The 57671-nt window shown below is 61.4% G+C and carries 45 protein-coding genes (2 of these 45 only partly in view); 17 read left to right on the forward strand and 28 right to left on the reverse strand.

The window, feature by feature from the left end; all coding sequences use genetic code 11:
• Together J3D60_RS03715 and J3D60_RS03720 are read right to left on the reverse strand one after the other, a co-directional pair.
• On the reverse strand, positions 1–913 hold the 5' portion of the coding sequence (locus J3D60_RS03715; RefSeq protein ID WP_253489811.1) for an MFS transporter. Its footprint begins 263 nt before the window's first position; 913 of the gene's 1176 nt are visible here — the first part of the coding sequence; its start codon is at positions 911–913; the stop codon falls past the left edge of the window.
• Positions 914–1214: 301 nt separating this feature from the next.
• Positions 1215–2801: an ABC-F family ATPase gene (locus J3D60_RS03720; protein WP_074846575.1), complete on the reverse strand. Its 1587-nt coding sequence runs from the start codon at positions 2799–2801 to the stop codon at positions 1215–1217.
• A 309-nt stretch (positions 2802–3110) separates the two neighbouring features.
• Here J3D60_RS03720 and J3D60_RS03725 point away from each other — a divergent pair, with 309 nt between their 5' ends.
• Positions 3111–3272: a hypothetical protein gene (locus tag J3D60_RS03725; RefSeq protein ID WP_253489814.1), complete on the forward strand. Its 162-nt coding sequence runs from the start codon at positions 3111–3113 to the stop codon at positions 3270–3272.
• Positions 3273–3277: 5 nt separating this feature from the next.
• Positions 3278–3595, forward strand: a complete 318-nt coding sequence (locus J3D60_RS03730) for a hypothetical protein (RefSeq protein ID WP_253493945.1) — start codon at positions 3278–3280, stop codon at positions 3593–3595.
• A 181-nt stretch (positions 3596–3776) separates the two neighbouring features.
• Here the strand turns inward: J3D60_RS03730 and J3D60_RS03735 are convergent, their stop codons facing one another.
• Both J3D60_RS03735 and J3D60_RS03740 read right to left on the reverse strand, forming a co-directional pair.
• The gene (locus J3D60_RS03735) at positions 3777–4352 is read right to left on the reverse strand and encodes a hypothetical protein (protein WP_253489818.1); all 576 of its coding nucleotides are present in this window, start codon (positions 4350–4352) and stop codon (positions 3777–3779) included.
• A 49-nt stretch (positions 4353–4401) separates the two neighbouring features.
• The gene (locus tag J3D60_RS03740) at positions 4402–5640 is read right to left on the reverse strand and encodes an MFS transporter (protein ID WP_027607900.1); all 1239 of its coding nucleotides are present in this window, start codon (positions 5638–5640) and stop codon (positions 4402–4404) included.
• Positions 5641–5794: 154 nt separating this feature from the next.
• Here J3D60_RS03740 and J3D60_RS03745 point away from each other — a divergent pair, with 154 nt between their 5' ends.
• Positions 5795–6607, forward strand: a complete 813-nt coding sequence (locus J3D60_RS03745) for a bifunctional 2-polyprenyl-6-hydroxyphenol methylase/3-demethylubiquinol 3-O-methyltransferase UbiG (RefSeq protein ID WP_253489820.1) — start codon at positions 5795–5797, stop codon at positions 6605–6607.
• 137 nt (positions 6608–6744) lie between these two features.
• Here J3D60_RS03745 and J3D60_RS03750 read toward each other — a convergent pair whose 3' ends face one another.
• Positions 6745–7131 (reverse strand): TIGR03067 domain-containing protein, encoded by a 387-nt coding sequence (locus J3D60_RS03750; RefSeq protein ID WP_065941329.1) that lies wholly within the window; start codon positions 7129–7131, stop codon positions 6745–6747.
• Positions 7132–7464: 333 nt separating this feature from the next.
• On the opposite strand from J3D60_RS03750, the gene lpxO reads away from it, so the two are divergent.
• A complete protein-coding gene (gene lpxO, locus J3D60_RS03755; RefSeq protein WP_253489828.1) occupies positions 7465–8364 on the forward strand; it encodes a lipid A hydroxylase LpxO in 900 nt (299 codons plus the stop codon).
• A gap of 17 nt (positions 8365–8381) precedes the next feature.
• Here the strand turns inward: lpxO and ligD are convergent, their stop codons facing one another.
• Both ligD and J3D60_RS03765 read right to left on the reverse strand, forming a co-directional pair.
• Complete coding sequence (gene ligD / locus J3D60_RS03760; protein WP_253489831.1) at positions 8382–10856, reverse strand: DNA ligase D; 2475 nt, start codon at positions 10854–10856, stop codon at positions 8382–8384.
• Between the two features lie 24 nt (positions 10857–10880).
• A complete protein-coding gene (locus J3D60_RS03765; protein WP_253489840.1) occupies positions 10881–11720 on the reverse strand; it encodes a Ku protein in 840 nt (279 codons plus the stop codon).
• Between the two features lie 184 nt (positions 11721–11904).
• Here J3D60_RS03765 and J3D60_RS03770 point away from each other — a divergent pair, with 184 nt between their 5' ends.
• Together J3D60_RS03770 and J3D60_RS03775 are read left to right on the forward strand one after the other, a co-directional pair.
• The gene (locus tag J3D60_RS03770; RefSeq protein ID WP_065941332.1) at positions 11905–12219 is read left to right on the forward strand and encodes a hypothetical protein; all 315 of its coding nucleotides are present in this window, start codon (positions 11905–11907) and stop codon (positions 12217–12219) included.
• A 12-nt stretch (positions 12220–12231) separates the two neighbouring features.
• Positions 12232–13389 (forward strand): PQQ-dependent sugar dehydrogenase, encoded by a 1158-nt coding sequence (locus J3D60_RS03775; protein WP_065941333.1) that lies wholly within the window; start codon positions 12232–12234, stop codon positions 13387–13389.
• 42 nt (positions 13390–13431) lie between these two features.
• Here J3D60_RS03775 and J3D60_RS03780 read toward each other — a convergent pair whose 3' ends face one another.
• Positions 13432–13911: a nuclear transport factor 2 family protein gene (locus J3D60_RS03780; protein WP_065941334.1), complete on the reverse strand. Its 480-nt coding sequence runs from the start codon at positions 13909–13911 to the stop codon at positions 13432–13434.
• A 54-nt stretch (positions 13912–13965) separates the two neighbouring features.
• The gene (locus J3D60_RS03785) at positions 13966–14529 is read right to left on the reverse strand and encodes a TetR/AcrR family transcriptional regulator (RefSeq protein ID WP_065941335.1); all 564 of its coding nucleotides are present in this window, start codon (positions 14527–14529) and stop codon (positions 13966–13968) included.
• 125 nt (positions 14530–14654) lie between these two features.
• On the opposite strand from J3D60_RS03785, the gene pssA reads away from it, so the two are divergent.
• On the forward strand, positions 14655–15998 hold the full coding sequence (gene pssA / locus J3D60_RS03790) for a CDP-diacylglycerol--serine O-phosphatidyltransferase (protein WP_065941336.1): 1344 nt from the start codon (positions 14655–14657) through the stop codon (positions 15996–15998).
• Positions 15999–16134: 136 nt separating this feature from the next.
• Complete coding sequence (locus J3D60_RS03795; protein ID WP_253489842.1) at positions 16135–19875, forward strand: hypothetical protein; 3741 nt, start codon at positions 16135–16137, stop codon at positions 19873–19875.
• 42 nt (positions 19876–19917) lie between these two features.
• Here J3D60_RS03795 and efeO (J3D60_RS03800) read toward each other — a convergent pair whose 3' ends face one another.
• From efeO (J3D60_RS03800) to efeU, 4 genes are read right to left on the reverse strand one after another with little or no spacing between them, the layout of a single operon-like run.
• Entirely contained in the window at positions 19918–20736 is an 819-nt protein-coding gene (efeO, locus tag J3D60_RS03800; protein ID WP_065941337.1) for an iron uptake system protein EfeO, read from the reverse strand.
• 25 nt (positions 20737–20761) lie between these two features.
• A complete protein-coding gene (gene efeB / locus J3D60_RS03805; protein ID WP_065941756.1) occupies positions 20762–22066 on the reverse strand; it encodes an iron uptake transporter deferrochelatase/peroxidase subunit in 1305 nt (434 codons plus the stop codon).
• A 14-nt stretch (positions 22067–22080) separates the two neighbouring features.
• Complete coding sequence (gene efeO, locus J3D60_RS03810; RefSeq protein WP_253489845.1) at positions 22081–23283, reverse strand: iron uptake system protein EfeO; 1203 nt, start codon at positions 23281–23283, stop codon at positions 22081–22083.
• Positions 23284–23293: 10 nt separating this feature from the next.
• Positions 23294–24139 carry an iron uptake transporter permease EfeU gene (gene efeU / locus J3D60_RS03815; protein ID WP_115486130.1) on the reverse strand — a complete coding sequence of 282 codons (846 nt, stop codon included), beginning with the start codon at positions 24137–24139 and terminating at the stop codon, positions 23294–23296.
• Between the two features lie 168 nt (positions 24140–24307).
• Between efeU and J3D60_RS03820 the strand changes: the two genes are divergently transcribed.
• Both J3D60_RS03820 and J3D60_RS03825 read left to right on the forward strand, forming a co-directional pair.
• Positions 24308–25324: an AraC family transcriptional regulator gene (locus J3D60_RS03820; protein ID WP_065941340.1), complete on the forward strand. Its 1017-nt coding sequence runs from the start codon at positions 24308–24310 to the stop codon at positions 25322–25324.
• A 19-nt stretch (positions 25325–25343) separates the two neighbouring features.
• Positions 25344–25868 (forward strand): hypothetical protein, encoded by a 525-nt coding sequence (locus J3D60_RS03825; RefSeq protein WP_141696586.1) that lies wholly within the window; start codon positions 25344–25346, stop codon positions 25866–25868.
• 90 nt (positions 25869–25958) lie between these two features.
• Here J3D60_RS03825 and J3D60_RS03830 read toward each other — a convergent pair whose 3' ends face one another.
• The 4 genes from J3D60_RS03830 to J3D60_RS03845 form a co-directional block, all read right to left on the reverse strand.
• Positions 25959–27374 carry an efflux transporter outer membrane subunit gene (locus J3D60_RS03830; protein WP_253489848.1) on the reverse strand — a complete coding sequence of 472 codons (1416 nt, stop codon included), beginning with the start codon at positions 27372–27374 and terminating at the stop codon, positions 25959–25961.
• Positions 27371–30550: an efflux RND transporter permease subunit gene (locus J3D60_RS03835; protein WP_065927735.1), complete on the reverse strand. Its 3180-nt coding sequence runs from the start codon at positions 30548–30550 to the stop codon at positions 27371–27373. The genes J3D60_RS03830 and J3D60_RS03835 overlap by 4 nt, the downstream gene beginning before the upstream one ends.
• A 15-nt stretch (positions 30551–30565) precedes the next feature.
• Positions 30566–31807: a multidrug efflux RND transporter periplasmic adaptor subunit MexE gene (gene mexE / locus J3D60_RS03840; protein ID WP_065927800.1), complete on the reverse strand. Its 1242-nt coding sequence runs from the start codon at positions 31805–31807 to the stop codon at positions 30566–30568.
• Positions 31808–32011: 204 nt separating this feature from the next.
• Positions 32012–32908, reverse strand: coding sequence for a LysR family transcriptional regulator (locus J3D60_RS03845; RefSeq protein WP_065941343.1), 897 nt, complete (start codon positions 32906–32908; stop codon positions 32012–32014).
• Between the two features lie 101 nt (positions 32909–33009).
• On the opposite strand from J3D60_RS03845, the gene J3D60_RS03850 reads away from it, so the two are divergent.
• Both J3D60_RS03850 and J3D60_RS03855 read left to right on the forward strand, forming a co-directional pair.
• Positions 33010–34020 carry a polysaccharide deacetylase family protein gene (locus J3D60_RS03850; protein WP_253489851.1) on the forward strand — a complete coding sequence of 337 codons (1011 nt, stop codon included), beginning with the start codon at positions 33010–33012 and terminating at the stop codon, positions 34018–34020.
• 104 nt (positions 34021–34124) lie between these two features.
• A complete protein-coding gene (locus tag J3D60_RS03855) occupies positions 34125–34595 on the forward strand; it encodes an ester cyclase (protein WP_253493946.1) in 471 nt (156 codons plus the stop codon).
• Here J3D60_RS03855 and J3D60_RS03860 read toward each other — a convergent pair.
• The 5 genes from J3D60_RS03860 to J3D60_RS03880 all read right to left on the reverse strand — a co-directional run bounded on the left by J3D60_RS03860 (position 34592) and on the right by J3D60_RS03880 (position 39847).
• A complete protein-coding gene (locus tag J3D60_RS03860) occupies positions 34592–35113 on the reverse strand; it encodes a sterol desaturase family protein (protein WP_253489853.1) in 522 nt (173 codons plus the stop codon). The two genes, J3D60_RS03855 and J3D60_RS03860, sit on opposite strands and share 4 nt — an antisense overlap.
• Before the next feature lie 112 nt (positions 35114–35225).
• Complete coding sequence (locus tag J3D60_RS03865; RefSeq protein ID WP_065941346.1) at positions 35226–35696, reverse strand: response regulator; 471 nt, start codon at positions 35694–35696, stop codon at positions 35226–35228.
• Positions 35693–38008 (reverse strand): ATP-binding protein, encoded by a 2316-nt coding sequence (locus tag J3D60_RS03870; protein ID WP_253489854.1) that lies wholly within the window; start codon positions 38006–38008, stop codon positions 35693–35695. The genes J3D60_RS03865 and J3D60_RS03870 overlap by 4 nt, the downstream gene beginning before the upstream one ends.
• Positions 38009–38018: 10 nt before the next feature.
• Positions 38019–38672, reverse strand: coding sequence for a response regulator transcription factor (locus J3D60_RS03875; RefSeq protein ID WP_253489855.1), 654 nt, complete (start codon positions 38670–38672; stop codon positions 38019–38021).
• Entirely contained in the window at positions 38669–39847 is a 1179-nt protein-coding gene (locus J3D60_RS03880) for a sensor histidine kinase (protein WP_253489858.1), read from the reverse strand. The genes J3D60_RS03875 and J3D60_RS03880 overlap by 4 nt, the downstream gene beginning before the upstream one ends.
• A gap of 167 nt (positions 39848–40014) precedes the next feature.
• On the opposite strand from J3D60_RS03880, the gene J3D60_RS03885 reads away from it, so the two are divergent.
• The 4 genes from J3D60_RS03885 to J3D60_RS03900 all read left to right on the forward strand — a co-directional run bounded on the left by J3D60_RS03885 (position 40015) and on the right by J3D60_RS03900 (position 43904).
• Complete coding sequence (locus tag J3D60_RS03885) at positions 40015–40533, forward strand: SgcJ/EcaC family oxidoreductase (RefSeq protein ID WP_027605675.1); 519 nt, start codon at positions 40015–40017, stop codon at positions 40531–40533.
• A 384-nt stretch (positions 40534–40917) separates the two neighbouring features.
• Positions 40918–41211, forward strand: a complete 294-nt coding sequence (locus tag J3D60_RS03890) for a transposase (RefSeq protein ID WP_078833403.1) — start codon at positions 40918–40920, stop codon at positions 41209–41211.
• The gene (locus J3D60_RS03895; RefSeq protein ID WP_253493948.1) at positions 41208–42065 is read left to right on the forward strand and encodes an IS3 family transposase; all 858 of its coding nucleotides are present in this window, start codon (positions 41208–41210) and stop codon (positions 42063–42065) included. The genes J3D60_RS03890 and J3D60_RS03895 overlap by 4 nt, the downstream gene beginning before the upstream one ends.
• Positions 42066–42572: 507 nt before the next feature.
• Positions 42573–43904, forward strand: coding sequence for an ABC transporter substrate-binding protein (locus J3D60_RS03900; RefSeq protein WP_253489861.1), 1332 nt, complete (start codon positions 42573–42575; stop codon positions 43902–43904).
• Between the two features lie 10 nt (positions 43905–43914).
• On the opposite strand, the gene J3D60_RS03905 is transcribed toward J3D60_RS03900, so the two are convergent.
• From J3D60_RS03905 to J3D60_RS03930, 6 genes are all read right to left on the reverse strand, one after another.
• Positions 43915–47805 carry a hypothetical protein gene (locus J3D60_RS03905; RefSeq protein ID WP_253489864.1) on the reverse strand — a complete coding sequence of 1297 codons (3891 nt, stop codon included), beginning with the start codon at positions 47803–47805 and terminating at the stop codon, positions 43915–43917.
• 152 nt (positions 47806–47957) lie between these two features.
• Complete coding sequence (locus tag J3D60_RS03910; protein ID WP_253489867.1) at positions 47958–49589, reverse strand: ABC transporter ATP-binding protein; 1632 nt, start codon at positions 49587–49589, stop codon at positions 47958–47960.
• The gene (locus tag J3D60_RS03915; RefSeq protein ID WP_065941353.1) at positions 49586–50470 is read right to left on the reverse strand and encodes an ABC transporter permease; all 885 of its coding nucleotides are present in this window, start codon (positions 50468–50470) and stop codon (positions 49586–49588) included. Before J3D60_RS03915 ends, J3D60_RS03910 begins: the two co-directional genes overlap by 4 nt.
• A 3-nt stretch (positions 50471–50473) precedes the next feature.
• Complete coding sequence (locus J3D60_RS03920) at positions 50474–51424, reverse strand: ABC transporter permease (protein ID WP_253489881.1); 951 nt, start codon at positions 51422–51424, stop codon at positions 50474–50476.
• Positions 51421–53034 (reverse strand): ABC transporter substrate-binding protein, encoded by a 1614-nt coding sequence (locus tag J3D60_RS03925; protein WP_253493949.1) that lies wholly within the window; start codon positions 53032–53034, stop codon positions 51421–51423. Before J3D60_RS03925 ends, J3D60_RS03920 begins: the two co-directional genes overlap by 4 nt.
• 44 nt (positions 53035–53078) lie before the next feature.
• Positions 53079–55511, reverse strand: coding sequence for a TonB-dependent siderophore receptor (locus J3D60_RS03930; RefSeq protein WP_253489884.1), 2433 nt, complete (start codon positions 55509–55511; stop codon positions 53079–53081).
• A gap of 527 nt (positions 55512–56038) precedes the next feature.
• Between J3D60_RS03930 and J3D60_RS03935 the strand changes: the two genes are divergently transcribed.
• A protein-coding gene (locus J3D60_RS03935; protein ID WP_253489887.1) for a PAS domain S-box protein crosses the window boundary here: on the forward strand, positions 56039–57671 show its 5' portion. The gene runs 1241 nt beyond the window's last position; the window shows 1633 of its 2874 coding nt (coding positions 1–1633); the start codon lies at positions 56039–56041; its stop codon lies off the right edge, out of view.

Raw genomic sequence — 57671 nt, forward strand, 5'->3', positions numbered from 1 at the left:
TCAAGGCTACGCCGGTGGACGGTGCCAGCCACAGCAGCGTCAGACCCAGGGTCTCGATGATCATGCAGGCAATCGCCGCCCTGAAGCCGCCAAACCGGCTGATCGCGGAGATGAACAGCAGCCGCGAGAGGATAAAACACACGCCAAACACCGTGAGGCAGTACGCCGCGCCGGCCCAGCCGCGATTGAGGTAATACAGGGTGATAAAGGTGGTCAGGGTGCCGTAGCCGATGGATGCCAGGCACAGGCTGGCACCAAAGGGTGCAATGCGCCCGAACACCGCCCAGAACGGCAGGCGCTCGCCGCGCACTACCGGCACCGAGGGTTTATTGCGGATCAGCACCAGGCCCAGCGCCGCCAATACCGACAGCGCGATACCCAGGCTGGTGTAGCCATATTCGGCGACCATCACCACTCCGAGCGGCGCGCCGATGGCGATGGCGCCGTAGGAGGCAATGCCATTCCACGAAATCGACCGCGCCGTGTGCTCCGCCCCGACCTGGCCCATGCACCAACTGATGGTGCCCACGCCGATCAGGCCCTGGGCCACGCCCAGCAACAGCCGGCCGACGATCAGAATCCCCAGGCTCAGGCTGGGCAGGCTGTCCACCAGGGTGGCGAAGAACGTCAACACACCGCTGACCAGGATGCCCGCCAGCCCCAGCACAATCGCGCGCTTGGTGCCGACGTTGTCGGACATGCGCCCGGCCATGGGGCGGCTGAGCAGAGTTGCCAGGTACTGCGAGCCGATGGTAATCCCGGCCACCACCGCGCTGAAGCCCAGTTGCTCATGGACGTAGCCCGGGATTACCGCAATCGGCAGGCCGATGCAGATAAAGGCGATGAAGGTGTAGAAGACGATGGAGACGATCTGCAGGGTGATCGACAGTGAACTGGGGGCGGCGGCAGACATGGGCACTCGTTCGCGGGCGGGCGGTGAACGCATCATGGCAAGGGCTTGGGGGAAAAGGAAGCAGGCTAACTACTTTGACTGAGAAACCGGCTTACTGTGGCGAGCGGGCTTGTTGTGGTGAGCGGGCTTGCCCCGCGCTGGGCTGCGCAGCAGCCCCAATAAAAAACACCGCATTCTGCCAGGCAAAACGCGGTGTTTGTTTTCAGGGCCGCTGCGCAGCCCAGCGCGGGGCAAGCCCGCTCACCACAACAAGCTCTCTCGCTACAACGAGCCTGTTCCCCAGGGTTTCAGGTCGCCACTGTTAGAACACCACGCCCTGGCTGCGCAGGTAGTCGTCGTAGGTGCCGCTGAAGTCGATCACGCCGTTGGCGCTCAACTCGATGATGCGGGTGGCCAGGGACGATACGAACTCACGGTCGTGGCTGACGAAGATCAGCGTGCCCGGGTAGTTCTCCAGCGCCAGGTTCAGCGCCTCGATGGATTCCATGTCCAAGTGGTTGGTCGGTTCGTCCATGATCAGCACGTTCGGCTTTTGCAGGATCAGCTTGCCGAACAGCATGCGACCTTGCTCACCACCGGAGATCACCTTGACCGACTTGAGGATCTCGTCGTTGGAGAACAGCATGCGCCCCAGGGTGCCACGGATCACTTGCTCGCCTTGGGTCCACTGGCCCATCCAGTCGAACAGGCTCATGTCGTTTTCGAAGTCACTCGCGTGATCCTGGGCGTAGTAGCCCAGTTCTGCGGCGTCGGTCCACTTGATGCTGCCCGCATCCGGCGTCAGTTCGTTGACCAGGGTGCGCAGCAGGGTGGTCTTGCCGATACCGTTCGGGCCGATGATCGCCACGCGCTCGCCGGCTTCAACCTGGAAGCTGAAGTCCTTGAACAGCGGCTTGCCGTCGAAGCCTTTGGCCATGCGCTCGACGATGACCGCCTGGCGGTGCAGCTTTTTGGTTTGTTCGAAACGGATAAACGGGCTCACGCGGCTCGAAGGCTTGACCTCGGCCAGCTGGATCTTGTCGATCGCCTTGGCACGGGACGTCGCCTGCTTGGCTTTCGAGGCGTTGGCCGAGAAGCGGCTGACGAAGGATTGCAGCTCGGAGATCTGCGCTTTTTTCTTGGCGTTGTCCGACAGCAGTTGCTCGCGGGACTGGGTCGCCACGGTCATGTACTCGTCGTAGTTGCCCGGGAACAGGCGCAGCTCGCCGTAGTCCAGGTCAGCCATGTGGGTGCACACGCTGTTCAGGAAGTGACGGTCGTGAGAGATGATGATCATCAGGCTGGAGCGCTGGGTCAGGATGTTTTCCAGCCAGCGGATGGTGTTGATGTCCAGGTGGTTGGTCGGTTCGTCGAGCAACAGCACTTCCGGGTCCGAGAACAGCGCCTGGGCCAGCAACACACGCAGTTTCCAGCCGGGGGAGACTTCGCTCATCGGGCCGAAATGCTGTTCCAGGGGAATACCCAGGCCCAGCAGTAGTTCACCGGCACGAGATTCGGCGGTGTAGCCGTCCATCTCGGCGAATTCGGTTTCCAGCTCGGCCACGGCCATGCCGTCGTCTTCGCTCATTTCCGGCAGCGAGTAGATACGGTCGCGCTCGGCCTTGACCTTCCACAGCTCCTCGTGGCCCATGATCACGGTGTCGAGCACGGTGAATTCTTCGTAGGCGAACTGGTCCTGGCGCAGCTTACCCAGGCGCACATTCGGCTCCAGCATGACCTGGCCGCCGGACGGATCGAGGTCGCCGCCGAGGATTTTCATGAAGGTCGACTTGCCGCAACCGTTGGCACCGATCAGACCATACCGGTTGCCGGCGCCGAACTTGACCGAGACGTTCTCAAAGAGCGGCTTGGCGCCGAACTGCATGGTGATGTTAGCTGTGGAGATCAATTACTTTACCTATCAATGGGTTGCGAGCGTGGCGGCAGGAGCCTTCAGGCATGCATCAACAGCGACATCAAGGTGCGAAACCCGGTCGCTGAGCAAAAAATGGGGGATGTGTGTTGGAATTTGGCGCGCATTGTCGCATATGTGAGGCGACAGTTGTATGGCGGCCGACGACGGATGTTAAGAGCCTTCAATGTCGCGTGGTGCAGGGCTTCTCCACACTGGCGGGTTGTTCAGGCTGGATAGCGGAACGTATGATCGCAACGAGCCCGCTATCTGGGCGCCGAGACTCAACCCGTGAAGGACATGCGCATGGAAAAGCACTTCGGTAATTCAGGCCTGTTCAAGGCTGCTTCGTATCACTGCAACGAACTCCTGGGCTGCGGCATCGCCCGCTGGGAGCTGAAAAATATTGCGCTGAATACGAAGGAGTTTTTGATATGTCCAAAGAACTACTCGGAGTTTCTGCTCTAGGGTTGATGGTGGTCGGCGAGTTTTGTGCAATCTACAGTGAGGTGGTCACCGCCAAGCTTGCCCAGACAGGAAGTGGTTCATGGGAAGGGTTCGTACTTCCCGTTGCGCTGATGTGTTTTGCAGGGCTTTGTCTGCTGGGTGCATATTGGCTGGGGTACGTTGCTGTCGGTGATATCTGGGTCGTCACTGTGGTTTCCGTCACCTCGTTGTTGCTTCTTGAACCCGTGGTGGTCTGGTCTCTGTTTCATGAAGCACCAGGGCGAGGCGCGCTTATCGGGTTCGTCTTGGGAGCCCTTGGAATGCTGTCCACTGTACTGCTTTAACTTGGCCCGCTGGCCCGGCAATCAAACGCTGGGTCAGCTCACCGAAGGCGAGTGCGGCGCTTTTTTCATACCCGATAGCCGCTCAGTCTCATTTGTCCGTCAGCGCCCTAAGAACCATCGCTTAAAAACACCAGGTCAACGCCAGGTTCTGCCAAACCAAAGCGTAAACGTCTGCCGCCTCTCAGCAATTGAACACAGGCGCATAACGCTCTTCGCGTTTCTTGAAGTGAATCGGGGCCATAGGGACTTTTTCACCGTTGACGAATATGTCCGGGAAGGTGAGCGTGAAATCATCCATATCGCCTTGGCCCAACGCTGTTCCTTTGAACTCGCTGTGGAATGTTTTCCTGGGGTCGAAACCGGTTTTGAGTTGTTCAATGGTGACAGGATAGCTTTGCCCGTTAGCCAGGGTGACCGTGACAACGGGCGACGCTGCACTGACCCAAAGCGCCGGGTCGGCCTGTTTGACGGCTGCTGTGCTATTGGATGGGTAGAGCCGTCCGAACAGGCGCAGTTCAGCAGCGGTTGAGCGCTGGTTACCCGGCCAGCTGGATGTGCCGGGTGGCGCCACATAGACCAGCACATGAACCCAGTTGAGTTCTTCTGCCAGTGGGGCATAGCTCATCGCCGCTTTCGGGCCGGGGCAGGTGCGCGAAAGCAGGGCGTTGCTGCCCAACGTCGACTCCGGATGCAGATAGGGCCCCGTGCTGCAGCCTGCGAGCAGAAGCAGTAGCGGATACAGGATGTATTTCGTCATAGGGGCAACTCCATTTGCTGTTTGGGTTCGGCGCACAGTGTCGCTTATATCATGCGGCAGATGCGTGAGGGGCCAAGATGGGTTTGGCCAGCGTCTCCGGCATCGCCAGCCATAACAGCGCCAACGCGACGCCCGCCACCCCGGCCAGGGTGAGGAAGGCCGCATTGTAGCCGGCCTGCTGCACCACAAAACCGGCCAGGCTGCTGCTCAAGGCCGCGCCCAGCCCAAATACGGTGGACAGCGCCCCCAGGCTGACGTTGAAACGCCCGGTGCCCTGGGTCAGGTCCTTGACGATCACCGGGAACAGCGCACCGAAGATCCCTGCGCCGATACCGTCGAGCATCTGCACGGCCACCAGCCAGTAGGGATCGCTGGACAGGGTATAGAGCACGCCACGCAGCGGCAGGATCATGAAGCCGAACAGCAACAGCGGCTTGCGCCCCCACACGTCGGCCTTGCTGCCCACCAGCCAGGCCATCGGCACCATCACCAATTGTGCGGCGACAATACAGGCCGAGGTCAGCGGCGTGGCCATCTGCAGGTTGATCTGCGAGAGCTTCTGGCTGACCAGTGGCAGCATCGCCGCATTGGCCAGGTGGAAGAGCGCGCAGCAGACGGCAAACAGCAATAACGGCCGGTTGGCCAGCAAGACCGCAATGCCGGACGGCTGCTCATGGTCGCTGTGGTGGGCAGGGTCGAAGCCCCGGGCCACCTCATGGTCGATCGCTTTGGCGGAGACGCAACTGACCGCGACGACGCTGGCCACTGCCATAAAGGCCATCAGGTAGAACACCACCACGGGGCCGAACAGGTACGCCAGGCCACCGGCCAACAGCGCCGCCACAGCGTTGCCGGCGTGGTTGAAGGTTTCGTTGCGCCCGGTGCGCCGGGTGAACGCTCGTGGCCCGGTAATGCCCAGGGAAATCGCGGAGATCGCCGGCGCGAACACCGATGCGGCGATGGCACTGGCCGCCTGGGTCAAGGCAACCAGGCTGAATGAACTGACGAAGGGCAGCAACAGGCAACTGCCGGTCACCAGCAGGGCGGCAACGGCAATCACAGCGCGTTTGCTGCGCGTGCGGTCGATCAGGGCACCCGCCGGGCCCTGGGTGATCAGCGCGGCGATACCTGCCAGGGTCATGACTACGCCGATACTGGCCGGATCCCATTTGTGCACCGCCAGCAAGTAGATGGCCAGGTATGGACCGAGGCCGTCGCGCACATCCGCCAGGAAAAAATTCAGGCTGTCCAGGGACAGGGTATTACGCAGGTCGGCGTGTGTGGCCATGATCAGGACTTCGCAGGGGGCGTTCAAAGGCTGAACACTCATTGCGCTAGTGACCTGCGCGCAGTTCATTTAGTTTCGCCTGCTGCTGGGGTTTTAATCTGTAGGCTTGTGGCTTATTTTCTTTGCCTCGCCGTATGACTTATCTGGAGACGCAATGGACATGCCCTCAGCTCAACAGGCGATTGCCTGCAACAAGGACGCCTGGGATCACTCCGCCGACCTGCACAAAACCACCGAGACCTGGAGCGCCCTGCTTAACGGGGTCCGCGACCCTGGGTTTTCGTGCCTGGACCCCACTCTTACCGGGCTGTTGCAAGACATCGGCGTTGCCGGCAAAGAGGTGGTGCAGGTGTGCTGCAATAACGGTCGCGAAAGCCTGTCGCTGTTTGGCCTGGGCGCGCGTTCGGTGGTCGGTGTGGACCAATCCCGGGCGTTCCTGCAGCAGGCCCGTGAGCTTGCCGACGTTTCGCCCCACCACCCGGAATTCATCGAAAGCGATATCCACCAGTTGCCATCACGCTTGCACGAGCGCTTCGACATCGCCTTGGTGACCATCGGCGTGCTGGGCTGGATGCCGGATGTGGCGCTGTTCATGCGCCATGTCGCCAGGACCTTGAAACCCGGTGGCACGCTGGTGATGTATGAAACCCACCCGTTTCTGGAAATGTTCGACCCGCGTGCGCCAGACCCACTGTTGCCGGCCAGTTCGTACTTCCAGCGTGAGCCTTTTGTGCTGCAGGAGTCGATTGTCTATGAGGGGCAGGGCGAAGTGGCGGGGCCGACCTCCTATTGGTATGTGCACACCCTGGGGGATGTGGTGAGCGCGGCGATTGCTGCGCAGTTGCAGATCGACCATCTGCAGGAATATGCCCACTCCAATCGCGAAGAACTTTACGACCAGTACGAGCACCAGCCTGCCCAGTTACCCCTGTGCTTCACGTTGGCCGCCACCAAGCGTCCCGCCTGAGCCGATTCGCACCAGGCAAAAAAAAGCCCCCGAACTGGCGGGCCAAGGGATTTACTGGAGTAGGTAGGCTTCACCCTATAGGGCTGAAAGTGAAGGCTTTGTGAAATTGCTGTCGCGCGTTCGGATGGCGCGCAGCATCACGCGCGGCGCACGAAAGTGCGCATGGTTTGGCCTGGGCCGGTACTGAACACGATAGGTCTGGGCATTCCTTCATCCGCCGCAATGAACACAAATGAATCCCCCTCCAGGCGATAACTGGCGGGCAAGTGCTTGCCGGCGTCATCGCCCAGGGCGTCCACCCAGGTAATGCTTTTGGGAACCGTGCTGCTGTCCAGGAAAAACCGACCCGCCAACAACACTTCGCCACTGACGGTCTTCACTTCGAAACGATCGCCGCTGATAGTGGTTAAAGCGCCCGGAGCGCTGTGGGCATCGATGGGATTGAGTACGCCACTGTCTTCAAGTGAGGTTTGCTCCCAAACGCCTTGAAGGGTTTGACTATCCGGATCTGAAAGGGCTGACATACAAATTCCTTTTTGCTGAGGGGGTAATTACCGGGCGTTGCCGGCGGTGCTGCCTTTTACCATCTTTCGCCGTTCGATGATCGGTGGTTGCCGTGCCCCAAGGCCGGCCGTCGAGGCGCCTGCCCGGCACATTCACTAGACAGGTTTTCACAATTCTTGATTAACTTTTGGTTACAAACTGTGGCTAAATAACTGCCACGGACCACGTATCGGGACATTACTCAGCCGGTCGTGCCAATTGTGTGAATTGTGATTTCAGACGCTGCTATCCATCCTCAGCCGTTGTGGGCGCGCAGGAGCAGCCTGTTTTCTTCTGACATGTGACGAAATCCCTTGAAACTCATCATTGTTGTTCTTTACGTTGCCTCCATTGCGTATGTACACCTGCGTGGTCGGGTGCGGCATAAGCTGGGTCGCCAACTCAGTGATCATTCGACCTTCCTGGCACCGATCAACTGCTTCCTTTACCTGTTCTCCAAACTGCCCGGCCGCCCTTATTTATCACCCAGCGATTTTCCCGAACTGAGCCCGCTGCAAGAGCACTGGGAGGAGATTCGCCGGGAAGGCCAGGCTCTGATGCGTGCGGGCGAAATCAAACGCTCCGACCAATACAACGACGTAGGTTTCAACTCGTTCTTCAAGTCCGGCTGGAAGCGGTTCTACCTGAAATGGTATGGCGACAGCCACCCCTCGGCGATGAAGCTGTGCCCGCGTACCACCGAGCTGGTGCAGGGCATCGGCTCGATCAAGGCGGCAATGTTCGCCGAGTTGCCGCCGGGCTCCAAGCTGGTGCGCCACCGTGACCCGTATGCCGGTTCCTACCGTTACCACCTGGGCCTGGACACGCCGAATGATCCGGGCTGCTACATCAATGTGGACGGCGAAAGTTACTACTGGCGTGATGGCGAGCCGGTGATGTTTGACGAGACGTATATTCACTACGCTGAAAACACTACACAACAGAACCGCATCATCCTGTTCTGCGATATCGAGCGCCCGATGAAATACCGTTGGGCCGCCGCCTTCAACCGCTGGTTCAGCCGCACTGTGATGGCGGCCGCAGGCTCGCCCAATGACGCCGGCGACAAGACGGGTGGGCTCAACCGCGCGTTTACTCGCCTGTACACGATCCGTCTGCGTGGCAAAGAACTGAAAAAGCGCAACCGCACGCGTTACTACCTGGAAAAGTGGGCGATCTTCGCTGCCCTGGCGGCTCTCTTCCTGCTGATCTGAACCGGTCCGGGCGCCACTCACTTCGGTGGCGTGGCGTCTAATTGATCCCACATCTTTCTGTTGATTTTTTGCCGATTGGCATAGCCCGCCCACGGGTCTTCCTTCAAGCCTTGCAAACGTTCCAGCAGATTGGCCACCGTCCATTGCTGGGCACTGCGCAAGCCTTTGAACTCTTCACGACTTACCGGTACCGACACGGGCAAGCCCGGCCGTGCGCGTACCGAATAGGCCGCCACTGTGCTGGCGCCACGGGCATTGCGCAGGTAATCGATGAAGATCTTGCCTACGCGGTTTTTTGGCCCGGAGGTGGCGGTAAAACGCTCGGGCAACTGCCGGGCCATGAACTGGGCGATGGCTTTGGCAAAGGCTTTTACCGTGTCCCAGCCATCCCGCCGCGCCAACGGTATGACCAGGTGCAAGCCTTTGCCGCCGCTGGTCTTGACGAAGGCTTCCAACCCCAGCTCGTCGAGTACCGACAAGGTGAGCTGAGCGGCTTCCAGCATGGTTTTCCAGGGCAGCGCCGGGTCCGGGTCAAGGTCCAGCACAAACAGGTCCGGGGTTTCGATCTTGTCCGAAGTGGCGCCCCAGGTATGCAGTTCGAGGGTGCCCATTTGCACGGCCCCAACCAGCGCTTTCGTCGTGTCGATCTCCATCAGGCGCGCATGGCCTGGGTCCAGTGCCGGGTCCAGTTGCTTGATGTTCGGAATCGCCAGGCGCTCCGAGTGCTTCTGGAAGAACTGCTCGCCCTCGATGCCTTCCGGAGCCCTGAGCAGGGACACGGGGCGATGGCGCAGGAAGGGCAGGATCCATTCGCTGATGCCTTCGTAGAACTGCGCCAATTGCTGTTTCTGCGTGCCGCTTTGCGGGTCGATGACGCGGTCGGGGTGAGTGATCGTCACCCCGCTGGCCTTGCATGCCGCCGATGCTTTCAGGGTTTTGGCCGCGCGGGGCTGCTCCTGAATGACCTGCGCGGCGGGTTTGTCCGTGCGCAAGCCCATGAACGCTGCCTGGCGTACCACACCCTCTCGGGTCCATTGGGCAAACTGCACCTCACCGACCAGCGTCGGCTCTACCCAATGCACGCCGCGCGCCTGGGTGCCGGTCAGCGGTTTTGCCAGGGGCGACGCCGTGCGTTCCAAAGGCTTGAGCCGGGCATGGATGTTTTTCAGTGAGGCCTGGTCGAACCCGGTACCCACGCGCCCGGCATAGACCAGCGCGCCATCGGCATGGACGGCCAGCAGCAGCGCACCAAAACCGCTGCGTGATCCCTGGGGGCGGGTGTAGCCGACGATCACGAACTCCTGGCGCAGGCGGCATTTGAGCTTGATCCAATCGGTACTTCGACTGGAGACGTAGGGGCTGCCCTTACGCTTGCCGATCACGCCTTCCAACGCCAGCTCGCATGCGCTTTCGACGATATCGCGCTGGTTGGCGGCAAATGCTTCGGAAAAACGCAGCAGTTTGCTGCGGCTGCCGGACAAGGCGTCTTTGAGCGCGGCGCGTCGCTCCTCCAGTGGCGCCTGGCGTTGATCGCTGCCGTTTAAAAACGGCGCGTCGAACAGGTAGTAGACGATGTCCAGGCTGCGGCCGAGCTCAAAGGCATTTTGCAGTGCCTGGAAGTCCGGCAGGCCGTCGTCATTAAGGCTGACCATCTCGCCATCGAGCCAGCTGTCCTTGAGCTTCAGGGCCTGCAGGGCCTTGACCTGGCGTGGCAGGCGCTCGGTCCAGTCATGGCCATTGCGGGTAAACAGGCGTACCTCGCCGCCGCGGATGCGGGCGAGCATGCGGTAACCATCGAACTTGATCTCGTAGTGCCAGTCGCCTTCGGGCGCACGGTCCACCAGGGTCGCCAGTTGCGGGGAAAATTGCTCGGGGAGGGCAGTTGCCCGCTTCTGTGGTTTGGCGCGAGGCTTGGCCTTGGGTTCACCGACCGAGGCGTCACTGAGGACGCTCTTTGGCTGGGCCTGGACAATATCGTATTCGGCGGCGGGGCGGGCCTGCTGGTCTTTTTCCTTGATCAGCATCCACTGCTCCTTGTCGCCGCTGCCCTTGAGGCGCGTACGTACCAGCGCCCAGTCACCGGAGAGCTTTTCACCGACCAGGGTAAATTTGAGTTTGCCGGCGGCATAGGCCTTGTGCGGGTCGTCATGGGGTTGCCAGATGCCGCGGTCCCACACGATCACATCGCCGGCGCCGTACTGGCCGGCCGGGATGCTGCCCTCGAAACCGCCATAGCTCAGGGGATGATCTTCAACGTGCACGGCCAGGCGTTTCTGGCTCGGGTCCAGGCTCGGCCCCTTGGGCACTGCCCAACTGAGCAGCACCCCGTCAAGCTCAAGACGGAAGTCATAGTGCAGGTTGCGCGCGTCGTGCTTCTGGATCACGAAGCTCAGGGCCGATGCCTTGGGCTTACGACCCGGTGCGCGGCCTGATGGCTCGGCGGTGACCTCGAAATCGCGTTTACGGTTGTATTCGCTCAGGGGCTTGGCCATGTGGTTCTCCCGCATAAGGCAGGCTCAGGAGGCCTTTTTGGTGGATTTTTTCGCGGCCGGTTTTTTCGTCGCCGGCTTGCCCGCCAGGCTGCGCTTGAGCAGCTCGGTCAAATCGATCACATCGGCGGACTTGCGCTCGTCGCTGCCTTCCTGGGATTCGACGTCTTCGATCTTGCCGGCCTTGGCTTTCTTCGCCACCAGCGCCATGATCTTTTCCTGGAAACTGTCGCGATAGTCCTCGGGCTGCCAGTCTGCGCTCATGTCTTCCACCAGGCGCTTGGCCATGTCCAGCTCGCCCTTGGCCAGGCTGGGTTTGGTCACCTCGCTGGGCAGTTCCAGTTCATCCAGGCTGCGCACTTCAGCCGGCCAGCGCAGCATCACCAGCACCAGCGCCGACTCCAGGGGCATCAGTGCCGCCAGGTGTTGCTTGGTGTGCAACACCACATTGGCCAGGGCGACCTTGCGGGTTTTCTTCAATGTTTCGCGCAGCAGTGCGTAGACTTTGCCACCACGTTTATCCGGGGCCAGGAAGTAGGGCGTGTCGATGTTCTGCAACGGAATCTGGTCGCTGGCGACAAACGCGATGATTTCGATGGTCTGGGTCGACTTGGGGTGGGCCGAGCGGATCTCATCTTCGCTGAGTACCACATAGCGGCCTTTCTCAAACGCTACGCCCTTGACGATATTCTCCTTGGTGACCTCCTTGCCGGTGGCCTTGTTGATGCGCTTGTAGCCCACCGGGTCCATGCTGCGCTTGTCCAGCCAGTCGAAGTCCACGCCCTGGGCGGAGGTGGCCGAGACCAGCGATACCGGAATATGAACCAGGCCGAAACTGATGGCGCCTTTCCAGATTGCCCGTGGCATACGTGCGATTCCTTAAGAAGAAGCTGTGTTCGGGTGACTCGACGGCAGCGTGAAAAGTTTCCCCGGGCAGATGCGCGGACAGATCGTGTTACACCTGATGAGAAACTATTTAGTTACGAAAGCCGAACCCAGGGCGTAGCGTGGTATCGAAAGCACGTACTCCTCGCCCCAGAGAGGCTTTGTCATGAACAGCTGTGTGCGTCATCTCGCGGTGCTGGTGCTAGGCCTGGCACTTGGGCCAGTTGCCCTCGCGCAAAACCTGCCCGGCAGAAGCGATTCCAATAACGGCCCGATCCACCGGGCCAATCCCAACAGCATGCAGGGCACCCAACCCAATACGCCGGCGGTGCGCGGTATTCAGACCGTGCCGACGCCGCGCACACCGACCCTGGAAAACGGTGGTATCGGCAATCGCTATCCGCAACGCGATGCGGCCCCCAGCCGTCCAGCCACCGACTCCAAAGCCCCCACCTATGATGCCAACGGCAATCGCCGGTAAGGACGCTGTCTTATGTTGATACGCAAAACCCTGCTCGCCACCCTGTGCGCCACCACGCTGCTTGCGCAGACGGCCGTTTATGCCGCCGATGGGCAGCAGTTCCCCAGTGAACAAGGCAGCATCACCGCGACCCCGATCGTCAAAGGCCTCGATCACCCGTGGGCCGTGGCGTTTTTACCCGACCAGCAAGGGTTCCTGGTGACCGAGCGTCCGGGGCGCCTGCGCTTTGTCAGTCCGGACGGCAAGCTGTCTGCGCCGTTGACCGGCGTGCCCGAGGTGTGGGCCAAGGGGCAGGGCGGTTTGCTCGATGTGGTGCTGTCGCCGGACTTCAAGCAGGACCGCATGGTCTACCTGACGTACGCCGAAGGCGGCGGCAAGGGCGGCACGGCCGGCACCGCTGTGGGTCGCGGGCGCCTGGCGCCGGACCTGAGTGGCTTGACCGATTTCAACGTGATCCTGCGCCAGGAGCCGAAACTCTCCACCGGCAACCACTTCGGTTCGCGCCTGGCCTTCGACCGCGATGGCTACCTGTTCGTGACCCTGGGGGAAAACAACGACCGCCCGACCGCCCAGGACCTGGACAAGCTGCAGGGCAAAGTCGTACGGATCTACCCGGATGGCCGCGTGCCCGATGACAACCCGTTTGTCGGTCAAGCCGGGGTACGTCCCGAGATCTGGTCCTACGGCCAGCGCAATCCGCAAGGGCTGGCGCTGAACCCATGGAGTGGCACGCTCTGGGAAAACGAACACGGGCCGCGCGGCGGTGATGAAATCAACATTATCGAGCGGGGCAAGAACTACGGCTGGCCGCTGGCGACTCACGGCATCAACTATTCGCTCACACCGATTCCCGAGGCCAAGGGCAAGACCGCAGAAGGCACCGTGGCGCCCCACCATGTGTGGGAGAAATCACCGGCTATCAGTGGCATGGCCTTCTACGACGCCGACCGGTTCAAGGCGTGGCAGCACAACGTGTTCATCGGTGCGCTGGCCAGCCAGGAACTGATTCGTCTGCAGTTCGATGGCGACAAGGTTATCCATGAGGAGCGCTTGCTGGGCGGCTTGAAGGCACGCATTCGCGATGTGCGGCAGGGGCCGGATGGCTTTCTTTATGTGCTGACGGATGAGGACGATGGCGTGCTGTATCGAGTGGGCCTCAATCAGGATTGAGCAATGAGCCGCAAGCTTGAAGTTTCAAGCTTGCGGCTTCAGTCAAAGCCCGAGTTCGGACAACCCCGGATGCTCATCCGGGCGCCGTCCCAGCGGCCAGTGGAACTTGCGTTCGCTCTCCTTGATCGGCAGGTCGTTGATGCAGGCAAAACGATTGGCCATCAGGCCATTCTCGTCGAACTCCCAGTTCTCATTGCCATAGGAGCGGAACCAGTTACCCGAGTCGTCGTGCCATTCGTAGGCATAGCGCACGGCGATGCGGTTGTCGGTAAAGGCCCATAGCTCCTTGATCAGCCGATAATCCAGCTCCCTGGCCCATTTGCGCGTGAGAAAGCCCTTGGCCTCTTCGCGGTTATGGGCGAATTCGGCACGGTTACGCCAGTGCGTGTCCAGGGTATAAGCCAGCGACACCCGGTGCGGGTCGCGGGAATTCCAGCCGTCTTCGGCCAGGCGCACTTTTTCAATCGCCGATTCACGGGTAAACGGCGGCAAGGGCGGACGTGTTTCTGCGGTAGATGACATCAGGCGGCTCCTCAAAACCATACAGCGTTATCGAAAGTTGCCAGGCGGGTGCGTTCACAGTCCCAATAACGTTCGCGCCATGCATTGCGCATTATCAGCGGCTGTTGAATCACCCATGACCAGGGCAACGGTAATGGCGCCATCGATCAGGATCAGCAGTTGCGCGGCCTGCCGTTCGGGGTCGGGGGTACCATGTGCTTGGCACAGTTCGAGTGCGTACTCGAACAGTTTCTGTTTATGGGCCTTGGCCAGCAGGCGAACCGGGTCGTGCGGGTCGCCGGTTTCGCCACTGGTGTTGATAAAGGCGCAGCCGCGAAAATCCGCCGAGCCGAACCAGGCCTTGAGCGCGTCGAACAGCGCGAGCAAGCGTGCGCCGCTGCCATCGACGCGCTCCACCTCGCCGCGCAGCCAGTGCATCCAGCGCTCGTCACGGCGCTGCAGGGCCGCGATCACCAGCTCATCTTTATTGGCGAAGTAACGGTAAATACTTTTTCGCGAGACGCCGGCGGTTTTCACCAGGAAGTCCATGCCGGTGGCGGCGATGCCGTGGCGATAGATCAACTTCTCGGTGACGTCGAGGATAATGTCGCGGGTTTCATTCTGGGTCATGTCGTTCATGGCTGCTAAAGTAGAACGATCGTTCTTCTTTGTCAACAGGAATTTTACTCTCTGCCACTGCGAGACCTGAGCACACCCATGGTGTAAGCTCGGGGCCTCTTCGGATTCGACCCATTGCGAGCCTTATGCCGTCGTTCTTCAAACGCTCCCTGTTGCCCAAACTGCGCGGTTTTCCCCTGACTCCCGACGCCATTGACGTGCTGTCCGGCGCTGATGCGTTCCGTCGCTGCCTGCTGGAGAACATTGCCCAGGCCACCCGCCGTATCTACATCGTCGCGTTGTACCTGCAGCAGGACGAGGCAGGGCAGGAGATCTACGACGCCCTGCACGCCGCCAAGGCTGCACGGCCGGAGTTGGACATCGTGGTGGTGGTCGACTGGCTGCGCGCCCAGCGCGGGCTGATCGGCGCCGGCAAGCAACCGGGCAACAGCGCCTGGTACCAGGCCATGACGCAGCGCCATGCCAGTGAAGTGCCGGTGTACGGCGTACCGGTGCAAACCCGCGAGCTGTTCGGCGTGCTGCACCTCAAGGGCTTTGTGATCGATGACAGTGTGCTGTACAGCGGTGCCAGCCTGAACAACGTGTACCTGCACAAGTTCGATAAATACCGCTTCGACCGTTACCACCTGATCCACAGCCAGCCCCTGGCGGATTCCATGCAGCACTTGGTGGAACACGGCCTGGTGGCCTCCAAGGCCGTGCACCGCCTCGACCTGCCGAACCCGCCGACCACCCGCAGCCTGCGCAACGACATCGGCGACCTGCGCAGCCGGCTCAAGCACGCGGCCTACGACACCACGGCAGGGCAGTTGCCCAACGGCCACCTGTCTGTCAGCCCGTTGCTCGGCGTGGGCAAGAACAACCCGTTGAACCGCGTGATCCTCGAACTGATCGCCAGTGCCCGGCATCAACTGACCATCTGCACGCCGTACTTCAACCTGCCGCTGCCGGTGACCCGCGAAATAAACCGCGCCCTGGCGCGCGGGGTGAAGGTCGACATCATCGTCGGCGACAAGACCGCCAACGATTTCTACATCCCGCCCAGCGAACCCTTCAAGGTGATCTCGGCACTGCCGTACCTGTACGAAATCAGCCTGCGCCGCTTTGCCAAGCGTCATCAACCGGTGATCGACAGCGGCCAGTTGAACCTGCATCTGTGGCGCGACGGCGACAACACCTACCACCTCAAGGGCATGTGGGTCGATCAGCGCTACACCTTGCTCACCGGCAACAACCTCAACCCACGGGCGTTTCGTCTCGACCTGGAAAACGCCTTGCTCGTCGATGACCCCCAAGGCCAGTGGCTGGAGCCGCGACGCACGGAGCTGGCGCAGATTTTCCAGCACACCACGCGGATCGAGCGTTACCAGGATTTGCAAACCCTGGTGGATTATCCCGAGGCCGTCGGCAAGTTTTTGCGCCGGGTCAGCCGTGTACGAATCGAGCGGTTGTTGTACCGAATTCTCTAGTAACGGGTGCGTTGCGGCAGGCTCGATGTGTTGAGACTTTGCCTCTGCAGCGTCTTTGGCGTGTGCTGTACGTTGTCTATTGACTGTTCTAAGGGACGAGAACTCTCGCCGTTCAATTGGCCAGGGGTTAATAGATATGTACACCACTCGATTCAGCAGTACTGTCCCGGCGCTCAGTGAGTTTCAGGCGCCCTCCCAGGCGGCGGTGTTGCACCCTGTCGCGGTCCCTGACAGCCGGTCCCAACGTGCTGTATCCGATACCGTAACGTCACGGCGCAATTTCCCCAGCGCCGCTGTCGCCGCTGTCGCGGATACCACGTTGCACAAACGGCTGGTTCAGTGGCTGACCACGGGCAGTCCGCCCGAAAACCTCATCCCGCCCAATGCGTCCATCGCCCCCTTTCTCCAGCTATACAACGCCGCAATCACTGAACCGGCCGTGCAAGCCTGGTTTGAAGCCAAGGGGTTGAAGCTATCGACCGTGCGCGTGTTTCGAGATTCGGTGGCAGGCATGGTGACGCGTGAGGGCAAGGATACCTTTGAGCGGTTTACATTAACGGATGGTTCGGGCTGGTGGGAGGTCAGTACCAAGATCCACGCCATCCAGCAGGTTCTTTCTCCCAATGACCTGGGGGTGCCAGTTGCTATGAGCCCGACTCAAAGTGCAGTGCCGCGTGACGTGGTGCTGGATTTCTACGGCGTAAGGCCGCCGCTCAATGAGCGGGCCGCGGCGGCATTGGGCACACAACTCAAGCGCGAGGGATGGCCCGCGATTTCTTCCTCCTTGCGTGATCAGTGGGAGAAACAGTTCAAGCGCCTGCTGCAACAGAACGATGACCAGGCAGTGCGCAGGCAATTGGTTGGCCAGTTGCAGCCGATGATCGAGGGCAAGGAGGGCGGTGAATCACTCAAGCTGGATGATCATACGGTCTCCATTGCGAGGGGATCGACCCTGGATCAACTCAGCCAAGAGCCACGAAAGCAGTTCAATGCCTTTCTGGCGACGCCGACCTTCCAGGATTTCCTGGCGAACGTGGGGGACGCGGGAGAGGGCCGCGCATACCGGTTGTCCGAGGGGGCCCTGCAGATGCGCAACGCTGCCGGTCAATGGCAATCGCTGCAGGCGTATTTCGACGAGGAAATCCAGAAAGCCCTGGCCACCGGCAGCGAAGAAGCACAACAGTCGGCTCGCCAGATGAACTCGAATCTCGATGATTTGCTGCGCATGAGTGGCAAGACCGGGAATGCCCTGTACAGCACTCGCACCTATGACGCGCGGCAGGCGTTGGCGTTTTATGCCCCTGATGCGCCGCAGACGGTGAGTGACGTGCGTGCCACATTGAGTTGGTTCAATACGTCGTTCCCGCCGCCGCTGTCGGCAGGCGATTATGCGGTCATGCTGCCCTATGAGCAGAGCGTGGGTGCCGCGTTGTCGGCCGATGATCGCGAGGTGTTGAAAGGCATGGCGCCAGCGGTGGTGGCACTGCTTGGACGCTTTACCGGCTCCAGTGTGGTCGAGCAATCGCCCCATGATCCGGACCGCCGTCTTGCCGACTTTTTCGATTCGCCACCCTGCATCGCCAAGGCCGACGAATTGGCCAAGCGCCTGAAGCTTTACGCCGTGGCCGACGGTCAGCCCTTGAGTAAAGCCAAGCGCCATCAACTCCTGGCGGCGGCGCTGAAGCTGAGTGTGAACGCTCCAGTGCCGGGCCGGCCAGGCGTAGTGGCCGGGTATTGGCTTTACCAGCCAGGCAACCTGGGCCGCACGCTCAAGGATGTGCGCCAGGACGTGGAAAAACACCTGGAAAGCAAGGGGGTCGATGCCACGCTGTCGTCCCTGTTCGCCCACCTGTTCCTGGCCCAGTCTGCACCGGAGATGCTGATCAAGGCCGATCCGGGTGTGCCGACGGAGGCCGCGCAGGCCTTCAACCGTGACCCGCAAAGCATCAAGATCGGCTCCACCGGCTGGCTGGAAATGCGCCTGGGCTGCGCAATAGCCGATGCACTGTCCGGCGCGGGCAGTTCGCGATTGATGAACCTTACGCAAATCATGGCACTCGCGCGCCTTGACGCGGGTGGTGCCACACAAGAGGCGCTGCTCAAGATCCTGGCGACCAGGCCCTTGTTGGACTGGGCGGTCATGACCGGCATTTTCCCCATGACCCACGACAACCAATATTCTCCAGGGGATTATCAGGCCGCGACACAGGCCTTTACCGCGCGGGAGAAGCAGATCCGCGAGGCCTTCAGCACACTGACGAAAGAACCGCCGACTCAGCGCAGCTTGCTGATCGAGCGGCTGCTGTCGTTGTTCCCGGAAATGACCGCCGATGAACTGCGTGGATTCAGGCTTGAACTGGACACGGACGTGCCTTTTGAACCTCGCCAGCATGCGCATCTGGAATCCCGTCGGCCGTTGCTGACCGATGTCATTCTGACGGAGCAGGTTCGCGATGACCCGTTGCTGGCCGTCGATCATTGGCTCAATGCACGGATTAATGGGGAGCGACGCTACCGGTTCATCCATCCCAGGATTTCCCAGGCAACGTTCGAGGCGCGCATCCGGCAGGTGCCAGAGATCGCCCCATTGGTGGCGGCCGCCGTCGATCAGCACATTGCCGATACCCGCGTGGCTCAGGCTACTGCGCTGAAACTGATGATTGCCCAGTTGCCCGCGCAGGAACGCCTGGCGCTTGAGTCAGGCAACATAGAGTTTTTCACCGTACGCCAGGAAACCGGGGAAGCCCTGGAGGACGATCAGGGCCCTGACTCCAAGGTCGACGAACACTGTGGCAAGCATGGCCTGCTGCTGCGTTATGAAACGGGCGCGGTCGAGCCAAGGTTCTGTTACTACGAGGTGTTCCCGCGATCAATGCAGATGGTCAAGCGCACCGATTTGCCTTATCGATTGAAACTCGATGGTGCCGTCGAAGAAGGCCGCAAGCCCCACGGGCCATTTGCTTATGTGCGCAGGCCGTTCCGGCTTGGGACTGAGCAAGCCTTCGATGTAGAGGCCTACCGTTCAGGTTCGCTGCCGCGTGCGGGTGCCAAATCGAAGGTGATTATCGAGAAAGTACCCACAGAACTGCCGCCGACGCCGCAGCTACGCCCTGGGGATAGGGCGATCCGGCGTGTGCCCGATACCTTTGCTTCAACCAAAACCCAGCAAATTGTCAGCGCTTTGCTGGCCCACAGCTTTGACGGCAAGCGTGCGACGCTGATTGAGTTTGCCAACCAGCCCCCGGGTTTACAGAGCCGACGCACCTATCCGTTTACCTCCGGCACTCAGCTGTTCAACGCCGAGAACGCCCGTATGATGCTGAGCCTGATCCCGTTTGTGGGGGCGATTTCAGATGTTGCACACGGCAATGTAAAGGATGGACTCAAGGGCTTGCTGATTGATTTCGCGTCGTTCGCCGCCACAGGGGGGCTGAGTGGGGTGAGCCGATTTTTGCGCGGCGTAAAAAAGCTGGTGCTGTTCAATGGCAAGTCATTCAGCCTGCCAGGGCTCAAAGGCACCGCACCGTTGCTGCGTAGCCTGTTCAATCCCCTGGACGGTACGATTGACGTGTTCAAATCCGGGTCGAAAACCGTTGATGCGCTACGCAAAATCAGGAACGGTGAAGTCGCTCGCCTGGCGCCCGGTCTCTATATGCCGACCACGGCATTCGAGAAGTGTCGTTGGGCGGTGGGCGTACAAGGTTGCCTCTTCCCGGGAGGCATTCGATCATTCAAGGCTGTGTCGGGCGCTCGAACAGGCAACGTGGGGGATCTTGAAGTCCAGGCGATCCAGAAAAACGCCGGGTGGTATGTGATCAATCCCAGCTCTGGCGAGCCTGAGGGTGCACCCTTGAAGCATTTCAGGGTTCGGGACTGATAGGGGCCGCCCAGGCTCGCTGCGAGCCTGGACAGCCACGGATCAGTTCAGGCCCAGCTTGCCACGCAGGGTCGACAGGTCTTCGGCCAGGGTGTTGACCGGACCCACCAGTGCCTTGCGGTCGTTTTCCTTGACCTTGTCATAGGTCTCGAAGCCGCCGTCCTTGGTCTTGTACTTGGCCAGGATCTTGTCCACGCTGGCGAAGTTCTTGTCGACCTTGGCCAGGAAGGCCTTGTCCTGTTTCTCGATCTGGCCACGGAACAGGTCGACGATTTTCTTCGCGCCGTCGATGTTGCCCTGGAAGTCATACAGGTCGGTGTGGCTATAGCGGTCTTCTTCACCGGAGATCTTGGTGGCGGCGACTTCTTCCAGCAGCGCCGCAGCACCGCCGACAACTTTCTCCGGCGGGAAAGTCAGGCCATCGACACGGGTTTTCAGGTCGTTGACGTCGGTGTTGAGCTTGGCCGTCAGGGCTTCCAGGCCTTTGGTAGTGTTCTGGGAGAACAGCGCGTACTCGATGCGGTGGAAACCGGTGAAGTCTTCGGCGGTCACGCCTTTTTCGTGGTCATCGACACGGGAGTCAATCGATGCGTCCAGGTCGCTGAACAGCTCGGCGATCGGCTCGATGGACTCATAGTGCACACGGGTCGGCGCGTAGAGCTTCTTGGCGGTGGCCAGGTCGCCTTGGTTGATGGCGTCGGTGAACGCCTGGGTCTGGGTGACCAGCTCGCCGATTTCTTCGGTGACGTAGATCTTGTAGTCCGACACCGGGCCTACCAGGTCCAACGGCGCGGTAGCGGCAAACGCTGCCAGCGGCGAAAGGGTCATTAACAACGACAACGCGATAGTCGACTTCTTCATGGGACGTTTTCCGCTCTGGTTTGTTTTAGGTGTGGGCAGTGGTTTGAGGAGGCGTAGCAGCGAGCAGCGTGCGCCCGATGAAATCCTTGGGTCCCGTGACCCCCGGCAAGGTGAAGAAGTACCCGCCGCCGACCGGCTTGAGGTATTCCTCCAGGGGTTCGCCGTTGAGCCGGGTTTGCACGCTGATAAAGCCTTTCTCCAGGTCAGCCTGGTAGCAGATGAACAACAGCCCCATGTCCAGCTGACCGTTTTTATTGACGCCGTTGGAGTAGTTGAACGGCCGACGCAGGATCAGGTTGGCCTGGGTCTGCGGGGTGCGCGGATTGGCCAGGCGGATATGGGCATCGAGCTTGGTCAGCTTGCCTTCCGGGTCCTTGCTGTAGTCGGGCACCTGGGATTCTTTCTGGCCATCCATGGGGGCGCCGCTGGTCTTCACGCGGCCGATGATGCTTTCCTGCTCCTGCAGGGGCGTGCGGTCCCAGCGCTCAACGAAGTTGCGGATGATGCGCACTGCCTGGTAGCTGCCATGGGCGGCCCAGCCGGGTTCGTCGCTGCCGGGTTGGACCCACACAATCTGGTCCATGGCCTTGTTGTCGTTGGAGTTCGGGTTGGCCGAGCCGTCGCGGAAACCCAGGAAGTTGCGCGCGCTTTGTGCCGGTTCGCCGGGCTTGGCCGGTGCCTGGGGCGGCACGCTGCCTTCCTGCTTCCAGCGCACCAGCAGCAGGTCGGGCAGGTTCTTCACGATGTCGCGCAGGGCGTGGATATTGGTGTCCGGGGTGTTGGAGCTGAATTGCAGGCTCAGGTCGCCGTGGCACTGCGCCGGTTCCAGCGCATCGTTGGGGAAGCCCACCATGCGGATCAGGCGCTTGGGTTTGACGGCGGCCAGACCGAAGCGCTCATCGAACAACGATGCGCCGACCGACACGGTGATGGTCAGGTTATCCGGCGTGACCACCGGGCCGAGGATGCCGGAATCGGTGGGCGGCAGCTTCGGGTCGACCTGGGGTACGGTGCCGCCAGTCATCAGGAAGCCGATGCGCTCGTTCAAGGTGCGGAACAGGCGCTCCAGGTCTTCGCGGTCGCTGGCCAGGACGTCGAACGCCACGACCATGCCGCAGGCCGGGCGTGGGGTGACGATGCCGCTCTGGTGCTGGCCGAAAAAATCGTGGTGGTCCTGGGTCTTGTCGCTGCGCGGTGCGGTGGTGACTTGCTCGGCGGCGGCCGCCATGGCCGGGCAGGTCAGGGTGCTGCCGGCGATGGCGGCACCGGTGGCAGCCATGCCCAGGAGGACACGGCGACGTTGGGCTGAAAACTGTTCTGAATCACTCATGTGTGCGGTCGTCTTCACTGCAGGCCGGAAAGGCCAAGGGCGGGGTCGATTCCATCGAGTGCGGCGGCCAGAGCCTTGGCCTTGTCGGCGATCTGCTTGCGCTGATCGGCGGTAACGCTGTCATACGTGGCATAGCCCTTGTCGAGCTTGAATCCCTGGAGCTCGGCATCGAAGGCGGCGAGGGCGCTGTCGACTGTCGGCAGCAGATCGGCGGCGGACTTGGTCAGCAGCGGACGCATCAGCTCGACCACCTTGCGCGCGACCTCCAGGTTGGCGACGAAACCATTCAGGTCGACATGGCTGTAGCGCTCCTCTTCACCGCTGATGGCGCGTACATCCGCCAGGCTGTTGAGGTTGCGCACCACGATGCTCACCAGTTGTTCCGGCGGCAGCGACTGCGCCAGCAACTGCTGTTTGAGGCGGGTGACATCGCTCACCAGGCGCTGCGCAATCGGCCCCAGGCCATCAAGGCTGCGTTGCTGGAACAGGCTGTATTCGAGGCGATGGAAGCCGCTGAAGGCTGGGTCTTGCTCACGTTTTTCAAAATAATCGGCACGGGCGTTGATGGCGTTGTCCAGCTCGGCCAGGCGCTGCGAGGCCGGGGCCAGACGTTGGTAAGCTTCACGGGCCGGCACATACAGCGCTTGTGCCTGAGCCAGGTCACCGGCGTCGATCGCCTGTTGCAGGGCGGTCACGGCCTTGACCAGGGCACTGCCCTGGCTGCTCAGGTACACACGAAACTCCGACAGCGGGCCGATAAACGCCACCATCGACGGCTTGGCCTTGGCCTGGGCGTCGGACTCAGCCGTCGGCGTCACGTGCAGGGTGCCGCGCGGGTTGCTCAGCAGGCCGCACGTGATCGCATAGTCGCCAGGCAGCAGGTTGGCGTTGATCACCTGGCTCAGGCCGGGGGCGATATTTTCGCGCTCTTCGACCACCAGCACGCCGTCGAGGATTTCCCACTCCACCGCCCGGTCAGAGCGGTTGATGATGCGAAAGCTCGCCCGGCCGGCCGGCACCGTCAGTGCATTGGGCTCGCAGGCGTGGCCATGGATGGTCACGGCGATTTCATCGTGGTTGGTCTGGCGCTTGCTGGCCGCCAGTTGCGAGGCGTAATAGAACAGGCCACCGGCGGCGATCATCACGACCACCGAGCCGGCTACCGCCCAGCGCAGGGCGCGGGGGGGCGAAGCGGGTTGAGGCGTTGGGTTGGACAAGAGACGGTCCTTACTGGCTGGAAACGGAAGAAGGGCGGGCGGCAGGCTTGGCCGGTGCCGCGGGCAGGAAAAACATCACCAGCGCCACCACCAGATAAACCAGATAGGCGCCCAAGGTGCTGATGGTCGGCGCTTCCTGGTAGCCGAACATGCCGGCCAGCACTGAGCCCAGGGGGCTGTCCATCGGCAATGCGGCGCTGAAATCGAACAGCACGGTCTGCCAGTGGTTCCACACGCCCGCTTCATGCAGGGCTTGCACCGAGTTGGCGAGGATGCCGGCGGCGACCACGAGGATGAACAGGCCGGTCCAGCGGAAAAACGCGCCGAGGTTCAGGCGCATGCTGCCGGTGTAGATCAGGAAGCCGACGATGATCGCCAGGACCAGGCCGAGCAGGGCGCCAATCGGTGCGCCTGGGCCCTCGCTCTGTTGGAACACGGCCAGCAGGAAGAACACGGTTTCCAGGCCTTCACGAGCGACGGCGAAGAACACCATGAGGATCAGTGCCGTGACCTGGTGTTTGGAGCCGGTCAACGCCTGATCAAGGGAGGCGTGCAGCGAATGCTTGATGGAACGCGCGACCTTGCGCATCCAGAACACCATGGAGCTGAGGATGCCCACGGCGACCAGGCCGACGATGCCTTCGAACAATTCCTGCTGTTTCTGCGGAAACTCGGCACTGACCAGTTCCAGGCCACCGCCCACCAGCAAGGCCAGGGCAGCGGCGAGGAACACGCCGATCCACACCGCCGGCATCCACTGGCCGCGGCCGGTTTGTTGCAGATAACTGGCGATGATGCCGACGATCAGCGCGGCTTCAATGCCTTCGCGCAGCATGATTAAAAAGGGAACAAGCATCGGGCACCGCAGCTTAAGTAGATAGGAAGCTAAGTTGTAACATAATGATACTCATTGCTAAACAGGAAAACTTGACGTTTGCTGAACAATGGCTGAACGGTGGTGGCGAATCGCAAGCCACCTTATGATGCGCGGCATCGATAGCGCCGCCGGATTGCCCAACCTCCCATGTCGGAAAAAGACACCATCTCCATCCATCTTGTGCGCGAAGCTTTGTTGCAGAGCTGCGCACTGGGGCCGGCCACCGTCGAAGCCTTGAGCAAGGTCGGGATCGATCCAGCATTGCTGGAGCAACCCGACGCCCGGGTTCCGGCTACTGCCTACGCACGTTTGTGGCGTCTGCTGGCCAGGCGCATGGACGATGAGTTCTTCGGCATGGACCCGCGCAAGCTCAAGTCCGGTAGCCTGGAGTTCCTCTGTCGCGCCGCCATTGCACAACCCAGCCTGGCAGCGGGCCTGCACACCGGCCTGGGGTTCCTCTCGCTGATGCTGGAACACCTGCCGGCCCAGTTGGTGCGCCAACAGAGCCTGGCGGAAATCGTGTTGCTCGAACCCGAGCCGGCGCCCAAGCGCGCATTCACCTATTTCACCTACTGGATGATCGTGCACGGCGTCGCCTGCTGGCTGGCAGGCCGGCGCATCCCGATCCTGGCCATCGAACTGCGCTGCCCGCAGCCGGATTTTTGCGATGACTACCAGGTGATGTTTTCCGACAACCTGCGTTTTGATCGGCCACGCACCCGCATGATCTTCTCCGCCGACTGCCTCGACCTGCCGATCAAGCGCAGCCCTGAAGAACTCAAGCGCTTCCTCGCCCACGCGCCGGCCAACATCCTGGTCAAATACCGCAACCCCGACAGCCTGGCTACGCGCATCAAGCACGACCTGCGGCAAATGCCTCCCGACACCTGGCCTGAGACCGAGGGCCTTGCGGCCACGCTGTGTATCTCCGCTTCCACGCTGCGCCGCCGCCTGGCGGAAGAAGGGCAGAGCTATCAGGGACTCAAGGACAGCGTGCGCAAGGAATTGGCGATTGTGTGGCTGGCCGAGCCGCAGATCAGCTTTGCCGAGATCGCGGCGCGGTTGGGGTTTGCCGATACCAGTTCGTTTTATAAGGCGTTTCGCAAGTGGGTGGGGTCCAATCCTGGGCATTACCGCAGTTTGATTCTTAACGATGCCGGATAAGCCTTCAGGGAGACAGGTAGTGCTTAAGTCATGGTTGATCTGTATTTGTTGTGCTCTGTTCCCGCTCACCGCCTGGTCGGCGCTGGGGATCGGTGATTTCACTCTGGGGATGCCTCGCTCGCAGGTCATGGACATCCTGCAGCGTTATTTTCCGAAGGTGGAACTGGAGAGCAACCTCTCCTATTCGGTGCCGATGCCTTACTACCGCGCGATTGAGCCTTCCAGCCGCTATCTTTTGGGCGATGTGCCGATCTATGTGGTGGGGGCCTATTTCGACGAAGCCGACCGGCTCAAGCAACTGAGTATCGCCTTCAATATCACCGACCCCGAGCGTCTCAAACCGCTGATACCGTTGATGCGTGAAGCACGCTTGGTTCCGGACACGAATGGGCGTTATGAGGTGATGAACGAGGAGGGGGAGCTGACTTATTGGGTCTCCAGGATGTTCGAGTGGACCACCGTAGAGATCGCCAACAAGGCCGCTTCGAAGGTCAATATTCCGATGCGCATGCACCGTGATCAGCAAATCAAGGCGGCCAGGTAGCCTTCCGGCCAGCCAAAAAAAGCCCCATGACCAATCGGACCACGGGGCTAAAAATTGGCTGGATGCGACCAACCAAAGGAGCTCTTTACGTTACTTCGCAGTCGCCACGACGGTGTCCGGCTTCCAGCCACCCCCCAGCGCCTTGTAGATCGCCACAATCCCGCGATACAGGTCCACTTCGGCCTGGGCCTGGGAGTCTTCGGCGGCCAGGCGTTCGCGTTGCGCGTCGAGCAGGACGAGGAAGTCCACGGTGCCTTCGCGGTAGCGGATCGCGGCGAGGTCGGCGGCGGCGCGGCTGGATTCGCTTTGGCGGATCAGCGAGACCAGGCGTTGCTGACGCTTGCCGTAATCGCTGAAGGCATTTTCGGACTCTTCCAGCGCCAGCAGCACTTGCTGCTCGTAGGTCGCCAGGGCGCCATCGGCTTCGGCGTCTGCACCCCGCAGGCGGGCGCGGACGCTGCCCAGGTCGAAGGCGGCCCAGGTGATGCTCGGGCCCAGGGCCCAGGCATTCGCGGCGGATGAGCCGATCTGCGAACCGCGCCCGGCGGTGAAGCCGAGGAACCCGCTGAGGCTGACCCGTGGGAACAGGTCGGCCTTGGCCACGCCGATACGCGCGGTGGCGGCGGCCAGTTTGCGTTCGGCGCTGAGGATGTCCGGGCGCCGTTGCAGCAGTTGCCCCGGGTCGCCGATCGGCAATGCCTTGGCAATCGCCGGCAGGTCTTTCGGGCCCAGGTCCACGGTCAGCTTGTCGGGACGCTGGCCGAGGAGGGTGGCGATGCGGTTGCGCTCACGCACCTGTTCGGCCTGCAGTTGCGGCACGCTGGCTTCCACTGCGGCGAGGCGTGCGTCGGCGCGCTCCACGTCGAGTTGGTCACCCACGCCGGCATCCCGCAGGCTGACGGTGATGGTGCGCGAGTCCTGCTGGTTCTTCAGGTTGTCGAGGGCGATGCGTTCACGCAGTTGCGCGCCGCGCAGTTGACCGTAGGCGTCCACCAGTTCTGCAATCAGGGTAACTTGCAGTTGGTACAGGTCGGCCTCGGCGGCTTGCTGGTCGGCATCGGTGGCCTCCAGGTTGCGCTGGATGCGCCCGAACAGGTCCAGTTCCCAGGCCATGTCCAGGCCCAGGTCGTACCGCTCGGTCTTGACCCGGCTGGTGGTCTGGCCGGGGATCTGACCCTTGCCCTGGTCGCTGCTGACGCGGCTGGTAATGGTCGGCATGGCGTCGTTGCTGGCGTCATCACGAATCGCCCGCGCGGCCCGCAGACGGGCAAACGCCACGCGCAGATCACGGTTACCTTGCAGCGATTGCGTGACCAGCTGGTTGAGGGTCGGGTCGTCGAACTGCTGCCACCAGATGCCTTCGAACTTGGCGTGGTCATACTGCTTGGCGTCCGCGGCGGCGGTGATGTTCGCCGCCTCCGGGGTCTGGGTCTTGTAGTCCGGGCCCACGGCACAGGCGCTCAGCGCCAGGACCAGCAAGCTCGGCAGGAATACTTTCACACTCATTGCTGTGTCTCCAGCTTCAAGGCCTTGGCCGCTTTGCGCGCTTCGCTGCGCTCCACATAGCGACGGATCAGTACGTAGAACACTGGTGTCAGCAACAGACCGAAGAAGGTCACCCCGATCATCCCGGAGAACACCGCCACGCCCATGGCATGACGCATCTCGGCACCGGCGCCGCTGGACAACACCAGTGGCACCACACCCATGATGAAGGCGAACGAGGTCATCAGGATCGGCCGCAGACGCAGGCGGCAGGCTTCCAGTACCGCAGCGAGCGGGTCGAGGCCTTCCTGCTGTTTGTCCTTGGCGAACTCGACGATCAGAATCGCGTTCTTGCACGCCAGGCCCACCAGTACGATCAGGCCGATCTGGGTGAAGATGTTGTTGTCGCTACCCGAGATGATCACCCCGGTAATGGCCGACAGCAGCGTCATCGGGACGATCAGGATCACCGCCAGCGGCAGGCTCCAGCTTTCGTATTGGGCGGCCAGGACCAGGAACGCCAGCAGTACGCAGAGCGGGAACACGAACAGCGCGGTGTTGCCCGAGAGGATTTGCTGATAGGTCAGGTCGGTCCACTCGTAGGTCATGCCGTTGGGCAGTTCATCCTTCAACAGTTTTTCAATCGCCGCCTGGGCCTGGCCGGAGCTGTAGCCCGGAGCCGCGTTGCCGTTGATTTCGGCAGTGATAAAGCCGTTGTAGTGCATCACGCGGTCCGGCCCCGAGGTGTCGCTGACCTTGATAAAGGTCGCCAGCGGGATCATCTCGCCCTTGTTGTTGCGTACTTTCAACTGGCCGATCTGGTCGGCGTCCTGGCGGAACTGTTGCTCAGCCTGCACGTTGACCTGGTAGGTACGCCCGAAGCGGTTGAAGTCGTTGGCATACAAGGAACCCAGGTAGACCTGCAGGGTGTCGAAGATGTCGCTGATCGCCACGCCATGGGTCTTGGCCTTTTCGCGGTCGATGGCGGCATCGACCTGGGGCACGTTGACCGTGTAGCTGGTGAACAGGCCGAACAACTCGGGCACGCCACGGCTCTTGGTGATGACGTTCTGCACTTCTTTGTACAGCTCGTCATAGCCGAGGTTGCCACGGTCTTCGATCTGCAGGCGGAACCCGCCGATGGTGCCCAGGCCTTGTACCGGCGGTGGAGGGAAGATCGCCATGTAGGCTTCTTCGATGTTGGCGTACTGGCCATTCAACGCACCGGCAATCGCCCCGGCGGACATGCTCGGGTCTTTACGTTCATCGAACGGCTTCAGGGTCACGAACACGATGCCGCTGTTCGGGCTGTTGGTGAACCCGTTGATGGACAGGCCGGGGAAGGCAATCGCAGCTTCCACACCGGGCTGCTTCAGGGCGATCTCCGACATGCGCTTCATCACGTTTTCGGTGCGGTCCAGGCTCGCAGCGTCGGGCAGTTGGGCGAAGGCCACCAGGTATTGCTTGTCCTGGGCCGGTACGAAGCCGGTCGGGGTGTGGGCAAACCCGAAGAAGGTCAGCACCATCAAGCCGGCGTACACGAACAGGGCAATGCCCGTGCCGCGAATCACCCGGCGTACGGTACTCACGTAGCCATGGCTGGACTTTTCGAAAAAGCGGTTGAAGGGACGGAACAGCCAGCCACCGAGGAGCTTGTCGAGGACCTTCGAGAAACGATCCTTCGGTGCGTCGTGACCGCGCAGCAACACGGCGGCCAGGGCAGGGGACAGGGTCAGCGAGTTGAACGCCGAGATCACCGTCGAGATCGCAATGGTCAAGGCGAACTGTTTGTAGAACTGCCCGGTCAAGCCACTGATAAACGCCGCTGGGATGAACACCGCACACAGCACCAGCGCCGTGGCGATGATCGGCCCGGTTACTTCGCTCATGGCTTTTTCAGTCGCCGGGAACGGCTCCAGGCCCAGCTCGATATTACGTTCGACGTTTTCCACCACCACGATGGCGTCGTCCACCACGATACCGATGGCCAGTACCAATCCGAACAGCGACAGCGCGTTGAGCGAGAACCCGAACAGGTGCATCACCGCAAAGGTCCCGATCAACGAGACCGGCACCGCCACCAACGGAATGATCGAGGCGCGCCAGGTCTGCAGGAACAGGATCACCACCAGCACCACAAGGATCAGCGCTTCGAACAGGGTGTGCACCACCGCTTCGATGGAACCGCGCACAAAGATCGTCGGGTCATAGGCGATGCGGTAATCCATGCCGGCCGGGAAGCTCTTTTTCAGCTCGGCCATCTTGGCGCGCACATCGTTGGAGATGTCGATGGCATTGGAGCCGGGGCGCTGGAATATCGGAATCGCGACGGCCGGCTGGTTGTCGATCAGCGAGCGCAGCGCGTATTGGCTCGACCCCAATTCGACCCGGGCAATGTCCCTGAGGCGCGTGATTTCACCGTTGGCGCCGGCGCGGATCACAATGTTCTCGAACTCTTCCTCGGTGACCAGGCGGCCCTGGGTGTTCACCGACAACTGGAAGCTGGTGTCAGACGGTGCAGGCTGGGCGCCCAGGGCACCGGCTGCCACCTGGCGGTTCTGTTCGCGGATCGCGGTGACCACATCGGTGGCGGTCAGGTTGCGCGAGGCGGTCTTGTTCGGATCCAGCCAGACACGCAGGGAGTAGTCGCCCATGCCGAACAGCTGCACGTCGCCGACGCCGCCCAGGCGGGCCAGCTCATCCTTGATATTGAGGATCGCGTAGTTGGACAGGTACAGCATGTCGTAGCGCTGATCCGGGGAGGTCAAGTGCACCACCATGGTCAGGTCGGGGGAGGCCTTGTCCACGGTGATACCGATGCGGGTCACTTCCTCAGGCAGTTTTGGCTGAGTTCGCGTCACCCGGTTTTGCACCTGCACCTGCGCATTGTCCAGGTCGGTGCCCAGGGCGAAGGTGATGGTCAGGGTCAGCTTGCCGTCGGCCGTCGATTGCGAGGACATGTACAGCATGCCCTCGACGCCGGTGATGGCTTGCTCCAGCGGCGCGGCCACGGTTTCACCGATGACTTTGGGGTTGGCGCCCGGGAAGTTGGCACGCACCACAACGGTCGGCGGCACGACTTCCGGGTATTCGCTGATCGGCAATTGGAACAGCGAGATCGCACCGGCGATCAGGATCAGCAGCGACAGCACCGCTGCGAAGATCGGCCGTGAAATGAAGAACTTGGAAAAATTCATCTTGAGTCGTATCCCTTAACCGCGTGGAGACGCAACGGCTGCGAGCTTGGGCGCGGTTTTTTCCGGCGCCACTTGCTCCAGGTTGCTGGCTTCAAGCGCTTGTCGTTGTTGGGCCAAGGCGGCGAGGGTTTCCTTGCTGGCCATCGGAATCGTTTCCGGGGCGACCGGCGAGCCGGGGCGCGCGCGTTGCAGGCCCTTGACGATAATGGTGTCGTCCTTGTTCAGGCCGCTGCGCACGATGCGCAGGCCTTCGATCTTCGGCCCCAGTTCCACCGCGCGATACGCCGGCTTGTCGCCTTCCATCACCAGCACGAACTTTTTGCCCAGGTCGGTGCCGACGGCCTCGTCGTTGATCAGCACGGCGGAGTAGGTGCCGCTGCCGACCAGCTTCAGGCGCGCATACAGGCCAGGGGTGTATTCGCCCTTGCTGTTATCGAACACGGCGCGCCCACGGATGGTGCCGGTGGCCGGGTTGACCTGGTTGTCGACGAAGTTCATCTGGCCCAGGTGCGGGTTGCCGGTTTCATTCGACAGGCCCAGGTACACCGGGGTGGTGGCGCCACGACGGCCTTGGCGAGCGAGTTCGGTGTACTTGAGGTACACACGTTCATCGGCGTCGAAGTAGGCGTAGACCTTGTCGGTGGAGACCACGCTGGTCAGCGCGGTGACGTCGGCGGTCACCAGGTTGCCGGCGGTGATTTCCGCACGGCTGACGCGGCCGCTGATCGGCGAAGTCACGCGGGTGAAGCTCAGGTTCAGCTTGGCCAGGTCCAACTGCGCCTGGATCCCGGCGACGGCGGCACGGGCTTCCTGGGCGGCGGTGGTGCGCGAGTCGGCCAGTTCGGCGGAGATCGCATTGCTCTGGCGCAGGCGTTCGCCGCGCTGGGCTTCGTTGTCGCTGCGGGTGGCGGCGGCTTTGGTTTGAGCCAGTTGGGCTTCCAGGCGGCGCACTTCGGCCTGGAACGGACGCGGGTCGATCTGGAACAGCAGGTCGCCTTTCTTGACCAAAGCGCCTTCGGTGAAAGCGACTTGGTCAATCTGGCCAGAGACCCGTGGACGAATCTGTACGGTTTCGGGCGCTTCCAGGCGACCGGTGAATTCATCCCACTCGTTGACCGGCTGCTCAAGCACCTTGGCCACGCTGACCTTCGCTGGTGGCATGGCGGCCGCTTGTTCCGGGGTCTTGCCGCACGCGCTCATCACCACCACGGCCAGGATCGCCAGGGGGAAGCGCAAATGTTTGAGTGACTGTTCCATGAGGTGCATCCGCCAATGTATTTGAGATGGGCGGATCATGCGCGGCGAGGCGGTATGTCACGAATCGAATGAAGCAAAGGTAACTATCATTCGGAATGATATAAGCGCGGGATTAGCCCTCTAGCATGGGGCTTTCGTTAGGGAGCTATCAATGGGCGTGATGACAACAGTGTGTTGCGCACCCTGCAATGAAGCCCGCGGCATCTACGTAACGCCTTCATCGGACAGCTGCGCAACAAGGCGCTCTATCAGCAGTTTCACGCGCCTGGGCTGGGCCCGCGTCGGTGGGTAGACAATATTCAGCGCGGTGCTGCCCAAGTCATAGTCTTTGAGCACTTCCACCAGGCGCCCCGCGTCGAGATCCGCGCGCACGTCCCATACCGACTTCAGGCAAAGGCCATGGCCGGCCAGGCACCACTGGCGCACCAGAGCGCCGTCGTTCGCGATCCTGCGGCCGGGGACCCTGATTCGATGGGTTCGGCCGTTTTTTTCGAAGCGCCACTCTCGGGCAATGTTGATGCCCAGGCGCATCACCAGGCATTCGTGGCGGGTCAGGTCCTCAGGTTCAAGTGGGGTGCCATTGAGGGTCAGGTAATGCGGGGACGCACATACCACGCGGCGGTTTTCACCCAACGCTCTGGCGTGCAATGTGCTGTCGGCCAGCGCGCCGTAGCGAACCGCGAAGTCGATGCCTTGGCTCACGGGGTCGACGTAGCCGTCACTGAGATCCAGGTCAATGCTGACGCCGGGATGCTCGTCCATGAACTGCGTCAGGATCGGCTCGATGTACTGGCGGCCGAGGTCCTGCGGGGCACTGAGGCGAATGGGGCCGCACAGCGTGTGGGCCCCCTGGCGAATGCGGTTGTGCAACTCATCGGCCTGGGCCAGCAGGCGGCGGGCACCCTCGACCAGCACACGGCCTTCATCCGTCAGATGGATGGCGCGGGTCGTGCGCTTGAGCAGGCTGGCGCCGTAGAAGTGCTCCAGCTGGGCCAGGCGTTCGGAAACGGAGGCAGGCGACAAACCCAACTCGCGGCCCGCCGCCGACAACCCACCTTTCTCGACAATCAGCAGAAACAACTCAAGATTCTTCAAGGGCATTGTTCGGGGTTTCCGAAGAGGGTTTTTGAAAATGGCTCAATTATCAAGCTAAACCAAAAGAACTAAGGTTGCATCCGTGCCTATTCAACGGAGTCAACGCGATGTCATTGATCAACCCACAACGGCGTACATTCCTGGCCCAGGCCGGCACAGGTGCAGCCGTCCTGGCAGCGGGATCGATACTCAACCCGGCCAGCGCGGCCACCGGGCCCGAGGGACGAGCGGGTACGCCCGCGTCGGCGCGGATTCAGCGAGGAGGGCGGTTCTGGCCAGGAGACACGCGCCTGGTGGTGTCGGTCTCCATGCAGTTCGAAGCCGGCGGCCAACCGCTCAAGGGCACCGACAGCCCGTTCCCCAAGGTGGACTTTCCCGACAGCGTTCCTGCCGACCTGGCCACCGCGACCTGGTTCGCCTACGGCTACCGGGAAGGCATTCCGAGAATGCTCGACCTCTGGGAACGCCATGGTGTGAAGGTGACGTGCCACATGATTGGTGACGCGGTAAAACGTCACCCTGAGTTGGCCCGCGAGATTGTCGCGCGCGGTCACGAAGCGTCCGGCCATGGCCCGCACTGGAGCTCGCAATTTGCCATGAGCCGCGACCAGGAACGCAGCTTCCTGCGCCAGGCCGCGAGCATGTTGCAGGACGTCACCGGCCAGCCGGTCGTGGGCTACAACTGCAACTGGCTGCGTCGTGGGCCCAATACCCTGTCGTTGCTGCAGGAGCTGGGCTACGTCTATCACATCGATGATGTCAGCCGCGACGAGCCTTTTATCGAACAGGTCAATGGCAAGGACTTTGTCGTGGTGCCCTACACCTTGCGCAACAACGACATCGTCCTGGTCGAAGGCCGCAACTACTCACCGTCGCAGTTTCTGGAACAGGTGAAGCAGGAATTCGACCAGCTCTACGAAGAGGCCGGCAGCCGGCGTCGCATGATGTCGATCAGCGCCCATGATCGCATCAGCGGTACACCGCAGATGGTGCGGGTGTGGGACCAGTTCCTGCGCTATGCCAACAGCCACCCCGGCGTGGCTTTCATGCGCAAGGACGCCATCGCCCGATACACCCTGGAAAATCCGCTCAGCCTAAGGGAAAGCGAGACGATCTGAACCGCCACGTGGCAGCCACTCAAGGACATGACTCAATGAAACGCCCAACCCTTTTTTTGCGCTTTGGCACGACCGCAATCGCCTTGGCGCTTTCCGGGGCCGCCATGGCGGCGAACACCGATCTGGTCAAGCCGGCTGTCCTGGTAGCCGACAAGAGCCTCACCCCGAGCCAGTTGGCGGTGATGGAAACCGTCGCACGTCGCTATGACACCTTCTGGCATACCGGTGAGGAGCGCCTGGCCCGTGAGGCGCTGGCTGCTGACTTTGTCGACAAGACACCCCCACAGGGCCGTCAACCAGGTCCGGAAGGCCCGTTGCTGGCGTCGCGCGCCTTTCGGGCCGCAGTACCTGACCTCGGCTGCGAGATCGAACAAATGATCATCGCTGGTGACCGCGCGGTGGTGCACCTGCATTTTCGCGGGCATTTCACCGGCACCTTTGGCCAACTCAAGGGCCGCGGCCAGGCCGTGGACTTTATTGCCACCGATATCTATCGGATCGAACACGGCAAGATTGCCGCCAACTGGCATATCGAGGACAACCTGACGCTCATGAGGCAGTTGGGCGCGCTTTAACCGTTTACATGTTTGGCGTGGATGTAGGTGCCGAACACATGGTCCCACAGCGGTGAAGACACCCCGAAGTTCTTCTCGATGCCTTTGCGATGGTGCAGGTCGTGATTGGCCACCAGCCCCGGAATAAAGGCGTAGGCCCAATGCCCGGGGCGGTGCATCACGTAATGCAGCGAGATGTAGACGAAATAGCCCGTCACCGCCCCGATAAACTCCGAGGTGAGGCCGGTGGACCAGGCGAGCAACAACAGCACGGCGAAGGTCGAGCTGGTTTTCCAGCTGGACACGCCGATGTAGGCCAGCACGTCGAGATGGTGGGTCCAATGCTCGCGGCGATACAGCGAGTGGAACAGAAAGCGGTGCGCCGAATACTCCACCAGCGTCCAGGCCAGTAGGCCCGACAGTGCCAGCCAGGGCTCAAATGGCGCCAGATAGAGGGCAGCTACCACAAACAGCGGAACGGTGAAGAAATCGAGGTAATAAGCAACCGATGACATCAGCCATTTATTGGAAGCAGCCATGCGCGGAATATCCCTGTAGGGCGAAATGGACGGGCGCGGGATTGTCCGGTGTCGGGCCGCCGTATACAACTGCCCGGCGCTGGCTACGTGGTGGATTTGTGAGCCAATCGTCCTAGCCGCGTCGAATAGCCGTTGAACCGCTACGTTGCAACAACTCAATCCGGTCCGCCGGCACCAGCGTACGCAAGGTCTTGTACAGCACCCGGGTTTCCAGCAGGTTCCATACCCGCAGCATGGTTTCCAGCGCGTCCAGGGGTTTGCTGATGAAGTCCCGGGCGCCCAGGGCCAGGGCACGCAGGCGCGTGTCACGGGTGGCGTCGGCGGTGAGCACCAGGATCGGCAGGTATTCGCCCTGGGGAATGCGCCGGTTGAGCTGTTCCAGCACCGCAAAGCCGTCGAACTCCGGCATGTGCAGGTCGAGGATCACCAGGTCCGGCTCGAAGCTGTTGAACAACTCCAAGGTGCGCAGCGGCTGGGTGCTGCTCAGCACGTTGGTCAGCCCTTCGCGCGCCAGCAGTTGCTCCACCAGGTCGAGGTTCGGGCGTTGGTCGTCGATGATCAGGATACGCAGGTCGAGGTTCACGCGGGCTCCGGAAAAGCTTGGTCGAGGTGGGCGAGAAACGCCGGCACGTTGATCGGTTTGTTCAATACCGCGGTGGCGCCGGCCTCCTGCAAGGCCTGGCGGGTAAGGTCGCTGGCGTCGGCGGTGATCATCAGCACCGGTGTGTCGCGGGTGATCGGTGACTGACGCAGGCGTTGCAGCACCTTCAAGCCATTGATATCCGGCAGCGACACATCCAGCAGAATCAGCTGTGGCGCATGCTGCGCGGCGAGGTCCAGGCCCAGTTGGCCTTGCATGCTCGACAGCAGGCGTATGCCGGGCCGACGTTGCAGCAGGGTTTCGATCAGCGCCAGGCTGGAGAGGTTGTCCTCGATGTACAACACCTTGCCCTCGAAGGTGCTGACGACGGGAGCAGGGCGCTTCAATTCGGTGTCGATGCCGGGCCTGGCGATGCTCTGGGCGTAGGCCACGCGCACGAAGGGCAGTTCCAGGGTAAAGCGCGAGCCGACGCCGGGTTGGCTCTGTACCTTGAGTCGGCCATCCATGTTTTCCAGCAGGCTTTTACTCAGTGCCAGGCCCAGGCCGCTGCCTTCCACATTCGAGTCGGCCCCCAGGCGTTCGAAAGGCTTGAACAGTTGCCCCATATGATCGGCGGCGATGCCGTTGCCGGTATCGCACACGGCCACGCTGATTCGTTGTCCACGGATATCGACCTCAAGGCTCACCTGGCCATCGCGCCGGTTGTATTTGATCGCATTGGACAGCAGGTTCAGCAGCACCTGGGTCAGGCGCTGGCGGTCGGCAACGATGCCCGTATCCGCCGCCAGTGCCGGCAGCGGCCGCAACTGCACGCCCGCGTCGGCAGCCATGGGCGACACCAGCGTCAGCGCCTCTTGCAAGGTGCCCGCCAGCGGGATCGGCACGATATTCAACGCCAGGCTTCCGGCCTCGATCTTGGCGATGTCCAGCACTTCGTTGATCAGCGTGAGCAGGTGCTGGCCGGCGCGCAGGATATGACCGACGTCGGCTTTTTGTGCCTTGGGTGCGTCCATGTCCAGCAGTTGTGCAAAGCCCAGGATCGAGTTGAGCGGGGTCCGTAGTTCGTGGCTCATGCGCGACAGGAATTGGCTTTTGGCGCGGCTGGCGCGTTCGGCTTCCTCGCGGGCGGTGCGCAGGGCGATCTCCGCCGCGCGGCGGTCGGTGATGTCGCGGGTGATCTTGGAAAACCCGCGCAGGGCGCCGGTGCCGTCGTACTGCGCCGTGATCACCACGCTGGCCCAGAACCGCGTGCCGTCCTTGCGGCAGCGCCAGCCTTCTTCGGTGTAATCGCCGTTGCGGGTGGCCTCGCGTAACGCCATGTCCGGGTGCTGCGGGCATTCCTGGGGCAGGTAGAACAGCGAGAAATGCTGGCCGATGATCTCCTGTTCGGTATAGCCCTTGATCCGCTCGGCGCCGTTGTTCCAGCTGGTGACATGGCCCGCTGTGTCGAGGGCGAAGATCCCGTAGTCCTTGACCCCATCGATGATCAGCCGCAAGCGTTCTTCGTTGTCGCGCAAGGCGCGTTCGCGTTCGGCCAGCAATAACCCGGCCTCCACCAGGCTGGTGCCCAACTGGCCGATTTCGTCTTTTTCCGGCGGCTGTGGCAGCAGCGGCGAGCCCAGGGCCAGGCGCTGGGCGTTGCGCTGCACATTCTGCACCCGGGCGACGATGCCCTTGGACAGAAACAGCACCGCGACAATCGCCCCGAACAACCCGCAGATCGCCGCCAGCCAGGTCGACAGCAACAAGCGTTGGCGGGTTTCGGAGGCGGCGGCGCTGCGCTCGGCCAGCAACGACGCCTCAAGGGTAAGCATGGTGCTGATGTGTTGGCGCAGGGCGTCGAGGATGTGCTTGTTGCTGATCAGGATGGCACTGATGGACTCCGGTGTGGCGCCGCTGTCCTTGAGCATTTCCTCCAGCCCGTCGACCTTGCCGTCGATCAGCGGCTTGATCGCGCTGAGCTGCTCGCGCACCCGTGGATCGCGTACGTTGCGGTCCAGTCGGCGCAGGGCCGACTCGATCTGGGGCTTGGCGTTCAGGTAGCTGGGCAGGAAGTCTTCGCGGCGGGTGAGCAGGTAACCGCGCACACTGGCGGCGGCTTCCGCGAGCAGGGTATGCACGGCCTGGATATCGCTTTGCACGCGTAAAACCCGGCGCACATCCTCTTCGGCCCGGGCGGTCTGGCGTTCGGTGGTGTAGATCAGCACCAGGGACAGCAACAGCACCACCAGTGGCAGTGAAATCACCACCAGCGCCTTGCCGCGCAGCGGCAGGTCGGCCCAGCGCTTTCTCATTTGGGCCGCCTCATGTGGGTGTCACCAGGCCCAAGGCGATGCCCCGCACGGCGGCCTGGGTACGGTCAGCCGCGCCGAGCTTGCCGATCACCCGCTCGACATGGGCCTTGGCCGTGCCGGTGGTAATGCCCAGGTGTTCGCCGATGGCGCGGTTGCTCATGCCGTTGGCGACCAGGCCGAGGACCTGGCGTTCCCGTGGGGTGAGCGGTTCGCCGGGGGCGGCACCGCTGGCCTGGCGTTCGGTCATGCGCCGCAACAGCCGGGCGCTGACCGCCGTGTTGAGCGCCTCGCCACCGGCGGCCACGTGTTGCAGCGCCTGGATCACCTCGGCGCGGCTGGCGTCTTTGAGCAAGTAGCCCACCGCACCGGCATTCATGGCCGCCTCCAGGTACTCGGGGCTGTCGTCCATGGTGAACATCACCACCTTCACCGTCGGCAGGCGTTGTTGCAGCAAGCGTGCGGCGCCCAGGCCGTTGAGCCCGGGCATGCGAATGTCGAGGATGACAATATCCGGCAGCAGTTGCTCACACAGCTCCACCGCTTGCAGGCCATCGCTGGCCTGGCCGACCACCTCGAACTGCGGATGGCCGGCCAGCAGGGAGACAAAGCCGGTGCGCGTGACTTCATGGTCGTCCGCTAGCACCAGGCGCAGGACGTGGTTCATTGTGGGACTCCAATCAAGTGCGCAGGCACGCGCGCGTGCAGCCGGGTACCGCCGTCGACGGTGCTGACGCAGGTGAAGCTGCCGCCCAGCAGGCTGGCGCGCTCCTGCATGGTGGCGAGGCCCAGATGCTGGGTGTCATCCGTTGATGGCTCTGCCTTGAAGCCTCGGCCATTGTCGTCCAGCCGCAGGGACGCCTCGTCGTCGTGCAGCACCAGGGCCAGTTGCACCTGGCTGGCGCGCGCATGCTTGAGCACATTGTTGATGGCTTCCTGGCCGATCCGGAACAAGGCGATTTCCACCTGGCTGGGTAAGCGCGCCTCACAGTGCGCCTGCCACACCACGTTGATGCCGGCGTCACGCAGGCGGTCGGCCTCCTTATCGAGGGCTTTGAACAAGCCGAAATCATCCAGCACCGTGGGACGCAGGCCCGCAATCAGTTGCCGACCCTCGCCAACCGAGTGTTGGGCCAGGGTAAGAATCGCCTCCAGGTCGGCGGCCAATGCCTCCGGCAGCGGCGGGCAGCGCCCGGCAAAGCCTTGCAGCCGCTGGTGCAGGCCCGCCAGGGTTTGCGCCAGGCCATCGTGGAGGTCGTAGGCGACGCGTTTGCGTTCGTCCTCCTGGGCGCGGAGCAAGCGGTTGACCAGGTCGGACAGGGTTTTGTCGCGCAGCTTGAGGGTGCTCAGCAGCCGGTCGTTTTCCAGGTGGGCGGCCAGCAGCGTGGCGAGCAGTTGCAGGGATTCGCTGTCTTCGTGCTCCGGCGCCCGCAGGCTGACGCTATTGCCCAGCACCAGTACACCAAAGGCATCGCCGTCACCGGCGCGCAACGGCACTTGCAAGACGCTCGGCACCTCCTCGGATGGCCGCTCCTGCCAACACGCCGTGCGCAGGCTGCGGTCGGCGAGGGCGGCCAGGCTGCCCTCGCGCGACGGGTTGCCATGGCGGGCGCTGGTATAGGCGATGCCCTCGGCGTCCCACTCCTGCAGCAGCCCGTGGTCCATGGCCAGAAACGCGCAGGCCCGCGCGAGCACGCGTTCGCGCATGGCGTCGGGGGCCAGTTGGCGCAATTCCTGGCCGGTATCCACCAACAGGCGCAGGCGCGCCGTACGACTTTGCGATTGGCGAAAGTGCGCGCGCATGGCCAGGGCGCTGCCGGAATCATGGGGCGTGTCATGCATGGGTGATGCTCCATTTTTTGCTGCGGGCGCGAGGGTAGCTATTAAACAGGGTCGGACACCTTGGGCGCTATCTGCCAAATGGCATAGGTAAATACCTCCGGTTGGCCGATGGCGGGCAGCGGGCAGGTTGGCAAAGTGGCCTCAACGACGACCACTGGAGTAACGCCATGAAATTCAAGATCGCCCCGATCGCCCTGATGTTTGCCCTGAGCGTACCGTTTGTTCACGCCGCCGAGACGGCCCCGTATGTCTACCGTGAAGTCGCCCAGGCGCCGGCCAATGTCAAAGACCGCGAGATTGCCGGTTTATTCGACCGCTGGAACAGCGCCCTGCAGACCGGCAACGTGAAATCCGTGGTCGATCTCTACGCGCCGGGCGCGGTGTTGCAGCCGACCGTGTCCAACCAGGTGCGCACGACGCCGGAGCAGATCACCGACTACTTCGACCACTTCCTGGCGCTCAAGCCGGTGGGCCAGATCAACTACCGCGAGATCCGCCAGCTGGGCAGCAACGTGGCCATGGACAGTGGCGTCTACACCTTCACCCTGACCGAGTCGGATGGCAAGGTGCGTCAGGTGCAGGCGCGCTACACCTTCGTCTATGAGCAGGTGGGTGGCCAGTGGAAAATTCTTAACCATCATTCTTCGGCGATGCCTGAAGTCCAGGCCAAGCACGCCAAGCAGTAATGGTTGGAGGGAAAATGCCCATCCCTTGCCGGGGGTGGGCATTTTTTTATTGGGGCGGGGAGATTGTTCTTGTGACGGCTCGGGATCCGGCGCCTCTCTAACTGATGGCCCGCGACCTAAATGTGGGAGGGCGCTTGTCCCCCCCGATGGCCATAGGTATCTACACAACTTTAAGCGGTCTGTGGCTTGCTTCAGTGGCGGCCTTCGGGCCGACCATGTCGTTGGATTTGACCGAGTACATATCCGTTGCTGTGGTAACGGCCACTTAGGGTTCCGCTCTTACAGCGGGTCACTTTTGGAAGAGCGCCAAAAGTAACCAATGGACTTGTTCCCTCGCAGCGGACGCCAAGAAGCGATATTTTAATCGCAACCTTGGAGGCACCTATGTCACAGCAAACCCGCCGCAGCTACACCGATGACTTCAAAGCTCAAGCAGTGACACTTGCTGAAAGTATTGGTCGAGGAGAAGCTGCCCGACAGTTGGATATCTCGGTCAAAACCCTAGGGAATTGGCTGGACGCCGCACGCAACGGGCGTCCTCTCAGTTCTCCCTCCCGGCATCCGGTTTCTGACCTGGAAAGCGAGCTGGCCCGGCTTCGAGCTGAAAATGCCACGCTTAAAATGGAACGAGAAATCCTAAAAAAAGCGACGGCGTTCTTTGCCAGAGAGTCCAACTGAGATACGCCTTCGTCGCCCGTGAACGGACTCACTTTCCAGTCAGGCTGTTATGTCGAGTGATGGAGGTCTCGGTGTCGGGCTTTCACGACTATTTGAAGCGCCAGGAACGTCCTGATCCAGATGCGGCGATTCGCTTGGAAATTCGTGCGATTCATCGGGCAAACCGCGGCACTTATGGGCGACCACGTATGGTTAAGGCGCTTCATAACCGGTCGTACGCGATAGGACACAAGCGAGTAGCTCGTCTGATGAGAGAGGAGATGCTGCGAGGAAAAATCAAAGCACGGTTCAAACACTCGACGGATAACCGGTATATCCAACCCATTTCTGAGAACGTGTTGAAACGACGCTTTTCTGTGACAAGCCCGGCGCCCGCCTGGGTGGGGGATATCACGTATATTTCGACTCGCCAGGGTTGGTTGTACCTGGCTGTGGTGTTAAGTGTCCAAACCCGGCAGGTACTGGGTTACAGCCTGTCGGACCGTATGCCCGAGGGCTTGGTACAACAGGCGTTCATGAACGCCTGGACTAAAGCGCCAGTTGATCACGGTGTGATTTTTCACTCTGATCGAGGCCGGCAATACACCGGTAGCGGTTTTCGCAGCATGATCGCGGAAAGAGGCTTCGTGCAAAGCATGAGCCGTAAAGGAAATTGCTGGGATAACGCCGTGGCAGAGAGCTTTTTTGCCACACTCAAGAAGGAAGAAGCCACCGGTGTGTATCCCAGCAAAGCGCAGGCCCATACATCAATCGCAAGCTACATCCATGGGTTTTACAACGCGGCACGGCTGCACTCGGCGCTGGGATACAGCTCACCTAATGACTACGCAAAGCAACTGAAGCAAACTGCTTAACACTCGCTTCATGGCGTACGTTTTGAGGGAACAAGTCCATGGTTACTTTGGGGCTTTTCCAAAGTGACCCGCTGTAAGAGCGGAACCATAGGTGGTCGTTACCGCAGCAACGGATATGTACTCATTCCAACTCCAGCGCATGGTCGGCCCGAAGGCCGCCACGGAAGCAACCACCCTCACCACTCGGCACCTCGTCCAGGCTCGGTGTACCCGTCACCCGGTGAGTGCAGCAACGCTTTGGCGCCGTCCGGGCCATACCAGGCGTACTCGTAGTAGCGGTTGGTGAGGTTTTTCAGTTGCAGGTCGACGCTGACGACCGAGCGCAGTGTTGGTGGCGCAACAGCGGTTCAATAAAGTGTTCGATTCTCCTGGTCGTGAAGGGTGGCCGGTACAGCGCCAACCCTCGCATTTGAGGGCTTCCAGGCTTGGCATGAATTGTGTTGTGACCCGATTGGCGCTGACCCGACAACGGGAGGGAAACCTCACCTTTCATAAGAAACCACACCCATGCACAACGTCTTGCAACGCACAGTCATCGCCAGCCTGCTGGCACTCGGCGCCTTGGGCGGGCCGGTTGCCCAGGCCGCCAATGATCAACAGTTCATCCCGCTGGCCACCTACCGGGTCGGCGCCTATGCGTCCAGCGGCATTCCGTGGTGGGCGGGGGAGATTGATTACTTCCGCTACATCAACGAAGTCGAAGGCGGCGTGAACGGCGTCAAGCTGGTCTGGCAGGAATGCGAGACCGAGTGGAAGACCGATCGCATCATCGAATGCTATGAACGCTACAAAACCGGCCTGGACGGCGCACCCACCGGGTTCTTCTTCACCCACAGCACACCGGCCTCCTACGCGCTGATGGAGCGTGCCGCCATTGACCACATCCCGTTGATCGACGGCGCCGGCGGGCGTACCGAATCCACCGATGGCCGCGTGTTCCCCTACGCGTTCCCGCTGTTGCTCAACTACTACGGCCAGGCGTCGGTGGGCATCAACTACATCGCCCAGCGTGAAGGCGGCCTGGACAAGCTCAAGGGCAAGAAGATCGTCACCGTCTATCACGACTCCGCCTACGGCCGCGAAACCCAGGCGGCCATGCAATTGCTGGCGCAAAAGTACGGGTTCGAGAACATCCAGATCCCCGTGGCCGACCCCGGCAACGAGCAGTCGACCCAGTGGCGCCAGGTGCGGCAGATCAACCCGGACTGGGTGTTCCTGCGCACCTGGGGCGTGTCCACCCCCGTCGGCATCAAGACTGCCGTGCGCTTTGGCATCCCCGTGGACCGTCTGATCGGTGATGTGTGGGCCGGCTCCGAAGCCGACGTAATCCCCGCCGGCACCGCCGCCAAAGGCTACCAGGCGCTGGCGCCGTTCCCCGGTGGCGACAGCTTCGAGATCCATAAAAAGCTCAGGCAGTTCATCCTCGATCCCGGCAAGAGCAACCTCAAGGACCCCAGCTACTTCGGCAAGGTCTACTACAACATCGGCCTGATCAACGCCGCGATTGCCGTCGAAGCGCTGCGCACCGGCCAGGCCCAATTCGGCAACCGCGCGCTGAACGGCGAGGAAACCCGCTGGGCGTTCGAGCACCTGGACATCGACGCCGCGCGCCTCAAGGCCATGGGGTTCGAAGGTCTGCTGGCACCGTTGAAGCTGTCCTGCGCCGACCACGAAGGTGGCGGTTCCGCCCGAGTGCAGCAATGGGATGGGCAAAAGTGGGTGCTGGTGACCGACTGGCTGCAGGCCGACCGCGCCACCTTGCGTCCGTTGATCGAAGCCAAGTCGGCTGCGTATGCACAGGAAAAGGGCATTGTAGCGCGTGATTGTTCGGCTGAGTGAACTAATGACTTCAGTGGAAATGCACCGGCTTATAAATAATAACTCTATTGGCGTAATGGGCCGGCTGTCCTAGTTCAGCTATGTTAATGCTCATGGTTTTACCGTGATTTTTTTTGATTAGTGGTGTTATCTTGCCGATAAATTGATTTTGCAATAGCTTTTCTGCTGTTTGCTCGATGAGTGCAGTACTGACATTAGGATACACCTCTCGTGTCGCCTGCATTACCGCGTTTCGCTTATTGGTCATAACGGTAGATCCGTACTCCATAGTCACTTCACCCTCAAAAGCCTTGACCGGTCGCCGGATTTCTTGCTGGAGCAGTCGGCCAAAGGAATGACTTCCGCCCTCGCCGGAGTAGCAAATCAATAGTCTGATGTTGTTGTAGTTAGACGGATTCACACCCTTGGCCTGCAATAAAGAAATTAGTTCTTTGGCAGAGTAAAGCTTGTTGTCAATAACGACTTCGGTACCGCGCGCCAGTACTTTGTCAACGAAACCACGAGGGCGTCCATGGGCAACGATATTAAGGCGGTCAAGTTTTTTGTACTCATCAACATAAGTGTGTATTTCGTTGGCGATCATTCTAAGGTCTTTCATGGGGTTCACCTTAAGACGGTTGTCAGCCCCAAGGCTTTGATCAATCCTATTTGGCGGCGACGAAGGTGCGGAAGAGTTGGTTGAAACCGGACTGGGTGCTTGTACTGAAAAGTTATTAATCTTTTGACCGTAAGCGCGATCTTTGGCTGCATCATAATGAAACCAATCGCCTGTTTTTTCATCAAGTATGGCGGTCGTTTTGATCCGCTCACTGCTCGCGCCCACTTGATAACTGCCCTCAGCGATATCCGCTCTTTTGACGAACTCCCTGAACTGCGCATTGTTCATTCCACTTTGTTGCAACTGTCGGACGTTTGGAAATTTTGCGCCCGCCGCAGCGGGCCCATGACTGGCAGGCACGCCCGGCGCTTTGCGCAGCACACCACGGCCAAATGCCCGGCTCGCCGCGCCTGTCGCCCTGGCCCGCCCGGCCGCGCGGGCCGCCCCTGCGCCTTTGGAGAAGGCTGCACCTGTCAGGTAAGTGACACCGTCAGCAACCAGGTCGCCAAGTGCTGCCAGCAGGTCGCCGTTGATAATGTGCCTGACCGAGGACGCGCCCGGTATCAGGCCCAGGATGATATTGGAAATAACAGCTTCCTTGGCTTTCTCTTCATCGAATGTAGTGATTGCCTTGGTCAATTCAAACAATTCATTGAAGTCGGATGCAGGTTGGCAATGGATGGCAACCAGATCGCCGATATAGTTACTACGTGCGCTGGTGAACGAGTCCGGCGTGGTGACAGGCAACAGACTGGCTGCTTGTTTGACAGCCTGCTCCCGTGAAGGCGTTTTTTCATAAATTGCTGTGTTTTTCCAGGCCTCACCAACTTGACTGGGGATTTTGCGCCACTCGCCTTGCAGGCCTTCCTTGAACTTCTTTTTCAGGTCTTCGCGCTTGGTTATTTGCCCCTTCTGCGAGGATATTTCATAAAACTCCTTATTGCCGTCACGTTCGGTCTGGAAAATAAGTGCGCGCTTGTCCTTTGCTTGCCTTGGGACGCGATCTTGATCTTTTATTGTCCCGCCAGGATAGGAACTCTCCGACTTCCTGACTTCGCCCTCAATAAAGACGCGTATTTTTCCGAACTCGAGGTCTTTCCGGTCCTCCGAGGGAAGGCTGGCGATCTGGTTCTTTACAACAGTGGCATGTGCATCAGTGAACTGCTTTTTGTAGGTATTAAACGCTTGTTCCTGCTTGGCCTTAGGGTCGGGCAGGCTCGACAGTTGAGCGATCATGGAGGAGGGGAATCGGGGGTCATCGGATACCCAATTGGAGAATCCATTTAACTCAGGGTTGGAAAGGTAAAAATCCAAGAGCGAGAATTTCGGTTGCGTCGAACTGGAAAGATTTCCGTTGCCACGTCCTATCGGGCTGTTATCCCTGAAGCAAGGAAGGTTGTAAGGGCGTTCGGCGCCGAACTTTTTCTTGAGCTCCTCCAATGCAACATCTCGCTGGGTCGGTACCTTGGCGGCAAGGTGTTCGAGGGCGGTTTGCAACGCCGTTGTTTTGTCCTGAAACGCTTTTTGGGTCTGGTCAATTTCCGCTTGTGAATAGTCGCCGTTTTCTCGGGGCACGAGCGTACCGTGCAATTTCCCCCACTCGATCAACGCCAAGCGCGATGTCGAATTCTGAATCGCCTGGCCCGAAGAGGAAATCGGGTCCTTGGCATCCTGTGCAGATACCTGAGCAAAGGTCATCTGCGCCGTGACGCCCGGGCTGTAGGCTTCGATGCGCGCTACCGCCGCCTTCAATGCCACCCATGCGGCCGACCCATAAGTCACCTTATTGGGAATATCTTTTACCAGCAGTTCCGGCGCTGCACGTGCCAGCAGCAGGTGCGCGGCAACTGGGGCCATTTCTGCCGATACCCGCTTGAGCTTTATAAGGTGGTCGACGAGTCCCTGTTTGATCGTTTCAAGCGGTTTTCCATTGAAACGATCGTCTGCCAGGTTATATCCCGCCACATGATTGAGTTGCGGACGAAACATGCTCTCCTGGTCCAGGGTTGTCGTGATGGCGGTCAAGACCCAATCATGGGGCGAACTGGTTCGCCATTGTTCGCCCATCTTTTCTTGCAGGGCCGATTCGAGTTCACGGGCCTTGGGCGTATTGACTATTTTCTCGATGACCTTAAGAGGGTCGCGCAATTCGCTGGCCGAAAATTGCATATTTTTTACCAGGTAACCCAACGCCCCCTTTGGGTCCGGCCGTGATGTCCCATCGTTGATCAGGCCTGGCAGCTTCAGGTTGTAGCCGAAGTGACTGTAAACCGATTTTTGCTCGTATTGCTCCAGCGGCACTGGCCAGGACAGGGCGCCACCCAGATTGCCAAGCGTAGACGCGGGCAGCGGGAGGCTGTTGATGACATTTCTGAAGTTTTCGAGTTCTTCGGCTGTCTTCGGCAAGATCCAGTTATTGGCCAGAATAAACTGCTCGAGTGTAGGCGATGTCGAGTGACCCAACTCGCTCAGTTGGCCGTATGACGAGTCTGGATCCACAGTCATGGTCGTGCTCTTCAACGCGGCTTCGATTTGACGAGATCCGCTGCGCAACAGTTGCGTCAGCTTCCCTGACAATTCGTTGATATCCTGAAGATCTCCCAAGGCGGTTTTTTCGTTGCTGAGTTCGTCCAGAATGACGGCTGTCGCACCTTCACTTTCTGGAACGTTGGCGGCGTTTTTTCTGAAAGCCTGGGTCCGCTGCAACTCATCGGCTCGCGCGGCGCTTGTATTTCCGTCTTCGCCATAAAAATTCGCCACGACTTCAAAAGGCGCGGATGAGGGGCTGCCCGGCGTGACTTCCACGGGGTTCTTACCCGCCGCCACGATGCCTGTCGCACGCAGCAATGGCGCAACGACCATCTCCCATGACGGGTCCTTGTCCGCAGCCCTCAAGGTTTGGCGTCGACCACTGACCGTTGCGGTGAGGTGGCCGAAGGAACTGAGCGATAGAGGCTTGGACAGATCGATATTTTTGTGTCGTGCCCAATCCACGAACTGTGGATTTTTAAGCAGCTTGTGCAGGTGTGTCCACCACTGTCCGAAGGTCGATTCAGGCGGGATGTTGTCGAGCTTGTCGGTGCCGTCAAATGAAGGCCCGGTCTTCGCAATGTCATGCAGGGCCTTGGCGAAAACCAGCGCAAGGTCCTTGTCGCCCTTGGCTGCGGGTGTTTCGTCAGAGGCTTCGTCAGGCGTGGGTGTCGCAGCTCTGTCTTCGGCTGATGGGAGAAGCGTGGCGCCCCCCAGAAGAAGCGGCAGTCGGGTTTCGATATCCTGGCGTGCACCGGTTGCTGATAGGGTCATTAAGGTTTATCTCCCGGCCTTACTCAAACATGGGCGCCCGGCTCTGGCTCGATCGACCGGGCTCGTAGCCTGAGTGAGCAGTGGTGACGTTTGATTCCACACAAGAGTGTTATCAATTGCTTCCTTCCTGGGGCTGCGGGACGCAATCAGGCTCAGGCGGCGCTTGCCGTGACGTGACGGCCAGGGATGGCCGCAATCAGTTCGCGGGTGTAGTCGCTGGCCGGCTGGTTGAAGATGCGTTCCACCGAGCCCTGTTCAATCACGCGGCCATTGCGCAGCACCAGCACCTCATGGGCGAAATTGGCCACCACCGACAAGTCGTGGGACACCAGCACATAGGCGATGCCCATTTCCCGTTGCAGCTCTTCCAGCAGGTCAAGAATGCGCGCCTGCACCGACACGTCGAGGGCGCTGACCGGTTCATCCAGCAACAGCAGGTCGGGTTTCAACGCCAGGGCCCTGGCGATGGCGACCCGTTGGCACTGGCCACCCGACAGTTCACGAGGCAGACGATCGAGAAAGCTCACCGGCAGGTGCACACGGCTGATCAACGCCCGCGCCGCCTGTTCCAGGGCGGCGCCCTTGAGCAAGCCAAACGACACCAGCGGCTCCACGATGCTGTCGAACACGGTGAAGCGCGGGTCCAGCGCCGCGAAGGGGTTTTGTTGCACCAGTTGCAGGCGTTGGCGCAACGGGCGGAAGTCGCGCCAGCTCAGGTCGGTGACGTCTTGCTGCTCGAACCGCACCCGGCCCTGAGTCGGCTTCTCCAGGCCCAGGGCGATGCGCAGCGCGGTGCTCTTACCCGAGCCGGACTCGCCGACGATGGCCAGGGTCTGGCCGGGGTACACCTCCAGGCTCAGGTCCTCCAGGGCCACGAAGGTCGAGGCTTCGCCCTTGACCTTGGGCAGGGCAAACGTCTTGCCGACATTGTGCAGGCTCAGGATCGGCTCACGTCCCAGGTCGAGGTTGAGCAACGGTTCACGCCGCCTGGCGAAGGCGGGGGCGGCAGCGATCAGCGCACGGGTGTAGTCGTGGCTGGGCTTCGCGAGTATCTGCCGCGGCGGACCTTGCTCTACCACTTCACCCTGTTGCATCACCAGGATGCGGTCGGCACGGTCGAGCGCCACGCCCAGGTCATGGGTGATGATCAGCAGGGAAATGCCGCGTTCACTGACCAGGCGTTGCAAGTGGTCGAGGATCTTGCGCTGCACGGTCACGTCGAGGGCGCTGGTGGGCTCGTCGGCGATGATCAGGCGCGGGTTGCCGGCCAGGGCGATGGCGATCAGCACGCGCTGGCGCATGCCGCCGGAGAGTTCATGGGGGTACTGGCGCGCGCGCAATACCGGGTTGTCGATGCCCACCTGTTGCAGCAGCTCGACAATGTCGGCATCGACGCCGGGGTAGCGTTTGCCCTTGGCGAGTATCAGCGCCTCGGCGATCTGCTGGCCGATGCGCAGCGTGGGGTTGAGGCTGACCATCGGGTCCTGGGGCACCAGGCCGATGGTGCGCCCACGCAGCTTGCGTTTCTGGCGTTCGCTGGCGTGGGTCAGGTTGTGACCATCCACCCACAGTTCACCGGCGCTGATCTGTGCATTCTCGGGCAGCAGGCCTAGGATGGCGTTGGCCAGGGTGGATTTGCCCGAACCGGACTCGCCGACAATCGCCACGGTTTCGCCCTGGGTGAGTGAAAACGACAGGCTGCGCACCGCCGGATTGAGCTGGCCGCCGGAACGGTAGTCGACACTCAGTTGGCGCACATCGATTAAACGCGGTTGGGTATTCATCGCTGGATCTCCTCGAACGTGCGGGCGATATGGTTGAGGCTGAACACCACGGCCACCAGGAACAGGCCGGGTAGCAAGGACACCCACGGTGCTGTGATCAGGAAGTGTCGGCCGTTGGCAATCAACGTGCCCCATTCCGCCGCCGGTGGTGCTGCGCCGAAACCGAGAAAACTCAGGCCGGCGGTGGCAAGGATCGCCGCGCCGAAGTCCAGGGTGGCCAACACTGCCACCGGGCCCCAGGCGTTGGGCAGGATGTGCCGCAACAACGTACGGCCCCAGCTGGCACCGCCCAGGCGTGCGGCTTCGACATAGGGCAGGGTTTTCACCCGTAGCACTTCGGCGCGGGTGGTGCGGGCAAAACCCGGAATGATGCCGATGCCCACGGCAATCGCCACCGGCACCGTACCGAAGCCGATGGCCGTAACAATCGCCAGGGCCAGCAGCAGGCCGGGCAGGGCCAGCAGCACATCGACAAAGCGCATGATCAGCGCATCGATACGCCCACCGGCAAACCCGGACAAAATGCCCAGCCCCAACCCGCCCACCAGGGCGATGCCGACCGCCAGGGAGGCGGCCAGCACTGACAGGCTGGCGCCGTAGACCACGCGGGTGAACAGGTCGCGGCCCAGTTCATCGGTGCCGAACCAGTGGGTCAGGTTGGGGGCGCTGAGTTTGGCGGCCGGCGCGGTGGCGTAAGGGTCGAAGCTGCTCAGCAACTGCGGCGTCACGGCGGCAACCAGGGAGAACAGCACCACCAGCACCGCCAGGCTGAACCCTGGCCGGCGCAGCAATGGCAGGAGTGTCGCCGTCGCGCGTTGCCAGGGGCTGCGGCGGCGCCAGAGTGTTTCGCTGCGGATCAGTTTCCGGGTAAGCGTCGTCATGGTCTAGGACACCTTGGGCGTGTGGGAGATGCGCGGGTCGAGCCAGGGATAAAGCAGGTCCACCAGCAGGTTCACCAGGACAAATGCCGCCGCCGACACCGCGACGATGGCCAGCACCACCGGAATGTCCTGGCGCAACACCGCTTCCTGGGCCAGGCGACCGATGCCGGAGCGGGCAAAGATGGTTTCCACCAGCACTGCGCCGGACACCGTGTTACCCACCTGCAGGCCGATCAGGGTGAGGATCGGCAGCGCGGCGTTCCTGAACCCGTGGCGCGCCTGCACCTGGCCCCGGCTCAGGCCCTTGGCGTAGGCGGTGACGATATAGGACTCCTTCCACACGCCCTGGAAGCTGCGTTGCAGCACCTGGGCGTACACCGCGGCGCTCGGAATCGCCAGGGTGACCGCCGGCAGCACCAGGCTTTCAACCCCGCGGCTGCCGGTGGCGGGAAACCAACCCAGGCCAAACGCAAACACCTGGATCAACAGCAACCCCATCCAGAACACTGGCACCGAAAAGCCCAGGGACGGCAAGCGCGCCAATGCCTTTTTCAACGGTTGCCAGCGGATATACGCGGTGAGGTAAGCCAGGCCGATACCGCCGAGCAGCGAGAGCACAATCGCCAGGCCGGCCAGGGAAAGGGTCTGGGGAAGGCGCTCGGCGAGCAATTCGGCCACCGGGCGATTGAGCGACAGCGACTGCCCGAAGTCCCCGTGCAATGCCCCCAGCAGCAGGTCGATATATTGCTCGAACAGGCCTTTGTCCAACCCGTAGTAGACGCGCGCCTTGGCCAGGTCTTCCACCGACAGGGCGTCGGCTTCCATGCCGGACGCGCTGAGCATGATCGACAAGGTATCGCCCGGCAGCAGATAGAGGATGAAGTAGGTAATGCTATAGGCCCCCCATAGCACCAGCAGCGCCTGGCCGACCCGGCCGATCAGGTAGCGGCTCATGGCGTGCCGACCTCGATATCGCCCAGCAGGGCGAAGCCTTCGGCGGTCCAGCGGAAGTTTTTCACCTTGGGCGACGTCGCGGCCTGCCACACGCGCTCATACACCGGGAACGCCGAGCCTTCGTCGATCAGCAGGTCCTGCAGGTCGCCGTAGGCTGCCGCCCTTTGAGCGCTTTGGGTGGCGGTGATGCCGGCGTCAAAGAGGCCCTTGGCTTTTTCCAGGGTTGGCGCTGCGTAGAGATTGGTGGCCAGGGTCGAGCTGTTGGCGGTGCGAGGGTCGAGGATGGTCTGCAGGATGATCGGATCGGCGCGGGTCATGTAGGTGCTGGTCAGGTCATAGTTACCGGCCGAGTTGTTGGCTACCCATTCGGCGCGAGTGACCACATTGAGCTTGACCTCGATACCGACCTTGCGCAGCTGGTCCTGGAGCAGCACGTCCCCGGCAGTTTCCGCCGGGGTGATGTTGTAGCTCAGGCTCAGGCGCTTGCCGTCTTTGTGCCGGTAGCCATCGGTGCCCTTGGCCCAGCCGGCCTGGTCCAACAGGCGCTCGGCACCCGCCGGGTCGTAGGCCAGCTTGGCGCCCTGGCTTTTGAAGTAGGGCGTGGTGACGTCGTAGATACCGTCCACCACCGGGAATTCGGCGTTGTACACGGTGCTGGCGTAGCTCTTGCGGTCAATGGCCTTTTGCACCGCCAGCCGTACTTGCTTGTCGGCCAGTGCCCGCTCGCCGCGGGTGTTGGGATACAGGTTCAGCGCCGGCCCCGGCAGCGAGCGGCTCTGGATGGTGGCGCCCTTGGATTGGAACAGTTTCAGGTCGACTTCCGAGAACGGGTTGCGGGGCCACAGGATGTCGGCCTTGCCTTGCAGGAACAGGCCGTTACGCACGCTTTCCTCGGGGATGTAGGTGACGTCCACCGCCTCCAGGTGCGCTTCGCCCTGGTTTTTCATATTCGCCGACGCCCAGGCGTAACCCTTGCGCTTGGTCAGGTGCGCGCCGACTTCCGGGGTATAGCTGGCCAGTACGAACGGGCCGGTACCGATGATCTTGCCGAGTGAGCGTTCCTTGACGCTCAGCACGTAGGAGGCCGGCGCGAGAATGGCCAGGTTGGTGGTGGAGGTCGCCTGCAGGAAGCCCGCATTGGGCTTGGCGAGCACCAGCTTGACGGTGAAGTCGTCGACTACTTCCGCGCGATCAAAGCCCGCCAGGTACGTCGCGCCGAAGGTGGCCGGCAGCTCAGTCGCCAGTGCCTTGTTGCTGTCAAACGCGGTTTTCACGGCCTTGGCATCGAAGCGCTCGCCGTTGCTGAAGGTGACGTTGTCGCGCAAATGGAAGGTGTAGGTCAACGCGTCGTCGCTGACGTCCCAGCTTTTCGCCAGCCAGGGAATGATCCTGCCGGTCTGCGGATCCTGGTCGGTGAGGGATTCGGCGATATTGCGCAGCAGCACCCGGTGTTCGAGCCAATAGACCTGGAACGGGTCGACGCTGACCAGGGTGGTGTTGTCGCCGAAGAAGGCGATGTTCAAGGTCTTGCCGGCCTGGCTGTCAGTGCCCGCAGGCGAGCAGGCGGCCAGGCTCAATGCCAGGGCGCAAGGGGCCAATAGACGGCTCATCAAGTTGGAGGTGTTCAATGGGATGCCCTCGTATGGCGATTGGCTTAGAAGTCGTAGGCCAGCTTGGTGTACCAGTAGCCGCCGCCGGGGTAGAACGGCGGGTTACCGTAGGGCGCCAGGCCCAGGTTGCTGTACACGGCGTGCCGGTCGGGGCGCACGTCGAAGATGTTGGTGCCGCCGATGCTGACGATGATCTGGTCGACGAAGGTGTAGCTGACGTCCAGGTCGGTGATCCATTTCGCGCCGAAGCTGCGGTCGCCGGATGGGTTTACGGCCAGGGTCTTGACCGCGCCGTAGCGGCTGGTTTGCAGGTTCACTGCGAGGTCCTCGACTTTCCAGTTGGCGCCCAGGATCCATTTGGTCTTGGGCGAGGCTTGGGTGAGATCGCCTTCGCGGTCGCGGCCCACCAGGGTGACGCCGGAGTTGGCCAGCGCACTCGGGGTGTCCCGGGTGCCTTCGATAGTGGTCTTGTTCCAGTTGAAGCCCAGGCTCCAGCGCACATCGCCCCAGGCCTCCAGCGGCGTGGTGTGGTCGGCGACCACGTCCAGGCCACGGGTGCGGGTATCGAAGGCGTTGGTGTAGTAGTTGACCCAGGTCCCCGAGGGCACGCCTTGGGCGCTGAGGATGCCGTTGATCACGCCGTTGCCCTGGTCGTAGATATTGCTGGTCAGGGCGATACGGTCGTCGATGTCGATCAGGTAAGCGTCGGCGGTGATGCTGGTGCGCGGTGCCGGCTGCCAGGTCAAGCCCAGCCCGAGGTTGCGTGACTTTTCCGGCTTGAGGTCATCGCCACCCAAGGCCTTGGCCAGATTGCTGCCCGACGGGGTCAGGCGGGTCACGGCGGGCACCACGTTGCCGTTCACATCGGTAGCCACCCGGTTGTCGGCCACGGTGTAGCCGATCTGGGTCAGGGATGGCGCGCGGAAGCCGGTGCCGACGGTGCCGCGCACGGCCACACTGTCGGTCAGTTCGTAGCGCGAATTCACTTTGAGGCCGAAGGTGTTGCCTGAATCATCGTCGTAATGTTCGATCCGCCCGGCGACGTCGAGGAACCAGCGCTCGGTCAGGTCGAAGCCCAGGTCCAGGTAGCCGGCGTAGTTGTTGCGGATCAGGCTGACTTCATCCTCCGGGCGAATCGTCACCGCCGCCTGTGCGCCCGATGCCGTCGGGTAGGTGCCGGTGATATAGGCTTCGGGGTCACCGGCGAAGGTGCTGAAATGTTCCCAGCGATGCTCCAGGCCGGCCGACACCTGCACCGGCGAGGTCAGGTTGAACAGGCTGTCGTAGCGGCGGGTGACGTCCAGGTTGTTCACCCACTGCTCGAAACGGAAGGTAGCCAGGTTGTCGAACCTGGTCGGCGAGGCGGTGCCCAGGGACGGGTTGATATTCAGGTCGCTGGAATGGTGGACGTTGTTGCGTCCGTAGGTGGTGCTCAGGTCCCAGTTCCACTCGGCCGCCTGGCCCTTGCCGCCGAACAGCAGTTGGTAGTCGCGGTCCTTGATGTTGTTCAGCGGGTAGTAGCCGTCGGGGAACACCTCGGGCACGGCGGCCCGGCCGGTCGGCAGGCGGAAGTAGTTGGCGGCCTCGGCATCGCGCTCGCCGTAGGTGGAGAACGAGTAGAGCGTCAGGTCTTCCAGGGGCAGTTCGGCGTTGTAGGCGAGGTTGAAGGCTTTCAGGTCCGGGTCGCCGTTCTTGATTGCCACCCGGTCCCAGGCCGCTTCCCTGGCCGGATCGTTGAAGGCGCGCACGCTGCTGTCGGCCTTGTCGTTCCAAGAGGCCTCGCCGCGTTTGCGGGCGTCGGCGGAGAGGTGGAAAAAGCCGCCGTCGCCCAGCTTGAAACCCTGGTCGCCGGCCACCTTGATCGTTTCCCCCTGGCCGGAAAACAACTGGCCGTAGCTGGTTTCCAGGTGCCCGCCGCTGTTGCCGGCCTTGAGGATGATATTGATCACCCCGGCCACGGCATCCGAACCATACTGAGCCGCCGCGCTGTCTTTAAGCACCTCGATATGGTCCACCGAACTGACCGGGATCAGGTCGATGTCCACCGCATTGGCGCCGCTGTTGTCGATCGACCCGCGCTGGCCGGTGGCACCGTTGTGCCGGCGTTTGCCGTTGACCAGCACCAGGGTATAGGCCGGGCCGAGGCTGCGGTTGCTCAGCGGACGCGTCACCGAGTTGTAGCCGGCGATATTGGTGCCGAAGTTGAACGACGGCAGCAGCTTGGCAATCGCCTCGGACAACTCGGCGCGCCCGGTCTTGAGCAGCTGTTCGCTGTTGATCACGTCAATCGGCGCCGGGCTGTCGGCCACGGTACGTTGCTGGCCACGCAAACCGGTGGAGATCACGGTCACCGTATCGAGCTTGGCCTCGTCGGCGGCGGCTTCGGCGAAGGAGGGCGCGCCGGCCAGCAGCAGGGAACTGGTCAGCAGTGACAGGTGGAATCTTCTGCGGGGTAGGGGGGCGGCGATGTCTGGCATGTCGGAAAGGGTCCATGTAAGCCTGCTGAAGGCTCCTGGTGATCGGGGGTACGTCCTCCGCCAGGCATGGGGTCGGTGTGTGGAATGAAGATATCCCTATAAAAAACCGTGGGGAAAGTCTTTTTTGGAATAAGCTAATTATTAGATATTGTTATCTTTTGAATTTATAAGATCATCTATTTTTATTATGTGTAGAGCCTTGGCGTGGGCTGAGTGTTCGACATCCAAAACATCGACGTGGGGTGGCATGCCGGAGGCCGGCGTGAGGATTCCCTGCGGCTGAACGTAAATCTTTAGTCTGGCTGGCGCCGGCCGTAAATGAGACTACGATAGTCTCCATCAAGTGCCGGGCAACGCTATCCATAGGGTGTTGTTTTTGTGGGCACCCGTTGGGCATACATTCAATTGACTGGTTCGGTTACCGGCTTCGCCAGATACCCAGGCTTTCAGGGCGCGAACCAGCAACAACTTTTGAAGTATTTACGGTGGGGTCTTCATCGTAAGCGTGGACGTATGCAGGAGCGGTAATGGCAGTCAAGGAAGTGCTGCAAACCCTTAAAGGCGTATTTGCCTGCCTGTCGGGTGCGGTTGTGGTCCTGGATCGATCTGCACGGGTCGTGTTGGGCAACCCTGGGTTTTCAACATTGCAGTATCAGAACGGCGTCCCTCCCGAGACAAACACCGAGTTTCTCTCCTTGCTGCGCCCGCAAGACAGCCAGCTTTTTTATGCGGCGCTGGAAAAGGCCGATGGGCAATCCCGTGTGTGTTTCGAGGCGACCGCGAGGCAGTCCGGCCGGTTGAACCTGTCGATGACACCGTGGCGCGACGACTATTTTATCGTTGAAATCCTTCCCCTTCCTGAGCCCCCAACCGCGCATTCCCACAGCGAGCGCTTCTCCGAGATCCCCCTTGAAGCCATTTTCGACTCCTCCGGCACTGGCTTGGCCCTCGTGTCACTGGACGGTCGTTGGCTGAGGGCCAACAGCGTCATTTGCAGGTTGCTTGGCTACAGCGAGGCACAGCTGCAAAGCACCACGTTCATGGCCTTGACCCACCCCGAAGACCGCGAAGTGGGCAAGCAGCTGATAGAAGAATTGAAGGGCGGTGCACGGCAGGGCGCCACCTTGCATAAACGCTACATCCACCACGACGGCCAGGTTGTCTGGGTGCGCCTGACCGTGGGGCTGGTGCGGGACGACCAGGGGCAGCCGATCTGCTTTGTCTCCCAACTGGAAGACATCACCGAGAACTGGCAGCTTCGCGAAACCTTGCTGGGCAGCGAGCTGAAATTCCTCACCCTGGCGGAGAATTCACCCAACATCATTGTGCGCTACGATCGCAACCTGTTGCGTACGTACGTCAACCCGACGTTCCTGCTCTTGACCGGTATGTCTTATGACGAGGCCATAGGCGCCAGCCCCAGGGAGCAGCCCGGTGATTACCTCGATCATCTGCGTCATGTGGCATCCACAGGCCAGACCGCTCAATTCCTCAACAGTTGGCCGGCCGGCCCCGGTGGTGAAGCGGTGAGTTGTGTCGTCAGCCTGATGGCTGAACGCAGCCCATCCGGTGAGGTGGCAGGCGTGCTGGCACTGGCCCACGACATCACTGAGTTGCGCAAACAGCAAGTGCTTGAAGACGCACGTCTGCGCATCTTCGAAACAATGGCCACGGGCGCCTCGCTGGACGAAACCCTGGGATTGCTGGTGAGTTATCTTCAACTGGCCTTGCCTCACTGTTCCTGTGGCGTAGTGCTTGCTGAACCGCAAAGCCTCGATTCGTCGGTATTCAAGCCTTCTTCCGCCTGCTGGTACGAGCCCATCCTCGACAATCAGGGGCAGACCCTTGGGGCTTTCGCGTTGTCGCGCTCGCCCGGTTCTGCGCTGGATGAGAGCGACCTGCAGCGCGTGCGCCAGACCTGCCACATTGCCGCGATTGCCATTGAACGCTGGCGCTCCGAATCCTTGCTCAGGGAGCGCGAGCGCCGCTACCGGGATATTTTCGACCATACCTTGGACATGTTGTGCCTGCTGGAGGCTGCGCCATGGGGTGATCTGCGCTGTGTCGAGGTCAATCCGGCCCTGTTGCAGGTGCTTGGGAAACCCCATGGCGAGGTTATTGGCGAGGCGCTGGCGTCGATCTTTGGCCGGCTCAACGCGG

Origin of the sequence: Pseudomonas sp. S3E17, from assembly GCF_024168685.1 — a bacterium.
Classification (GTDB): domain Bacteria; phylum Pseudomonadota; class Gammaproteobacteria; order Pseudomonadales; family Pseudomonadaceae; genus Aquipseudomonas; species Aquipseudomonas marginalis.

Excerpts from the sequence above, each read along its gene's own strand:
- J3D60_RS03910 (WP_253489867.1), bottom strand. The coding sequence starts at position 49,589 with ATGAATACCCAACCGCGTTTAATCGATGTGCGCCAACTGAGTGTCGAC.
- efeB (WP_065941756.1), bottom strand. The coding sequence starts at position 22,066 with ATGAGTGATTCAGAACAGTTTTCAGCCCAACGTCGCCGTGTCCTCCTG.
- J3D60_RS03770 (WP_065941332.1), top strand. The coding sequence starts at position 11,905 with ATGAACAGCTGTGTGCGTCATCTCGCGGTGCTGGTGCTAGGCCTGGCA.
- J3D60_RS03930 (WP_253489884.1), bottom strand. The coding sequence starts at position 55,511 with ATGCCAGACATCGCCGCCCCCCTACCCCGCAGAAGATTCCACCTGTCA.
- efeO (WP_065941337.1), bottom strand. The coding sequence starts at position 20,736 with ATGAAGAAGTCGACTATCGCGTTGTCGTTGTTAATGACCCTTTCGCCG.
- J3D60_RS03750 (WP_065941329.1), bottom strand. The coding sequence starts at position 7,131 with ATGTCAGCCCTTTCAGATCCGGATAGTCAAACCCTTCAAGGCGTTTGG.
- J3D60_RS03915 (WP_065941353.1), bottom strand. The coding sequence starts at position 50,470 with ATGACGACGCTTACCCGGAAACTGATCCGCAGCGAAACACTCTGGCGC.
- pssA (WP_065941336.1), top strand. The coding sequence starts at position 14,655 with ATGCCGTCGTTCTTCAAACGCTCCCTGTTGCCCAAACTGCGCGGTTTT.
- J3D60_RS03925 (WP_253493949.1), bottom strand. The coding sequence starts at position 53,034 with ATGAGCCGTCTATTGGCCCCTTGCGCCCTGGCATTGAGCCTGGCCGCC.
- J3D60_RS03900 (WP_253489861.1), top strand. The coding sequence starts at position 42,573 with ATGCACAACGTCTTGCAACGCACAGTCATCGCCAGCCTGCTGGCACTC.
- J3D60_RS03870 (WP_253489854.1), bottom strand. The coding sequence starts at position 38,008 with ATGAGAAAGCGCTGGGCCGACCTGCCGCTGCGCGGCAAGGCGCTGGTG.
- ligD (WP_253489831.1), bottom strand. The coding sequence starts at position 10,856 with ATGGCCAAGCCCCTGAGCGAATACAACCGTAAACGCGATTTCGAGGTC.
- efeU (WP_115486130.1), bottom strand. The coding sequence starts at position 24,139 with ATGCTTGTTCCCTTTTTAATCATGCTGCGCGAAGGCATTGAAGCCGCG.
- J3D60_RS03795 (WP_253489842.1), top strand. The coding sequence starts at position 16,135 with ATGTACACCACTCGATTCAGCAGTACTGTCCCGGCGCTCAGTGAGTTT.
- J3D60_RS03905 (WP_253489864.1), bottom strand. The coding sequence starts at position 47,805 with ATGACCCTATCAGCAACCGGTGCACGCCAGGATATCGAAACCCGACTG.
- J3D60_RS03785 (WP_065941335.1), bottom strand. The coding sequence starts at position 14,529 with ATGAACGACATGACCCAGAATGAAACCCGCGACATTATCCTCGACGTC.
- J3D60_RS03860 (WP_253489853.1), bottom strand. The coding sequence starts at position 35,113 with ATGGCTGCTTCCAATAAATGGCTGATGTCATCGGTTGCTTATTACCTC.
- mexE (WP_065927800.1), bottom strand. The coding sequence starts at position 31,807 with ATGGAACAGTCACTCAAACATTTGCGCTTCCCCCTGGCGATCCTGGCC.
- J3D60_RS03845 (WP_065941343.1), bottom strand. The coding sequence starts at position 32,908 with ATGCCCTTGAAGAATCTTGAGTTGTTTCTGCTGATTGTCGAGAAAGGT.
- J3D60_RS03735 (WP_253489818.1), bottom strand. The coding sequence starts at position 4,352 with ATGACGAAATACATCCTGTATCCGCTACTGCTTCTGCTCGCAGGCTGC.
- J3D60_RS03850 (WP_253489851.1), top strand. The coding sequence starts at position 33,010 with ATGTCATTGATCAACCCACAACGGCGTACATTCCTGGCCCAGGCCGGC.
- J3D60_RS03890 (WP_078833403.1), top strand. The coding sequence starts at position 40,918 with ATGTCACAGCAAACCCGCCGCAGCTACACCGATGACTTCAAAGCTCAA.
- J3D60_RS03885 (WP_027605675.1), top strand. The coding sequence starts at position 40,015 with ATGAAATTCAAGATCGCCCCGATCGCCCTGATGTTTGCCCTGAGCGTA.
- J3D60_RS03855 (WP_253493946.1), top strand. The coding sequence starts at position 34,125 with ATGGCGGCGAACACCGATCTGGTCAAGCCGGCTGTCCTGGTAGCCGAC.
- J3D60_RS03875 (WP_253489855.1), bottom strand. The coding sequence starts at position 38,672 with ATGAACCACGTCCTGCGCCTGGTGCTAGCGGACGACCATGAAGTCACG.
- J3D60_RS03780 (WP_065941334.1), bottom strand. The coding sequence starts at position 13,911 with ATGTCATCTACCGCAGAAACACGTCCGCCCTTGCCGCCGTTTACCCGT.
- J3D60_RS03880 (WP_253489858.1), bottom strand. The coding sequence starts at position 39,847 with ATGCATGACACGCCCCATGATTCCGGCAGCGCCCTGGCCATGCGCGCG.
- J3D60_RS03775 (WP_065941333.1), top strand. The coding sequence starts at position 12,232 with ATGTTGATACGCAAAACCCTGCTCGCCACCCTGTGCGCCACCACGCTG.
- J3D60_RS03765 (WP_253489840.1), bottom strand. The coding sequence starts at position 11,720 with ATGCCACGGGCAATCTGGAAAGGCGCCATCAGTTTCGGCCTGGTTCAT.
- J3D60_RS03745 (WP_253489820.1), top strand. The coding sequence starts at position 5,795 with ATGGACATGCCCTCAGCTCAACAGGCGATTGCCTGCAACAAGGACGCC.
- J3D60_RS03920 (WP_253489881.1), bottom strand. The coding sequence starts at position 51,424 with ATGAGCCGCTACCTGATCGGCCGGGTCGGCCAGGCGCTGCTGGTGCTA.
- J3D60_RS03820 (WP_065941340.1), top strand. The coding sequence starts at position 24,308 with ATGTCGGAAAAAGACACCATCTCCATCCATCTTGTGCGCGAAGCTTTG.
- J3D60_RS03725 (WP_253489814.1), top strand. The coding sequence starts at position 3,111 with ATGGAAAAGCACTTCGGTAATTCAGGCCTGTTCAAGGCTGCTTCGTAT.
- J3D60_RS03740 (WP_027607900.1), bottom strand. The coding sequence starts at position 5,640 with ATGGCCACACACGCCGACCTGCGTAATACCCTGTCCCTGGACAGCCTG.
- J3D60_RS03730 (WP_253493945.1), top strand. The coding sequence starts at position 3,278 with ATGGTGGTCGGCGAGTTTTGTGCAATCTACAGTGAGGTGGTCACCGCC.
- J3D60_RS03830 (WP_253489848.1), bottom strand. The coding sequence starts at position 27,374 with ATGAGTGTGAAAGTATTCCTGCCGAGCTTGCTGGTCCTGGCGCTGAGC.
- J3D60_RS03835 (WP_065927735.1), bottom strand. The coding sequence starts at position 30,550 with ATGAATTTTTCCAAGTTCTTCATTTCACGGCCGATCTTCGCAGCGGTG.